Source organism: Nocardia sp. NPDC050710 (assembly GCF_040654375.1).
In the GTDB taxonomy this organism is placed as follows: Bacteria; Actinomycetota; Actinomycetes; order Mycobacteriales; family Mycobacteriaceae; genus Nocardia.
Genome location: NZ_JBFAHV010000022.1, coordinates 115,343 through 171,350 on the forward strand (window position 1 = coordinate 115,343; position 56,008 = coordinate 171,350).

Here is a 56,008-nt window from a genome sequence, read left to right on the forward strand (position 1 = left end):
CACCTCGGCGCGCATCAGCAGAGCGATCAGGCCGCCGATGAAGAAGAAGGTCATCGCGGTCGTCAAATACATGACCCCGAGCACCTTCGGATCGGTGGTGGTGATCATCTTCCAGAGGTATGAGCCCTTGGGGCCGAGCCGTCGCGGATATGGCCGGACGGCCTCGATTTCGGTAACAACCACGGCTGCCGCCACCTTCCGAAACGCCGACCAGGCTGTGACCCGGATTATGCGCCTTCTTGATCAGCGACACGCCCGCTTTGGCCATTCGGACCGGCGTGCGCCCACGGTAGGAGCCCTCGCTCAGCCCTGGGTTCAAGGTGCCGGGCACGGGTCCGGTAGCCGCTACGCAAGATCGCGACGGTATTGCTCGATCAGCCGAGCCGCCATTCGCTGCGCGCGCCGCGCGGCCAGCCGATCCCCTTCGGATGCGGCGACGATCGAACCCTTCATCAGAAGGTGCCAGGAGTGCGCGAAATCCTCCGGATCGCATAGACCGGCCTCCTGCGCGCGGGCACGCACCACGCCGCGAACGGTGTCGAGATGGCCGATGCTGGCGCGCCCCGTGGGATGGTCGGCCCCCATCTCCAACAGCACATTGATGAAGGTGCATGCCTCGAAACCGTTGGTGGCGAACCATTCGTCGAAGACATCGAAGATCGCGAGGAGTTGCTGCTCCGGTGTCGCACCGCGCCGCCGCGACTGCTCTTCGACGAATCCGAAGGTCCACAGCTGTTCCCGGCGTGCCAATACCGCGAGCACCAGGTCGTCCTTGGTACGGAAATGGCGATACAGCGTGGCTTTCGCGATCCCGGCCCTGGCGATGACCTCATCGATACCGACGTCACGGATGCTACGGCGGGTGAACAACTCATAGGCGGTGGCCAGAATTCGTTCGCGGGCACCCGGGACGGGATCGTCGCTCGCAGACATGGCCCCACCCTATCCCTGTACAGACCGGGCGGGCGGTGCTTCACTAGGGAGACAGGTCTGTCCCGCACCGTGGACGATCACAGGAGACGACGCATGTCCATCCCTCCCGGCGCTCGCCCTGACCATCGGCATGACGGTGCGCGATCCGAAGGATCCGAGGGACAAGCGATCCGGTATTCGGTCAGCCGACCGCGCGCAGACACCACGCTGATCGAGGTGATCGGTGAGATCGACCTGTGGACGGCGCCCACTTTGCGGGAAAATCTGGTGCGCGCCTTCGGATCTCGCGGTTCGACCGTCGTGGTCGATCTGTCGCCGGTGACCTTTCTCGCCGCCGCCGGGCTCACACTACTGATCGATCTACAGACCGAGGCCGAAAGATACGGGTGCCGAATACTTTTGATCACCACGGCGCGGCCGGTGAACCGGGTCATCGAGATCACCGGGCTGGCACCCCGGTTCCAGCGCATCGACTCGCTGGACGCGGCACTCACCGAGCCCGGGCCGGGATACCAAGCGACAGCGTAGTGGAGAAAACCGGTCACCGTTGGCCGGAGAATGGGACTCATGTTCGAACTGAATATCCCAAGCGAGCACCTGGCTGTCGACTCCCGCCGTCCTCAGCTCTATGTCTCCGGCAGAGTCTGGATCACCATCGACGGCTACGACTTTCCCGAGCATGGCTGGACCGACGACCCCCTGCCTGTCCTGGGGTCGCTGCGCACCGCGATCGGGTATGCCCGCAGCGGCGAGGAAGCCGACTTCTACTTCTGGGAAGGAAACTACTTCGTCAAGCTTGTTCCCATACCGGCCGAACCTGATGCGCGACATGTCGAGATATTTGCCGTGCACGACAGCGCCGACCCCGACGAAGGCGGCAGCGTAGAGGCAAGTTGCGTCAGCACGCTGTCCGAATTGGCAGCCCTGCTGCAGGACACAATCGAGGAAATGTCCCGGTGGGCACACGACCATCACGAGGCAGAACTGCTGGAAATCTTGTCCCGGATGTCACCTGCCCCCGAACCCAGCTGACACATCATCGGTGTCCACCCAGCCGGAAACCCCACGCGGCCGGTTTCGGCGAAGCTATGGCCGCGGGTTCAGAGTGCGCGGTCCTTGGCGGTCTCGGCTAGGGAGACGCCGTGTTCGTGTGCGGTGGATGGGATTTCGGAGGCGCGGTCGCGGCGAGGTGGGCGTTGCGTTCGTGTGCCACCGCGATTTCGGGTGCGCGTTCCTGGTGGCTTCGGCGGTGTGAGTGTTGTGTTCGTGTGCGGCTAACGCGATTTCAGGTGCGCGCCCTGGGTAGCTTCGGCCAGGTGAGCGCCGCGTTCGCGGGTTGCCTCGGAGAGGTCTGCTCCGTGGTGTTGGTTGCTTGGGCGAGATTCACCCCGTGATGTTGGCTGCCGTTGCGAGGGAGACGTCGCGTTCGCGTGCGGTGGATGCGATGTCGGGTGCGCGGGCCTTGGCTGCCCGGCAGGTAGGCGTTGTTTACCGTTGCCGTGATTTCGGGTGCGCTCCCCGGCGGCTTCGGCGGCTTCGGCGGTTGGGCGTCGCGTTCGTGCGGCGGCTACCGCGATTTCAGGTGTACGTGCCGGGCAGCCTCGGCTAGGTCTGCTCCGCGGTGTCTGGCCACGTCGGCGAAGTCTGCTCCGCGGTGTCTGGCCACGTCGGCGAAGTCTGCTCCGCGGTGTCTGGCCACGTCGGCGAAGTCCGCTCCGCGGTGTTTGGCTGCCTCGGCGAACTCAGCCCCGCGGTGCCTGGCCACTTCGGCCAGTTCCGCGCCGTGTTCGCGGGCTGCCTCGGCCCAATGCGATCCGCGTACCCGGGCGGCGACTTCCGGTGCGCGTTCCTTCGCGGAGTCGACCCAGTGCGCACTGTGGCCCTGCGCGGCCCCGGCCAGTTCCGCGCCCTTGACCGCGGCGACTCCGCCGAGCTCGCGGGTGCGTACCGCGGCGTCGTGCGCGTGCTCGCGCAGCGCCGCTCCGGACTTCGTGTCCGAGGCGCCGTGCGGTAGCGCTGCGGAGACCGCGGCCGCCGCGTTGTGTGCCGTGCGCCTGCCGCGCCAGCCGAGAGACGGTTTGCCCGCGGTATCCGCGGCGGCGATCATCAGACCGCCGAGCAGGCTGACGTCCTTCAGGAAGGCGGTGCGCTTGGCGACCTTGCGATCGGGGTCCGTCTCGGCCCAGAAGTCCTGTTCGGTGACGGTCGCGGGCACCACGGTGGCGGCGAGCGCCAGCGAAGCCAGCCGCGGCGCCCGGCCCAGCGCGAGCAGGACCCCGGCGGAGACCTGGGTGATCGCGTTGACCTGCACCAGGACACCGGGATCGGCGGGCAGTTTGGCGGCGATATTGTCCGGCAGCGAGCGCTCGCCCTGCTGAACCAATGCGGCGGCGGCCTTGGCGCGCGGCTGGGGGTGGAGCAGCGTATCGACACCATCGACGATGAACGTGGTCGCGAGTAATGGTCGGGCAAGTCGGCGTAGCAACATGGAGGCAACCTTTCCTCGGTGGCTTGTGGATCGGGTTCCCGGGAACTTTGCCGCCAAACACCAAGATCAGCAGGCCACCTCCGTGGTGACGCGGACTGGTGGGGATCGGGTCACGAGGTATGCGGTAGCTGATCGGGCACGATCGGTCGGGGTCGGAAGGGGCGGACCTGGGGAGCCGCGAGAAAAGCGGTGATCGCGGCATTGACCGCGGCGGGATCCTCCACCATCGGCAGGTGACCGCAGTCGTTCAGCACGACCCGGGTGTGCGGGTGCAGCGTTTCGTCCAGCCGGGCGCCCGCCGCGGCCGAGAGGATGTGGTTCTGCTTGCCCCAGAGGGTGCAGATCGGCGGGAACTCCGGCCCGGCTGTGAATGCGTCGAGCGTGGCATAGGTCGGGAAGTCCTGCACCAGGCGATCCAGTGAGAGCAGCCGTCCCCGATCGCCCCAGTGCGCCCGCAGCCGCGGGGAGTTCTGCAATTTCATCCGGCGTCCACGCTGACCGAGCTGGTTGGCGATGATCAGCGACACCATCGCTCCCGGCAACGCCAATCTGCGGGCAAGCGGCGCCAGCGGCAGCTTGGCGTCTGCCCAGGCCAGCCGCGCCGACTCGCCGCCGCGGACGGTATTCCAGGTGAGCGGATTGATCAGCACGAGCGCCCGCACCCGGTCGGGGTGCGTGATCGTATAACTCAGCGAGGTGGCGCTGCCCAGGCAGTTTCCGATCAGGACCACGTCGTCGAGCCGGTGCTCCTCGATGAACGCCGCCAGCATGCGCTCGTAATCGGCGAGGCGATAGCCAGCCGCGGGTCGTTCGGATTCACCGTAGCCGGGCAGGTCGAGGGCGAAGACCTCGTGCTCACGCCGCAGAGCGGCGACCTGATCGTCCCAGATATGCCGCTGGGTTCCGGCGTTGTGCAGCAGGATGATCGGTGGGCCGCTGCCGAATCGGTCGTAGACAACGGTCCGGCCCTGGTGCGCGAATGTCGCCACGTCGCCTCCTTGCGAGTGGATCGACGAACATCAGTGTTCGTCAGTGACGACCATAGCGCGAATTCGGTGGTGAAGCGACTAGCCGAGTGACCGGTCTGTTCCTCGGGGCCGTCCGGCGGTCGCGCCCGCCCGCAGGAACCTCCCGGTGCGCACGGTGCCGAGGACCGGCGCCGCGGCGCCGTTGCCGAAGACGTACTCCCCGCCCACGAACACCGCGGCGACCGTGTCGTCATTGCGATTCACCATCCGGGACAGATTGTCGAACCGCGCGACCGGCTCCTCGTGATAGCTCTCCACCGACTCGTCCAGGTGCACCGGGTCGATGACGACCAGATCGGCACGATCACCCGGGCGCAGGTGGCCCGTGTCGAGGCCGTACCAGTCGGCCAGCTCGCCGGTGATGCGGTGCACGGCGTGCTCCAGCGACAGGAACGGCGTCCCCGCCCGCTCGGCCCGGTGCACCCGGCGCAGAAACCGCAGCCCGAAGTTGTAGAAGGCCATATTCCGCAGGTGCGCCCCGGCGTCGGAGAACCCCAGTTGCACCCCGGGATCGGCGGCGAACGCGTCCAGCACCTTCGGGCGGTGATTGGAGATCGTGGTGCGCCAGCGGACCTTGCCGCCGTGTTCCACCACCAGATCCAGGAACGCGTCGACCGGGTGCAGGCCGCCGCGGTCCAGCCCGACCTGGCCGAAGGTCTTGCCGACGACCGCGGGATCCGGGCATTCCATGATCTCGGCGTCGAAGAAATCGCGGTGCCAGACCCTCGGGCCGTACTTCTTGTCGTAGTCCTTGCGGAATCTTCGTCGATATTCCGTGTCGCGCAACAACTCTCGCCGCTGCTCCAGCTGATCGGCCAGATGCAGCGCGGCCGCGCCGGAACCGAACTCCTCGAAGACCGGCAGGTCGATGCCGTCGGAGTACACCTCGAACGGCACCGGCAGATGCTGCCAGCGGAAGTCGCCGCCGAGCCGGTTGAGTAGCCGGGCGAGGAATGGAAAGACGTGCGCCACAGCCGGAATGGCCTTGATGTCGGCGGCCGAGAGCAGGCTGACCTTCAGCGGCTTGCGGACGATGCCGAGGCTGCTCGCCGCCATCGCGATCAGGCTCTGTGGCCGGGCCACATCGGGCCCGCCCTGGAGGGCTCGCCCACGCCGCCGCAGGATGGCGTTGAGCCTGCGGCGCTCCCGCGTGGTCGCGTAGGTCGACGGCAGGGTGCGCGAGCGGCACACCACACCGTCGAGCTTGTCGAAAAGCAGTTGCTGCGAGGACATGCCGACAAAGCCCGCGTCCAAGGCCTCCTCGAGTTTCGCGGCCATCGAGGCGAGTTCGGCCTCGGTCGGCCGGATCTCCTTGCGGGTGGCGCGATCCAGTCCCATCTCGGCGGCCCGGATATCGGAGTGTCCGATAAAGGCGGCGATATTCGGCCCCAGCGGCAGTGCCTCCAGCGCGGCCACGTACTCCCGCGCCGACGACCAGGTTTTGGTTTCGGCGATCGCCTCGAGCACGTGTTTACGCGGTATGGCCTCCACCCGCCCGAAGAGATCGCCGGCATCGTCGGCGTCGACGTGCACCGTGGACAGCGAACAAGAACCGAGCAGGACCGTGGTGACGCCGTGCCGGACCGACTCGGCGAGCGACGGCCCGAGCAGCACTTCGACGTCGTAATGGGTGTGGATATCGATCATGCCGGGGATCACCCAGTGCCCGGTCGCGTCGATGACGCGCGGGCACCCCGCCTCCGGCAACGGTTCGGCCGAGACGACCTCGACGCGACCCGCGCGGAGACCGAGATGGCGAATCGCGGACGGTGAGCCTGCGCCGTCGAACCAGCGCCCGCCCTTGATGATGGTGTCGTACATGGGTTCTCACATCTCAGGAAGCAGGCCGCGTCGCGGCCAGTGACTCGGCGATGCCCGTACGTACCACCTTGCCGGTGGCATTGCGGGTCAATTCGGTGGTGGTGAGCCGCCAGCGGGCGGGCACCTTGTAGTAGGCGAGGCGTTGCGCGGCGAACTCCCGAAGTTCGGCCTCGGTGGCGGCGTCCGGACTTTCCAGGACGACCAAGGCGGCGATCTGCTGCCCGAGATCGTCGTCGGGAATCCCCACGACCGCGCATTCGCGCACCGCCGGATGCTCGTCCAGGCACTGTTCGACCTCGGTGGGGTAGACGTTCTCGCCGCCACGCAGGATGAGATCCGAACGCCTGCCGGACAATCGGAGCCTGCCCTGCTCCAGCACGCCGATATCACCGGTACGCAACCAGCGGTCTCCGGTGATGGCGGCGGCCGTCGCGGCCTCGTCCTGCCAGTAGCCCAGCATCACATAGGGGCTGCGCACCCAGATCTCGCCCTCGACGCCCTCGCCGACCGGTTCACCCATGGCATCGTGGATCCGCAGGCTGACCCCGATCACGGGGCGGCCGACGGTATCCGGGAAAGCCGCCAGCTCCGCCGGGGCGGCGATGGTGGCCGCCGTACTGCATTCGGTCATGCCGTAACTGGTCACAAGGGCGTGCTGGGCGACCGGAAGCTGTTGGCGCAGTTGCTGTTGCAGTGCCGCGGAGGAGGGGGCGGAGTTGAGCGAGAAGGCGGCGAGCGAGGACAGGTCGTAGCGGTTCAGATCGGCCTCCAGCAGTCGCGAGGCCATGGTGGGCATAGCACCCCAATTGGTGATGCGCTCGCGCTCGATGAGCGCCAGGATGCGTTCGGCCTCGAACGCGCCCTGGTAGATCACGGTGGTATCGCCGGTCGCCATCCGCGGCAGCACCAGGTTGTGCAGGCTGGCGATGTGGAAAAGCGGTGAGGTGAGCAGGAATCGGCGCCCCTTCGGGCCGCCGTCGTCGGCTCCGCCCTGGAAAGCAGCGGCCAGTGCGTCGTTGAACCGGTGATAGTCGATGACCGCCAACAGGTTTCGATGCGAATGCACCGCGCCCTTGGGTCGCCCGCTGGTGCCGCTGGTGTAGAGGATGACCGCCGGGTCGTCCTCGTCCACGGGTGTGCGTGGCAGCTCGCCGCCGTCGAATTCCTCGATCAATGCGGGCAGATCCCGTTCCATGGTCAGGACCGGTACGTGAATGTCGAGCTCCGACAGTCGCTCCGCGCGCTTGGCATCCACGATCAGCACCGTGGGCCGGGTGTGCTGGACTCCGTAGTCGATCTCGCGCGGCGCCCACCAGGCGTTGTATCCGACGGCGATGGCGCCGAGGCATTGGGCCGCCCAGAATGCCATCACCCACTCCGGCGTATTCGCGGCCAGAATGCCGACCCGGTCGCCCTTGCCGACCCCGTAGCGTTCGCGCAGCGCCCGGGCCAGCGCGCCGACCGACGCGGCATGCTCGGCGTAGGAGATCCGGCGGTCCTCGGTGACGAGGTAGTCGCGTTCGCCCAGCGCCACCGATGCGGCGAGCACCTCGCTCAGCGACTTGCCACGGTTCGTGATGACCGGGATGGGCGCACCGAGCACATCCTCCACGGCCATTTCGAACGGCCCGCCGGGGCCGGTCAACCGGGCCACGACAGATGCGGCAAGTGCTTGGGGGTCAACAGATTTAGTCATTGGCATTTCCTTGTGTCAGTACGGTCGGCAGGGATGCGTTCATCGGATCCGCTAGGGAACGAGCACGGCGCGACCCTGGACCAACCCGCGGTCGAGGCGGTCGAGCGCATCGCGGCCGGCAGCCAGGTCATAGCGTTCGACCTCCACCCGCAGCTTGCCGGACCTGGCCAGCGCCACGGAGTTGATCAGGTCGGATTTCGTGCCGCCGTATGACTTTCGTATCGACGCGCCCCACGGCCAGCCGGGCCCGCCCGCGGGCCCCGCGGTGATCTCCGGCGCACCGCCGCCGAGCCCGATCATCAGGTAGGCCCCATTGGGCGCCACGGATTCCACGGCCAGCGTGGCGGTTCCGTCGACGCCGACGAAGTCGAATACCGCGTCCGCACCGCGTCCGTCGGTGCGATCCAGAATCGCCGCGGCGGTTTTGTCGGCACCGAGCAGGCCCTCCGCGGCGCCGCATCGGGCCGCCAACTCCAGTTTGTCCTCGCTGACGTCCACCGCGATCACCCGGGTCGCGGTGGTCGCGGTCAGGATCTGCACCGCGACATGACCCAACCCGCCGATGCCGATGACGACGGCGGTCGATCCGGGCCGCAGGTGCGCCCGCGCGCCCTCGATGGCGTGGTAGCTGGACAGTGCCGCGTCGGCGAGCGGCGCGGCCTGGAGGAAGTCCAGATCGCCGATCGGCACGAACGAGCTCGCGGGAATCCGGATGTACTCGGCCATGCCACCGTCGGGTCCGAGCCCGGGACACGGCGGCATCGCGGTGCGACCGGCGGCCAGGCAGACATTCTCGTTGCCGCTCACACACTCCCGGCACATTCCGCAGGACCAGCACAGGTAGACGATGCCGCGCTCACCGACGGTGCGCCCGCCGACCTCGCCGCCGACCGCCTCGATGGTGCCCGCGATCTCGTGGCCGAGGGTCAGTGGTTCCTCGCGCAGTTGGAACGGAAGGTGCAGCACGTGCAGGTCGGAGTGGCAGATACCCGCCGCCCCGACCCGAAGCAGCAGATCGGTCGACCCGATGTCGGGGATGGGGACCTCGCGCAGTTCGAGGGTGCCGGGTCCGGTCAGTTGCAGCGCCCGCATCATGCGCCTCCTCGCACCGCGGCGAAGGTCGCCCGCAGATACGCGTCCGCGCGCGCCGAGCCGATGATGCCCGGCTCCATCTTGTTCATGGTGTAGGCGAAGGTGATTCGGTGGTCGAGGTCGTTGACGACGATCGCGCCGCCGTATCCGGCCCACCAGCAGACCCGCCCCTGCGGCACCTCCGGCGCGGTCTGCGATTGCGGCAGGCCGTAGCCGATGCCGAATCGCAGCGGTACCAGGATCGCCTGGTCGAGGCCGTCGGACTGCTGTTCGAAGATCAGGTCGACGGTCCGCTCGGAGAGCAGCCGCTTGCCATCGAGCACGCCGCCGCAGGACACCAGCGATTGCACCCGCGCCACCGAACGAGCGTTGCCGTGCCCGTTGACCGCGCCGATCTCCGCCTGTTGCCAATCCGGGGTCGCTGTTTCGGCGATATCCAGCAGCGGACTGGTGAGCGTCTTGACCAGGATGCTGTCCTGGTCGAGTGCCGACATATCGAATTCCAGTGCGGGCGGCGGAATCAGCGGTGCGATCCGGTGCCGGTGCGCGGACCCGGTACCGATATGGAAATCAGCGCCGAGCGGTCCGGCGAGCTCCGCGGCGAAGAACTGACCGAGGCTGCGGCCGGTGATGCGTCGCACGACCGCACCGACCAGATGCCCGTAGTTCAGCGCGTGATAGCCCGAGGCGGTACCCGGCTCCCACCACGGCGGTTGTGCGGCGAGGCGCGCGGCGGCCGCTTCTTCGTCGTAGATGTCGGCCATGCCGATCGGCGCCTGCCAGCCCGATACACCGGAGGTGTGGCCGAGTAGTTGCCGGATCTCGATGTCGCCTTTGCCGTTCGCGGCGAATTCCGGCCAGTAGTGCGCCACCTTCTGGTGCACGTCGAGCTCGCCGCGGTCGACCAGCAGCAGCGCGCAGAGCGCGGTCATGGTCTTGCTGATGGAGAAGACGTTGACGATGGTGTCCTCGGCCCACGGCCGTGTGCGCGCGAGATCGAGGTGCCCGCCCCAGAGGTCGACGACCGGTTCGCCGTCGACGGTGACGCAGAGCGAGGCGCCGAGCTCCGCGCCGGAGGCCAGCTGGGTTTCCAGCTCGCGGCGCAGATCGGCGAAGCGGTCGGCGCAGTAGCCGGAGGTAGTGGTGCCCGTGGTGGAGGTCATCGGTGCCTACCCCACCTGCTCGAGTGTCCGCGCGGGCACCGGAAGCGCGTTGCCCGCGGCCGCGGCACGCTTTGCGCCCCTGGCCATTTCCCGTTTCATATCGCGCACGTACGCCTCGAATTCGATCTGGATGGTATGCCGGGGCGAGTCGTAGTAGCGACCGGTCCTGGCCGCCTCGGCGGCCGCGATAACCTCGCGCATCCGTCCCTCGCTCGGCGGCAGGTACTTACCGGTGAGATAGGCCGCGACCAGTTTGCTCTGCTGTTCGGCGAAGTTGACCAGGGTCGGCAGCGGCTGCGCCAATCCCAGGTAGAAGAGATTATCGATACCCGGCTTCATCATCTGCTTGAACAGCGGTAGCCGGTTCTGTTCATCGGGTACCAGTGCCGGATCGGTGAAGAACGGGAAGCTGATGTGATATCCGGTGGCGCAGACGATCACGTCCACCGCTTCGGTGCTGCCGTCGGCGAAGCGCACCAGGGGCCCCTCCAGCGCGGTGATCGCCGGCTTGAATGTGATGTCACCGCAGCCCGCGCGGTGCAGGAATTCCTCGCTGGCCGATGGATGCGCCTCGAACGGTTTGTGATCCGGTGCGGGCAGCCCGTAGAACTCCATATCGCCGCGGAACTTCCGGACGAAGCGCTGCTTCAACTTGAGCGCCAGCTTGCGCGGAATCCACGGCGGCACACTCTGTTTGTCGCCGACCTTGCCGTGTACGTACTTCGGCAGCACCCACACGCCGCGGCGCGCCGAGACGATCAGCCGGTCGGCGATGAAGCGCTGTGACAGCTCCGAGGCGATATCCAGTCCGGAGTTGCCCATACCGACGACCACGACGGTCTTGCCGCGCATATCGATCGGATCGAACGGGTCGTTATAAGCGTGGCTGTGGATCAGTGTGCCGTCGAATTCCCCGGGATAGTTTGGGATTCGGGGATCCCAATGATGTCCGTTGCAGACGATGAGCGCGTCGTAACCGCGGGTGCGGCCGTCGTCGGCGGTCACCAACCAGCTTCCGTCGGACTGGCGCTCGGCGCCGGTCACCTTGGTATTGAAGATGATCTTGTCGCGCAGGCCGAAATGGTCGACGTAATTCTTGAAATATTCGAACAGCTGCGCGTGGTGCGGGAAGTCCGGCCACTCCTCGGGCGCGGGGTAGTCCTCGAAGGCGAGGCGGAACTTGCTGGTGTCGATATGCAGCGACTGATAGCAGGCCGACATCCCGTTCGGATTCTTGAAGTACCAGTTCCCGCCGACCTCGTCGGAAGCTTCGAAGACGTCGAACGGAATGTCGAAGTCCTGTAGTCGTTTCGCGGTGGTGATCCCGGAGGGGCCCGCACCGATGACGCATACCCGGGGAAGTGTCTGTGGAGTCAAGTCAGTAGTCCTCGCTTGAAGCTGCCGTCACCGGCTCGCCGGTCGCGTCGAATGTGAGCGCTGACACCGTCGAGAAACCCCGGTCTCGGAGTGACGTGGACAACAAAATAACACTCGCTAGACTTGGTGTCTAGTGAATGACATGATGTCTAGTGAGCGCTGCGGCGTCCGATCGGCCGCGACGCGGCGACGTAGACTTGCTCACCGGAAGTCGCACGTCGATACCGCTTTTCCAAGGACCGAGGTAGCCGCTCAGATGCCCACCAAGTCGAATCAGCCCGGACTCAGCCTGCGTGACGAACAGAAACTGCAGACCAGGGCCAAGCTGGTGGAGGGCGCCAAGGCGCTGTTCAGCAGTCAGGGGTACGCGGCGGTCCGGGTGGACGACATCGCCGCCGCTGTCGGCTGTAGCCGCGCCACCTTTTATCTGCATTTCACCAGCAAGCTCGAGGTGCTGCGCGCGGTCGCCGAGCAGAGCACCGCGCCCAGTGCGCTGTACTTCTACGAGGATCTGGATCGCGTACTCGATACCGGTTCCCGCGCGGAATTCGTCGGATGGGTGACCCGCGCCATCGAGTGGTTCCATGAATACAAGGACCTGCTACCCGCCTGGGACGAGGCCACCGCGCTGGAGCCGGAGTTCCGGGAGATCGCCCGACAGGGCATCCTCGCGCTGCCCAATGCCATGACCTCCTATCTGGCCCGCTGGCCGGCCGACCGTAGAGACGAGGCCAGGCTGCGCGTGGAACTGCTTGTCGCCCAATTGGAACGGTTCTTCACCCGGTGGGCCATGCAGGGCACCATCGACGTTACGGCGACGCAGGCCGCGGAGGTGCTCACCGAGATCTGGTACCCGGCGCTCCAAGCGCCGACCCGGTAGCTCGAGATTCGCTGGAAGTTCGGCTCCGCTCTCGAAAGACCGGAATTGCCGACGCCCTGTGAATCTGTCGGTGGCGTGCGGCATCATCTGTGCACGCAGCCATCCACGAAAACCGCTCGGAGTGCACCATGCCGTCGCCAAGAACCAAGCCCAAGCCATTGTCGGACACCGATATTCAACAGATAGCCACCGACATCGAGGGCGGCCGCCCGCCCATGGTGTGGTTCACCGCCGCCGCGGTGGGCGTGCCCGAGGGGCGGTCCGGCAAGGTGGTGGCGCTCGGTGATCCGGCCGACGGCGACTTCCTACAGGTCCGCCCGACCGGTTCCAAGGATGTACTGTCCTTTTCTCCGACCGAAGTGACGTTGACCAAGCCGCCCCGCGCGGTGACCCCCGCTCCGAAGACCACTGCCCAGCCGAAGTCGACAACCAGGAAGGAATCCACCGTGACCCAGCCGTCGATCGTGACGAACGCTGCGACACCGTCCACACCGTCGAGCGTTGTCACCCCGCCGGTTACCGTGAAACCCGTTGCCGAGACCTCCGATCCGGCCGCGAAGGCACCCGTTGCCAAGCCCGCGCCGACCGGGCCCGCCGCGACCAAACCCGCCGCGAAGGCGCCCGCCGCGCGCAAGACGAAGGCGCCGGAGGTCACCGTGACCCTCACCGGGACCGCCGACGGCGAGTGGGCGGTGGATGTCGTCAACGGCAAGAAGCGCACGATCCGCGGCCTGCCGGTGAGCAGCGCTGCCGTCGCGCAGGCGGCCAAGGTGCTGCACCCCGAGGTGGCCGAGGTGGTCGCGGGCATTCTGGAGGCTGCCCGGGGCGTGCAGCAGGCGAAGGTCGCGCAGTTACAGGCCGAGTTGGAAGAAGCGCGCAAGCTGCTCGAGGAGCTGTCCGAGTAGCCGCCGGGGGGCGGCAGGTGCCGACCGAAGAGCGGATGCTGTTGCACCGGAACAGTTTTGCCGAACGACACCGGTCGGCCCGGGAGGCCGTCCTTGCCTCGCCACGTGGCAGGCTGGTCGAGGCGATCGTGGTATCGGTCGACGTCAAAGGCTATGCCGCGACCACGCTCGCCGATATCGTCGGCCGGGCGCGAGTATCACGCAGCACGTTCTACGAACACTTCGCCAGCAAGGAAGAGTGCTTCCTGGAGGCGGTGCGAGTGGCCCAAGGCATTCTGGCCCGGCGGATCGTGGATGAACTGTCCCAGTTGGACGAGGCTGGGCCGGAGGCAAGAATCGCCTCGGTGGTCACGACGTTCTGTGAGGTGGCGGCCGCCGAGCCCGGGTTCACTCGCGCGGTGATCGTGGAATCATTGCGCGTGGACCGCGCGTCGGTGGTGATCCGGGACTACGCGGTGGATGTTTTCGTCGGTCTGTACCGCGAGTTCTATGAGCAGGCCCGGGCCACGGACCCCGCGCTGCCGGAGCGTTCCGATGCCCTGATCGCCCTCATCCCGGACGCGATCGTGGAACGCAGCCGACGAGTGATCATCGAGGAGGGCCCCGCGGCGCTGCCGGCGAAAGCGCCACTGTTCATCGAGTTCGTGCACGCCACCATGGGTTTGCCGCGTCCGGTGTGAGCCGGGCGGGCGCGGGTTCAGACGGCGGTTTCGCGCTGCCGAGTCCGGCGGGACGCGGGCGATTCGGTCGGAGCGCTCGCGGCGGCGCGACCATTGGTGAGCGGGCCCGTGGTGAGCGGACCGTGCCGCAGATCCTCGTGGAACGCGTAGCCCAGCGAGTACTCCTTGGCGTGGTACATCGCCGAATCTGCATCCCGGATCAGGTCGTAGATGGTGGCATCGGAGCTGCGCGAGCTGCGTTGACCCACCCCGCCGGCTTCGCCGGCTGCCGTCCCCTTGCGTTGACCCACCCCGCCGGCTTCGCCAGCTGCCGTCCCCTTGCGTTGACCCACCCCGCCGGCTTCGCCGACTGCCGTCCCCTTGCGCTGACCCGCTCCGCCGACGCCGTTAGCGGCCGTCTCCCTGTGTTGACCCGCCCCGCCCGATTCGTTGGCCGCCGTACCCCGGTCGCAGGCAATGCCGACGCTGGCGGTAATCGGCACCTCGCCCGAACTGAGTTCGAACGGCCGGACGAAGGCGCCGAGTAGTCGTTCGGCCAGCATCGCGGCCTCCTGCTTGCCCAGCGGGGCGAGTACCACGAATTCGTCTCCGCCATAGCGGGCGACCACATCGTCGCGGCGCACCACTCGCCGAATCCGGGAGGCCGCGTTGGCGATGAGTTCATCGCCGACCGCGTGACCGTAGCTGTCGTTGACCATCTTGAAGCCGTCGAGATCGATGAACAGCAGACTCAACGGCTGCTCGAACCAGTGCTCACTATTGCGGTTGAGTGCCCGCAGCAGCGCCGAGCGGTTCAGCAGACCGGTGAGCATATCGTGATCGGCCTGGTACTGGGCGCGACGCTCGCTGCGGGCGCTGCGCTGGATGGCGCGTTCGCTGCGCACCAGCACCCCGATCAGCAGCAGCGCGAACAACGAGGACACCACCACGCGGTCGACGGGGTCCAGGCTGGACCCGACCACCGGTACCAGCGAGGCCACGATGAGCGCCACCGCGATGAAGCTGGCGCGCTGCCGGGAATGATGCGGATGGATGCGGCGCGGTGTGCCGAGGGTCGCCATGGTCGGGTGCAGTGCGGCGATGCCGACGGTCGCATAGGCCACCAGCAGCGGGGTCAGCAGCAGTTCGTGCCCGATCGCGGCGGTGCCCGCGCTCACCAGGCTGTAGCCGAGATCGCCCACCAGCACGGCGATCAGGCCGAGGTGCAGCAGCCGCAGCGAGGTCTCCGACCGTGTCGAGGTGGCGACCGAATGCGCGATCAGGGTCAGCAGCAGGGCGTCCAGCACCGGGTAGATCGCGGCCAGCACCGTATTCGTGGTGGTGGCGCGGGTCTGCAGGATCGGGGAGATGAGGAAGGTCCAGGAGGCGAGCAGGGCGCCGAGACCGATGAGGGCGGAGTCGAGCAGCAGGTCGTAATTGCGGCGGACCTGGCGCGGCCGCAGCCACAGGGTAGCGGCCACGCCGATGCCGAAATAGCCCGCGAGCGTGCACAGATCGTCCAGGGGCCCGGTATCGAGGGCGGTGAAATCGCGCAGCGTGGTGCCCGCGGCGAACAGCACCGCCGAACAGGACAGCAGATACCAGGGCAGCGGTTGCGCGGGCCGATGCCAGCGCAGACCGCGATCGATCATGAACAGCGCGCCCGCGACGACGATGAGCATGATGACCAGGGACAACTTCTGTGATTCGATGAGCAGCGGTAAGGCGATGAGCGCGGACCAACCGCTGAGATGCAGTGCGCACCATAGGTTTCCGGTGCACATGTGCCGGTTCGTGGACTGCTCTTCGCTGACTGTCATCAGCCCCCCTTGGTCGCTCCGTCCCCGGTGAACTGTGCGGCGTAGTAAGTCTGTGAATCCTCCACCGCGACTTCGACGTTCGCCTGCTCATCGAGCACCGCCCGAATGCTGTCGGCGAACGAGAGCTGAGTGTTGTTATACGAGCAGATGTCCCAACCGACCGCGGCGCGCTCGGCCACCAAAACCTGGACAACAGATTTGATCATGGCATGGAAAGCCGCCCCTTGTCGTGCACTTGGGGCAACAAGGGTGAATCCCGCGTAGTAGATGGCATTGCGGGCGGCGTGCTCGGGATATCGTGCGGCGAAGTAGTCCGGACTGATCCACGGCACCGTCTCCAGATGCTTGGTCAGCGTGGTCACGCCGATCGGCTCGCCCGCCGCCGTGCGCGCCACATATTTGTGCACCCGCGGATCGACCATCTCCTCGCGGAATTCCGCGCGATGCAGAACCTGCCGGGCGATCGCCTTGGTACGCAGCGGGCCGAAGGCCTCCTCGTAGAGGCGATGAAACATCTCGATCCGGTCGTCCGGAATCGTCGACTCGACGGTGACGTGCAGGTCTTGCCCACCCGTCGCCCGATCGCCGACGGCCTTCGAATCATCACGCGATGTCATCGTCGTCAACTCCACGGGGTGGTGTGGTAGGCGGCGAGCACCAAGGCGCAGGCCGGATCGCCCGTGCAGCGGGTCTCGGTGATGGTCAGCTGCACCGGGCCGAAGCTCTCCGGCCGGTTGCCGGTCATATCGGTCAGGCTGGATCGGATCAGTCGCTCGACCTCGGCGCTGGTCTCCGCCTCGTGCTCGACGAACAGCCCGGCGCCGGAATCGTCGTCACGCAGTACCCAGCCGATACCCGCCGCCGCGGTGTGGCCGACCTCGGTCGCGTGCTGCGCCGCGTAGACGCAGTAGAGCCGATCGCCCCAGGGGATCGGCTTACGTACTCGTCCGCCGCGCTCCAGAACGGCGCGCGGCGGAATCACAGAAGAAAGGCGAATCAAGTTGGCCTCACCCACTCCCAGCTCGCGCAGCGCCGCATCGAAGGCCGACATGGCGGTCGGACCCACCCCGGTCGCGGCGCCGATCTCGATCGTCAGTGGTGCCCCGGAATCGTGCTCCGCGGGTGCGAAACGCGTTCTACCCAGGGGCGGGCGAAGTCGATCGATCCACTGCAGCCCGAGTAGGCAGCTGCGTGGGGTGGTGTGAATCATAATGCCCTCCCGAAACCACCGACCTAATTTGCAGGTCGTTTTTGCGTCAAATTCGACTGTGCGTCAGGATCTCCGATCGCGCACGACTACCGGCCGAAAGCGGTGCTCGGGCGGCGTGTCCCGGACGGTGTCGGCCGACGGGACAGGAGGCTGGACGAACGAGTCGACGACGGGAGAGACCATTGGGCGAGTGGGTGGCGCCGGGGCGGGTCAATATCATCGGCGAACACACCGACTACAACGACGGTTTCGTGCTTCCGATCGCATTGCCGCTGGTGGTGAGGTGTGGAGTGCGGCTGCGCGAGGACGAGCAGATATCGGTGACCTCCCGCCAGCGGCCCGGACATACTGTCCGCGCCGCCGTGTCCGAACTTTCCGGCGCTCGCGACCGGATTCCGGCCTGGGCGCGGTATCCGCTCGGCGTGGTCGCCGAATTCGTCCGTCGCGGGCACCGCGTCGGCGGCGCGGATCTGACGCTCGACGGTGCGGTGCCGATCGGGGCCGGGCTGTCCTCCTCCGCCGCGCTGTCCTGTTCGGTGGCCCTCGCGCTGCGGGACCTGTTCGCCCCCACCGTCACCGATCGCGAGCTGATCGACATCGCGCGCGCCGCCGAGAACGACTACGCCGGGGCGCCGACCGGCGTACTCGACCAGTCCGCGGCGGTATTGTGCACGGCCGGGCACGCGCTGTTCCTCGACGTTCGGCAGTTCACCCGGGGCGCGGACGCCGATGGCGGTGCCTACGAACAGATCCCGTTCGATCTGACGCGGTCCGGACTGGAACTGCTGGTCATCGATACCGGGCAGCCGCATCGACTGGTCGATGGCGGGTACGCGCGGCGGCGGGCCCAGTGTGCGGCGGCGGCCGCGGCGCTCGGACTGCCGTCGCTGCGCGATGTCGCCTCGGTCGCCGACCTGGACCGGATCGCCGATGGCGAGGTGCGGCGTCGTGCTCGGCACGTGGTGACCGAGAACGTGCGCGTGCTCGCGGTTGCCGAAAAGTTGCGAGAGGGTTCGGATCCGCGTGAGATCGGGTCGGTATTGAGCGCCGGGCACGTCTCGCTGCGTGACGATTTCGAGGTGTCGACCCCGGCCTTGGATACGGCTGTGGCGACCGCGATCGAATCCGGGGCGTACGGCGCGCGGATGGTCGGTGGCGGCTTCGGCGGCAGCGCCATCGCCCTGGTCGACCGCGCTGACACCGCGATCGTGGCCGATGCGGTGCGAGAACAGTTCGCCCGCTCCGGATTCCCGCGCCCGCGCACATTTGTCGTGGTGCCCGCCGCGGGCGCGCACCGGGTGGACTGAGCAACCTGGCCCGCCGGCGGGTCTCCGCCAGCATCGACTTCTTCCTGTCCGGCCGATCACTGCCCGCCTGGGTGACCGGCCTGGCCTTCAACTCCGCCAATCTCGGCGCGGTCGAGATCATGGGTATGTCCGCGAACGGCGCCGAATACGGATTCCCCAACATCAACGTCTGGGCCGGGGTGGGCATGGCTGCCGTCGCCCTGATGTTCCGGACCTGGGTCATCCTGCGTCCGGTTGCGGTTCCACCGAACTCGGATTCGACTGCGCCGGAAGCAGATTCCCGCACCGAGCAGTGAGCCGCCGACGCGCAGCCACAACGGCCCGGCTCGGGAAGAGCGATATCTGTACGGCGGCGGAGGACGGAACCCCACCCGATGAGCGTGATCGGGCGGGGCTCCGGATGCGGTATTCGGTTGTGGGGATGCGCCTGTCGACCTATTTGGCCGGGGCGTTGAACGGCTGGTTGGTGGTGACGAAGTACTGGATCGCGGCACCGACGGCCACCGGGGCGGTGATGAAGATCTGGCCGAGCAGGGTGCCCAGTGCGCCGACGGTCAGGATGCCCGCGACGCAGCCGACCGCGGCGGCGGGGATGAACGGACCGAACAGGCCGACGATGGTGGCCGAGGCGACGGTCGCGCCCGCGATGCCGCCGAGGACGCAGCCGATCGCGCCACCGCTGAGACCGCCGAGCAGGGTGCCGATGGAGGCGCCCATGCCGATGGTGCTGGTCATCCGGCTCCAGGCCGCCTGTTCGCGGTCGTATTCGGACTTCCAGGGCGCCTTGTCCTCGAAGGGCAGCGCGACCGGCTTGTAGATCGCCCTGTCCATGGACAGTTGCGGGGTCAGGGTCGCCTCGCGGCCGGAAACCGCTGCGGCGATGGGGAATTCGAACTCGTCGAGGCGGAAGGTCAAGGGGGTGCCTGCGACCACGGTGCCGTTGTCGGCCTTGATCTTCAATGCGTTGTCCTCGACTACGAGGGAACCGGCGTCGATGGAGATGATCGACTGGGTGTCGGTGGCCGCGGCGCGGAACCCGATCGATTCCTGCTGGGCGGGTAGCGGCTCGGCGGAGCCCGCGCCCGCAGTGATGCCGACGGCGGCGGTCATGAACGCGGCGGCCAGGGCGAACTTGGTGATCTTCATGGTGTGCGTCGAATCCTTGTCAGGTTGTGAACGTTCGAGGGGGATGGCCGCGCGAGCCGAATGCGGGCGCGGCCGACCGACGGCCGTGCCTATGACGTATGGCAGGCCGTATTCGTAACGCGCCGGGCGGATTCCCGGCACGAAGTGGAGTTATTCGCTACGCGACGGGGGCGTCCTGGACTGTCCGCTTCCGGCCGATCAGGCCCACGACCACGTCGACGACGAGGAAGGCGAGCAGGCTCAGCCCGACCAGCGGTACGAACCAGCCGACCGCCAGCGCGGCCGCCACCAGCGGCACCGTCAGCAGTGGCGAGGCGGTGCGCAGCGCACCGCGCCGCGGGGCCCGGCCCAGCGCGAACCGCGAAGCGCCACGAGTCGGTCGCCGCTGCCACCACATCCGGTAGCCGAGCACGATCACCACGATCAACCCGATCATGACGGCGAGCAGCAACAGCTGATTGAGCAGGCCGAACATCAGACCCATGTGGAACTGGATACCCCAGCCGGTCAGCTTTGCCATCAGCGGCCAGTCGCTATAGGCGAGCTGCGCCGTCACGGCGCCGGTTGCGCCGTCCACGGCGACCGCGTCCACCGTGTAGGTGCCGGGCATGCGACGTTCCTTCACCGCGAAGGCCTTATCGGATTTGGCCGGAACGGCGATCTCCGAAGCCTGTGTCACGCCCGCGGCGCGCGCCGCGTCGTACACCCGATCGAGTTGCGCGATCCGCAGGCGCGGATCGGCGGGCTGCGGCGCGGCCTGGTGACCACCGTGGTGGTCGCCGCCACCCGATGCGGGTGCGGATGCGGCGGCCCCCGGCAGGGTGGTGCTCACCGCCGGCGTGGTCCAGCTGAGCTGCTTGCGCAGGTCGGTGATGTTCTCGCCCGCGTAGGTGGACCAGGTCATGCCGGTCGCCGATAGCAGGAGAACCACCGGCAGCACCCAGAGCCCGATGGCGCCGTGCCAGTTCATCGTTCGGCCGCGGCCCGCCTTGGAACGGTCGGGGGCGAACAGCCAGCCCGCCGAATTACGGGTGCGGCGGTTCCGGACCCGCCGGATCCACAGCACCAGACCAGCGAGCGCGATAACCCACAGCCAGGAGGCGGCGAGCTCACTGTAGAGGCGGCCGGTGTCGCCGAGGTGCAGATCCCGGTGCAGCTTGTCGATCCAGGTGCGCAGCGGGAGCGCGCCGGAACTGCCGTAGACGACGGATTCGCCGACCGGCTGGGCGGTGTACGGGTTGACGAACACCGCGCGACGCTCGGATTCGCCGAGCGATGGATCGCTGAAGATGACCCGGGTGGTGTCCTGCGCCTCGGGCGCGGGTGCGACGGCCACCAGCGCCAGGTTCGGCTGGGTGGCGACGGCGGCGGTGACCTGCTCGGAGAGCGGGCGCTGCGGTCCGCTCGGCTCGACCTTCAGCAGGTCGTGGGAGACGATCTGTTCCAGGGTCGGGGAGATCGCGTACAGCGCGCCGGTGACGGCGGCGATCAGGATGAACGGGGCGACGAATACGCCCGCGTAGAAATGCAGCCGCATGGCCAGCGCTTGGAGACCGGCGCCGAGCCGGGATGTGCGCTGTGGAGCGGATTCGGAGGGCGGCGCCGAGGGTTCGGCGTCGGTGGTGACGGTTTCTGTTGTGCTCACGATCGTTTCGATTCCGAGGTTCGGGAACCCGGGTCGGCCGTCGGCCGTTGTCGTCGAGTGAGCGGAGCTGTGCGCACAGGGGAAGCGGTGGCACAGACCGATGCCGCACCCTTCGCCGGACCGTGCTCCGAAGAGCTCAGCGGTCGTGAAAGGCGAGGTCCCGCAGCGAAATCAGCGGATCGGCAGCGAGCGACGACGACACGCGAACCATGGGTTCGCGCACCGGGTGTGGAGATGAATTCAGAGGCGAACGGTGAGCGGTGGGCCCCGGGTGCGCAGCGATTCGGCCGCGAAGATGCGCAGGATGACGCGATCGCGGTGGGTGGTGCGCAGCGGCGCCGGATCCGGGATGGCGGGCGCGCGATGGCGCACCGGCAGCACCCGGGCCAGGACGGCGGTGCCGATTCGATAGGCGGCCTCCGCGCCGCGGATGACCAGGGCGGCGACGCAGGCGGCGACGATGTGGGCGGTGATCATCTGCGGGGTCAGCTGGGCATCGCCGTGATGCATATGCCCCGAGCTGAATCCCATGGTGAGGTGGCCGAGCAACTGGCCACCGACGAGCGCGGCGACCAGGCCGGAGGAGGTGTCGCGCAGCGGCGCGAGCCCGGCCACCAGCGCGCCGATCACGACGGAGGCGGCGGCCAGCAGCGCGAGTGTGGTGCTCCCCGGTGCCACGCCCCCGGACGCCCAGCTGTGCGCGGCAATGGAAATGGCCCCCGAGATCGCGCCGGCCGAGCCGCCGCGCAACCGCGCGACGGCGCCGCGGGACCCCGCGGCAGATCGGCCGAACTCGATACTCACGCGCTGATAGTAGCTGACTGATTACTGGTCGCCGCTCAAGCTTCGATCTCCATCTCGATCAGCGGCTTGCGCAGCAGTTTGCCGGTGGCGTTGCGCGGGAGCTCGTCGAGGAAGATCACCTCACGCGGCACCTTGTACCGGGCCAGATTCGCCTTCACGTACTCCTTGATCTCCTGCGGGTCACGCTTGGAGTCCGGGCCGGGGACCACGAACGCGCGCAGCCGCTTTCCGAACTCCCGGTCGTCGACGCCGACGACCGCGGCCTCGAAGATGTCGTCGCGGCCCGCGATGAGGTTCTCCACCTCGAGCGGGAAGACGTTCTCGCCGCCGGAGACGATCATGTCGTCGTCGCGGCCATCGATGTAGAGCAGCCCGTCGGCGTCGAAGTGTCCGACATCGCCGCTGGACATCATGCCGTCCACGATCTCCTTGGTGCGGCCGTCGGTGTAGCCGGTGAAGGCGAAACCGTTGTCCACGAAGATGGTGCCGGTGACATTCGGCTGGGTGATCGGTTTGCGGTTCTCGTCCAGCAGCACGATCCGGATGCCGACCGGCGCCTTGCCCGCGGTGGTCGGCGCCTTGCGCAGATCCTCGGGGGTCGCCACGGTCATGACCGCGCACTCGGTGGAGCCGTACAGGTTGTAGAGGCTGTCGTTGAAGTAGTCGAGGGTCCGGGTGACCACGTCCGGTGCGATGGCCGAACCCGCCGCGAAGATCACCTTGATGCTGCTCGGGTCGTACTTGGCCAGTACCTCGTCACCGAGGTCGAGGATGCGCTGCAGCATCGTCGGCACCACGACCAGCGAATCCGCCCGGTACCGGGCGATATTCGCCAGCGTCAGCTCCGGGTCGAAGCGGCGCTGCTGGAAGACCACCCGATTGCCCAGCGCAAGGCCGAGGGTGAACTGCGACAGGCCGGTGCCGTGGAAGATCGGCGCCGCCATGATCATGGTGCCGTTGTTCGGCAGCGGCACCCGATCCACGAACTGCGCGGAGGCGAACGGGCTCACTCGGTCACGCGGTGCGCCCTTCGGGGTGCCGGTGGTACCGCTGGTCAAGATGACCAGGCCGCCCGGCTTGGCGGGGGCGGACAGCGGCGCGGTGGACCGACCCGCCGCCAGCGATTCCAGGGTCGGGATCGACGGATCGACGCCGTCCTTCTCGTCCACCCAGGTGAGGATCCGGGGGATGTCGGCCGGGATGGCGCTCATCAGGTCGACGAACTCGCTGTCGTGCAGCACCGCCTTGACCTTTTCGCGGGTGGCGACGTCGGCGAACTGCGGCTTGGCGAAACCGGTGTTCATCAGCACCGCTCGCACGCCGAGCTTGCCCGCGGCGAGCAGGCTCAGCACCATGCCGCGGTGGTCGCGGGCAAGCAGCGCGATCACGTCACCGGGCTTGATGCCCTGGGCTTCGAGGCCGCGGGCCACGGCGTTCGACCGGTCGTTCAGCTCACCGAAGGTGAGCTCACCACGTTCGTCCACAATGGCCGCGGCCTTCGGCCTGGTCTGGGCGGCATGCATGACCACACCGGCGAACGGACCGAACTTCAGCACGTTGAACGCCGACCTGGCGGCATGATCGGGCCTGAGCGGATTGAACAACCGCCGCTTGACCATGACATTCACGCCCAACGCGGCATCGGCCGCCTTGCGCGCGGTGCCACTCAGGGCAGGGAAGGAACGAGACGACATCGACAACAACCTTCCGCGATCCACCCACTGAGACTGAAGGTGGTGTGGACCGCAACTTCGAGATCCAGTGCTGCCGCTAACAATAGCAAGCAACTCTGGATATTTGTGGTCGTCGTCTCAGCGTCGTCTCGGCGTCGTCCTCCCGCCTACGCGTCGACCTCGTAGTCCACCAGTACCCGGCGCAGCAGCTTGCCGGTGGGGTTACGGGGCAGATCGTCGAGGAAGACGACCTCGCGGGGCACCTTGTAGCGGGCCAAGTTGTCCCTGACGTAGGCCTTGATCCCCTCGGCGTCGGGGGAGTGGCCCGGTTCGGGGACGACGAAGGCGCGCAGGCGTTTGCCGAACTCGACGTCGTCGACGCCGATGACCGCGGCGTCGAACACGTCCGCGCGTTCCAGCAGCAGATTCTCCACCTCCTGCGGGAAGACGTTCTCGCCGCCGGAGATGATCATGTCGTCGTCGCGGCCGTCCACCATGAGCAGGCCGTGTTCGTCGAGATGGCCGACGTCGCCGCTGGACATGAAGCCGTCGATGATCTGCTTGTGGCGGCCGTCGGTGTAGCCCTCGAACGGGGCGCCGCTGCGGACGAAGATGCGTGCGGTGGTGTTGATCGCGGTAACCCGCTGGTCATTGTCGTCGTAGAGCCGGATTTCGCAGGTCACGGGCGCGCGGCCGACGGTGCCGGGCGCAAGCGCGAGATCCTCCGGATTGGCGACGGTGGCCACGGCGCATTCGGTCGACCCGTAGAGGTTGTAGAGGACCGGACCGAAGACCTGGGTGGCCTTGATACACAGCTCGGGGGACAGCGCCGAACCCGCCAGCAGGATGCACTTCAGTGAGGAGGTGTCATATTTTGCGCGGACCTCGGCGGGCAGTTCGGTCATTCGATGCAGCATGGTCGGCACCGCGACCAGCATCTCCGCTCGGTGCTCGGCGACCATCCGCAGCGTCGCCTCGGCGTCGAAGCGGCGGCGCACCACCACCTTGTTGCCGATGGCCGCGCCGACCAGCCAGGCACCGAGGCCGGTGCTGTGGAAGATCGGCGACACGATGACCTGGGTCCCCCTGACCGGGAACGCGATGCGGTCGATCAGCTGCGCGGTGGCCAGCGGGGTCACCTTGCTGCGCGGCGCCCCCTTCGGCAGGCCGGTGGTGCCGCTGGTGAGGATGATGAATCCGCCGGGTTTGGACGGCGCGGGCAACTCTTCGGTGGAGTTGGCGGCGATCAGATCGTCCAGCGTCTGCGCACCCGCGGGCAGTTCGGTGCCTTCGTCGACCCAGGTCAGGTAGCGCGGCAGCTCCGGGGGCAGCGCGTCGAGCAGGCCGAGGAATTCGCTGTCGTGCAGGACCGCCTTGACCTTCTCCCGTTCGCATACCTCGGCGAACTGCGGCTTGGCGAACCCGGTGTTCATCAGCGCGACTCGTACTCCGAGCTTGCCCGCCGCGACCATGGACAGGATCAGGCCGCGGTGGTCGCGGCAGAGCACGCCGATCACCGTGCCCTCCGTGATTCCGGCTGCACGCAAACCGCGAGCGATTGCGGTGGACTGCTCGTCCAGCTGCCGGTACGTCAGCTCGCCGCGCTCGTCGACCAGCGCCGGGGCTTCGGGCGCGACGCGGGCCGAATGGCGCACCAGCGTCGCCTGCGCCCCGTAGACCTGGGACTCCTTCATGGTCCGTAGCGTCTCCAGCGGCTTGCGCGGGTCGGAGACCCCGCGGCTCCGCAGCAGCCCGAGCGCCTTCACGACCTCGACCGCGTGCGCAACCTTCATGTCGAAACACCTCCACAGCAACCTCGCGAGGTACTCGACCAAGCGACTCGAAACGGCATGTGTGCACACCGTAGCAGTGAGTGTTCCAGGTCACAGGTAAAGCCGACAAAGCGGACAGGCTGAGATTGTGAGTTCTCACGAAATCGGGCGGTCGCGGTCGTCGGGGGCTTGCCGCGGCGAAGGCTGGAGTCGGGTGCCGCCTACTCTGTGGTCGCGCCCGGCGCCCCGCGGTCTCGGGGCCGCTCCGCGTCAACCCGCCCCGAGGCCGTGCCTGGACATCCGAGCCGGGTGCGGGGAACATGCCTCAGCGTCGGGCACTGGCCAAGGCCACCATCAGGGGGACTACGCGTCCGGAGGGGACCTCGAAGCGTCCGCGCCCCACGGTATGCAGCCAGCCGACGGCGGCCAGCTGACGGAGGTGGTGATACACCTGCCCGGAGGTTCCGACCCCGTCGACCCCGGCCAGTTCGGCCGCCGTCCGGCGGCCGGCGAGGATCTCCTGCAGCAGTCGTAGGCGCACCGGGTTCCCCAGCGCGGCAAGGCATTCGGCCGCTTCGTAGCCTTCGTCGGCGAGGAGGTCGTCGGTGGTGAACCCCATCTGCCAGCCGTACTGTTCGCCGGTGGGCAGTCGTAGCGACCCGGCGAAGAGGACCCCGCCGTTGGGCTCGTTGGCCGCCGCGAATACCTCCTGCAATTGGTTCGATGCCCAGAGTTCGTCCCCGGGCGTTACCGCCGTCCGCTCCGGCCCCTGCTGCGCAGCCTCCACCACCGCCAGCCGCCGCTCCAGTTCCGCCACGCGCGCTGCCAGGTCCATGCCCTCAAATTACGAAAGTACGTAATTCCTGACAAGAGTTACGGTTTCGGCAACGCTAGGGTGCTGCCATGCGTATTGCGGCCTTGGTAGCACTCGTCCTCCTCGCGGCGGCCTGCTCGGCGACGGACCACAGTTCCCACCAGACCCCGAGTTCATCGGGCGCGGCGACCACCGCGCCGTCCACCGCGGCCGCGGCGAGGTCGGCCCCTGCCAGCGGCGCCCCGATCAAAGAGGTTGTGGCATGGGTGGATGCGGGTACCCGGGTCGACCCGTCGAAATACGGGACGGCCAGCACGCAGGACGGCGCCTCGACCACCCTGGAAGGCGGCGACCTGGCCTTCACCAGTCCCTCGGGCAAGATCAAATGTATGACCGACCACCACAGCGGGCGCACGGTTCTGGTCTGCCTGGTCGATCTGAAGAATCCGCCCGCGGAACCCGAAGGGCAGCAGGGCAACTGGATCGGTGGCTGGGTCGAGTACGCGCGGCAGACGCTGACGGTCGGCGGATTGCACGGCGACCCAGGGCCTTTCGTCCGCGGCTTCGGCGCCGAACTTCCCTACGGATCCCGGATCAGTTGGCAGGGCAACCGGTGTCGCATGGATTCGACCGGTCTCCTCTGCGTGGACGCCGACGCGGGTTCCGGTTTCCGGATCAGCGATTCCGGGGTGGTGCCCTTCGGATGTCTGCGGGAACGGGACGTGCCGTCGGGAGTGAACGTGGGCGAGTATTTCGATTGCTGAGGTGGCGCGTTCGTAATACCGAGCGCTCCGGCACCCATCGTGCGGGTGCCGGAGCGCGGTGTCGTCATGCGGGGTAGCGGGCGTCAGTTGTAGATGGCGCCCAGCGACGGGAACGAGATGGTGCCCAGCTTGTACTGGTACCCATCCGGGTTGGCATCGCTCACCGGAACAGACCACCGGTGCCACAGGGTGCCGTAGACCGCCGTCACGATCAGGCCGCGGCCGGTGTCCACCGGCCGCGACCGGATGGTGGTGTCGACAAGCACGTCATTGTGCTCGGTCAGCACCTCGGTTCCGCTGCGCCCGTTGGACAGGTTGAGCCAGATCACCTCGAGCTTGGCTCCATTCTGATTCGGGGAGATGTTGCCGGGCCCGCCGAAGAATCCGAACCGGAATCCGTCCGTGGCGAGTGCGATACCCGAGCCGTAGACGCCGGGTCCTTCGCCCCGCCCGATATCCGAATGCGCGGGAACCTGGTACGGCTGTGCGGGCAGGGCTACCTCCCTGGCTTCCGCGATCCGCTCCCGATCCGCCAGCAGCCGGTCTACCGCCTGTTCAGCGGCCGGATTGCCTGCCGCGGCCACCCGCAACTGCTGGGTGGCCGCGGTCCAGTCGATCGCGACCGGTTCGGCCGTGGCATGACCGCCGAAGGCGATCGCGACCACGGCCGTGGCGGCCAGAGCAGCCGAGAAGTGACGCACAAAACTCAGTCGACGCATAACCAGTCTCCTCGAAGAGTCACAGGTACAGCTTGCTGAAATTCGCGCCCCACTGTAGGGGAGGGCTTCCAGGTAATCCGACGCGGCCGGGCATTAACGACACAACCCGGTCGATAGTTAGTAGGGTCGCAGTGTGGAACTAGTCAAGCCGTTCACGGCACAGCAATTCGAACAGGGCCTTGCATCGTGGGCGTGGATCGGCCTCGACGGTAAAACGCCCCTGTGCGCCTCCCTTTTCGGTGATGTTTTCTTCGAAGCGGAAGACGGCCTGTGGTGGCTGGATTCGCTCAATGGCGAGCTCACCCGCCCGTGGGACGACCCGGACGCGCTCGAAGCCGAACTGAACACCCACGATGGCATGGAACAGTATCTGCTGGCCAGCCTGGCGCTGGATGCGGCGGAGAACGGGCTGGTTCCGGGTGAGGGCGCCGTCTACGACTTCGCGCACCCGCCGATCCTCGGCGGTGAACTATCGGTCGAGAATCTGCAGATCCTCGATTTCGCGGTCAGTCTCAATGTTTCCGGCCAAATGCATCAGCAGGTCGGCGCACTTCCACCCGGCGCTGAAGTGCGCGTCAATATCGAGTGACGACTTCGGGTCGGCCAATAGCCGACAGCTCCGGTTAATTCGACAACCTTCCGGGTCACATCTTGCCGAACCGCGTCGGCTGCTCACCGGTGACGAAAAACCGGTGCGAGCCGGGTGGTCGACTCGCACCGGTTTTCCGTTGCGGAACTGGCTATTTCGGCGTTACTTCAGCTCGGCGCTGGTCTTGCCGAGCACCCGGCGGGCCACGATCAGCTGCTGGATCTGCTGGGTGCCTTCGAAGATGTCGAGAATCTTGCGTCGGGTTTCAGGACATCTGCCGGTTCGACGCTGAAACCTGCTGCGAACTGCGGTGATCAATCTCGGTTCTTCTCGACGGATCTGACGCCTTCCCGGCATCCCACGGCCTGTAGACGGCCTGGGGTTTCGGCCGATCTCCCCGCCGGGCCGTCTATTCCGGAGGCAGACTCGGGTGGGGATTCGGGGTATCCGAGTGGATGCTGCGGTCGTGAGACTTGGCGTTTCGGTACCCGACTGTCCGGCTGTGTCCGGGGTTCTTGTGTCGCCTACGTGTCATCGGGATGGTCGTCATGAAGCCTGCGCCGAGGATTCCCAGGCGCAGCCTACTGGCCAGGTTGCCGCCCGGATCCGACACTGGACTTATCTGTACAGGATCCTGTACAGTAGGGACATGAAGCCGATGAACTACACCGAGGCGCGGGCTAACCTCGCGTCAGTTCTCGATAGCGCCACCGAAGACCTGGAAGAGGTGGTGGTTACCCGCGCAGGGCACGAACCTGCCGTGGTTGTCGCCCTTAGTGAGTACGAGGCGCTGAAGGAGACTGCGTACTTGTTGGGTAATCCAGCTAATGCGCGACATCTCGAACGCTCTATCGCAGAACATCGCGGCGGTGAGGCGATGCCTCGGGAGCTGGTGGATATTGATGAGGATGAAGATGGAGAGGAAGCGACGCCTCGTCGGAAGAAGGTGCGTATCTACCGTCCCGCCAGCCCGGATGCAGCGTTCTCCATGGGTGATCTCCGTGATCTCCTCTACATCGCCGGTCTTAAAGGCACCGATTTTGCGGACGCTGATCGAGTAGAGGACTTCGTTGAACGCCTCCGTGAAGCGGCGAGTGTGGCGAAGCCCAAGGGCAAGACGACCGGTCCTAAGGCCGCCAAGTGAAGCTGACGTTCACCGATGCCGCCTGGGATGACTACCAGTGGTGGCTGGCAAACGACAAGCGCACCTTGCGCCGGATTAATACGCTGATCGAGGACATCAAACGTAATGGCTATCAAGGTATCGGGAAGCCGGAAGCATTGAAACACGGCCTGGCTGGCTACTGGTCAAGGCGGATTACCAGTGAACACCGGATTGTGTACGCGATCGAGGATGACGCGGTTGTGGTCATCGCGTGCCGCTACCACTACGAGTGATGCAGCGTCGTGGCGGATAGATCGCCTATCCGCCACCTACTCCCCCGCTTCCTCATACTGGCCGTCCTGTGCTGAGGGAGGGTTAGTCAAGGGTGCCGTAGGCATCGCGGAGCGACGCGAAGCGCCCTTTACTCACCCGGTGCGAAGTCAGAGAATCGGGCCATGAGGAGGCGGGGACTTACGCAACCACGCGGGTAGTTCGTTCGTGAACTGAGCAGGGGTGTGAGGGGGCCGTAGCCCCCGGGTGGGTGTGGCGGTCAGCAGGGGGAGCTACAGCCGTGGCAGAGGTGGTGGTCGCAGGAGCGGCAGACGCCGATGCGGTCCTGGTAGTCGCAGCCGGGGCCGTGGCAGACGGGGCATTCGTCGGGGGTCCAGGGCCAGTCGGCGCGGGTATCGACGGGAGGGAGGTCGGGCAGCGGCAGCGGGGCGGGTGTGGGCTTCGTCACCTGTACGCGTCGAAGCTGCTTTCGCGCGGTGTCTCGGTCAAGGAGCTGGCCGACTATCTCGGGCATGAAGATCCGGGCTTCACTCTGAGGGTCTACACGCACCTGCTTCCGTCGAGTCACGAGCGAGCGCGCCAGGCTGTCGATGAAGCGGCCGGAATCTGGGAGCTACAACCCGATGACGGCCTACAGGCGGCCTGAGTGAGCCAACGGTCCGGTTACCCTGTCTCCGAACACAAAGAAACCGGTGTGAGTCCAGAACAGGTCTCGCACCGGTTTCCGTTGTCCTACAGGCTATTTCAGCTCGGCGCTGGTTTTGCCGAGGACTCGGCGGGCCACGATCAACTGCTGGATCTGCTGGGTGCCTTCGAAGATGTCGAGAATCTTCGAGTCACGGCCCCACTTCTCCAGCAGGGTCCGCTGCGAATAGCCGATGCTTCCCGCGAGTTCGACGGCCTTGAGGGTGACGTCGGTGCCGGTCCGGCCCGCCTTGGCCTTGGACATCGAAGCCTCGAGCGAGTTGGGTTTCTTGTTGTCGGCCATCCAGGCGGCGCGCAGCGAGAGCAGGTAGGCCGATTCGTAATCGGCTTCCATGCGCAGGAATTCGGCGGCCGCGGCGGGCTGGTTGTTCGGCGGAATGTCGTAGGACGGCTCGATGCCCGCGTCCTTCAGGATCGCGCGCAGTTCCTCGAGCGCCGCCCGAGCGACGCCGACCGCCATCGCGGCGACGAGGGGACGGGTGTTGTCGAAGGTCTGCATGACCCCGGCAAAGCCCTTCTCCACATTGACTTCCGGGCTGCCGAGGATGTTGTCGGCGGGGATCCGGCAGTCCTGCAGGAGCAGTACGGCGGTGTCGGAGGCCTTGATGCCCAGTTTGTGCTCGAGGCGGGCCACGGACAGGCCGGGAGCGTCCCGCGGTACGACGAACGACTTGATCGCCGCGCGGCCCAGGTTCTTGTCGACGGTCGCCCACACCACGATGTGGGTGGCGCGCTGTCCGGCGGTGACGAAGATCTTCTCGCCGTTGAGCACCCATTCGTCGCCGTCGCGTACGGCGGTGGTGGTGACGGCGGCCGAGTCCGAACCGAAGGACGGCTCGGTGATGGCCATGGCGGCCCACACCTTGCCGAACCGCTTCAGCTGCTCGTCGGTGGCGACGGCCGCAATGGCCGCGTTGCCCAGGCCCTGGTAGGGGATGGAGAGCATCAGGCCGACGTCGCCCCAGGAAGTCTCCAGGGCATTCAACAGCGCGGACATGTTGCCGCCGTTGGTGTTTCCGAGCAGCTCGGTGGCGTGCACATCGGATTCGCTGCTCTCGGAGCGGCCGCCCGCGGCGCCACCGATCTTCTGGGTGCCGGAGTCGGCGAGGCCTTCGACCATGGCGGCCATGGTGTCCAGCTCGACCGGGTAGTCGTGTTCGCCGAGGTCGTATTTGCGCGAGATCGGACGGAAGATCTCCTGGGCGACCTGGTGGGCCTGGTTCGCGCTGGCCCGCAGCTTCTTGGGGAGTTCGAGATTGATCATTGTTGAGGTCTCCTGAAGTAAGGAACGGGCCGGTTAGATGAGCACGACACCTTCGGCGATGCCGATGGCCCGCAGGTCGCGGTACCAGCGCTCGACCGGGTGTTCCTTGGTGAAGCCGTGGCCGCCGAGCAGCTGCACGCCGTCCAGACCGATCTGCATACCCTTATCGGTGGCCAGCTTGCGGGCCAGGCTCGCCTCGCGGGCGAACGACAGTCCCTGCTCCGCGCGCGACGCGCCACGCAGCGTCACCAGACGCATGCCGTCCAGCTCGATCGCGATATTGGCGACCATGAACGCGACCGCCTGGCGGTGCGAGATGGGCTCGCCGAACGCCTCGCGCTCGTTCACGTACGGAATCACATAGTCCAGCACAGCCTGGCCGGTACCCGCGGCGAGTGAGGCCCAGCCGAGGCGGGCGAGGCGGACCGCGTCCGCGTACTCCTCGGCGCGGGTCTTGGCGTCACCGTCACCCAGGATCGCGTCGGTGCCGACCGCGACATCATTGAGTAGCAGGCGGCCGAGGCCGGCGGCGCGCAGACCCATGCTGGGATCGGCCTCCACGACCAGGCCGGGGGCGTCGGATTCGACGATGAAGATCGCCGGGCGGCCGTCGAGTTCGGCGGCGACCAGGAATAGCTCGGCATCCGCGGCCGCCGGGACCAGGCTCTTCACGCCGTTGAGGCGGTAGCCGCTCGGGGAGCGGGTGGCCTTGGTCTGCAGCGCGAACGGGTCGAACAGCGCGCGCGGTTCACTGATCACGACCGAGGACTGCGGCACGTTCTCGCCGGTGAAGGCGGGCAGGTAGGTCTTCTGCTGCGCGTCGGTACCCCACTGGGACAGCGCCACCGCGACACCGCTGGGCGCCAGGATCGGCAGGGCCAGGCCCATATCACCGTGGGCGAGGGCCTCGGCGACCATCGAATTGGTGACCGCACCCCGCTCCGAGGCCGCACCCTCGAGCTCCTCGGGCACGTTGATCAGCGTGATGCCCAGCTCGGCGGCGCGCTCGAGCAGATCGCGCGGGGCCTTGGCCGAGTTGTCGGCCGCGTAGGCGGCCGGGCGCAGGATCTCGGCGGCGAATTCCCGCACCGTCTCGACGATCATCTGCTGCTCGTCCGACGGGGTGATGTCGAAGAGGTCCTTTTTCTTCGACTCGTTGACCGCCAGCCGCTTCGGCTCGCCGCCACCTGCGACCTTGGCGAAGGCGCGGGTCGCGGCACCCAGGGTGCGGAAGCCGGTCTTGGTGCCTTCGTAGGTGACTCGCTCGATCGGCTTGCGCAGGTTGTACTTCTCGGCGAGCTCCGACCCGGTCAGGGTCGTCATGACCCGCATGGCGGTGCCCATCCAGTCCCGCTTGGGCTGGTTGAGGCCGACCGCGGACGTGTCTGGACGTCGCTTCGTTGCGCTGTCTCGAGTGCTCATCATCACCTGGTTTCTCGGGTGGGTCGGGTGAGGTCCGGTCCCAGCTATCTTACTCCTGAGTAAGGCAATCTTACTCCAGAGTAAGAACTGCGTCGACCCAATGCTGAAGGATTGTCCGCCGGTTGTCCATGTGATGTCTGGTGTGCATGTGGACGGGGTTGCATCTCCGCGCTGCGCTGCGTATATCCACATCGCCACGCGGGTTGCCAGATAGTGAAACAAATCTGCTTCAGACGGAGGCGTTTTCCGCTACCGTGGCGGCACGTTGTTGCCCCCGAGACGGAAGTCTTGTTCATGAAGCGATTTGTTGTTATAGCCGCGGCTACCGCGGCGCTCGGACTCGCCGCGGCGCCCGCCACCGCCGCACCCGGTCTGCCGCTCCAGCCGGTGGATGTCGACCCGGGCGGTCCGGTGATCGACTTCGGCTCCAGTGCGCCGCTGTTCAACCTGGGTTCGGGAGAGGCGGGGACCGGGATCGACCTCGGGTCCGGCGTCTTCGATTTCAATACCGGCTCCGCGTCGGGCTCGGGTACCGGATCGGCCCGGCCGCCGGGGATCTCCAGCGGGCGGTAGTCGCCCGCACCGCCGGCCGTCGCGAGATGAAGGCGCGACGGCCGCGCGGCGCGGAATATGGGCCGTCAGTGGTAGCGGCGCCATGCGGGGTGTGACAGGGTGGCCGGATGTACTGGGTGGCGGGGATTTTCGCCGCCGTACTGGCCACGTTCGCGCACCGGTACGGCTACCACCGAGACGAGCTGTATTTCCTGGCCGCGGGTAGACATGTGGACTGGGGGTACGCCGATCAGCCGCCGCTGACACCACTGGTGGCGCGCGCGATGTCGGCCATCGACCCCGAATCCTTAGTACTGCTCCGGGCTCCGGCGCTCCTGGCGGCGACACTGGTCGTGCTCTGCGCCGGATGGATGGCGCGTGAGTTCGGGGGTGGGCGTGGGGCGCAGGCGCTGGCCGCGGCGGCGGTCGGCGGCGCCGCACTGGTCATGGGGGCCGGACATACGCTGAATACGGCGGTATTCGATATTGCCGCGTGGTCGCTGATCGGCGTGTTGGTGTTGCGATTGCTGGGTGGTCCAGCGGATCGGTTGCGCCCCCGTCCCGCCGAAATCCTGGGCAATCCACGGTGGTGGCTCGCGATCGGCGCGGTGGCCGGGGCGGGGCTGCAGAACAAACTGCTGCTGATCTTTCCGGCGGGTGCGCTCGCCGTATCACTGGCGCTGGTCGGGCCGCGAAAGATCTTCGGCACCAGATACTTTCCGATGGCGGTCGGTATCGCGGCGCTGATCTGGCTGCCGTACCCGGTGTGGCAGGCCCGCAATGGCTGGCCGCAGTGGGAATTGAGCCGGGCCATCGCGGGCGGGTCGTCCGGCACCTCGGATTCGCCGATCATGTTCGTGCTGACGCAGTTCGGGCTGATGGGTCCACTGCTGGCGCCACTATGGGCCTTCGGGTGGTGGCTGCTGTGGCGTTCGGATCGGTACCGCGCGTTCGCGGTGAGCTATGTGCTGCTCTTCGTGGTGTTCGCGGTGACCGGCGGTAAGGCCTACTACCTGGGCGGCATGTATCCGATCCTGATCGCCGCGGCGGCGGTGCCGACGGCGGCATGGCTGGGAACTCATCGGATGCGCCGGGCCGCGGTGGCTTCCGCGCTCACCGTCAATGCGCTGGCCTCGGCGGTGCTCTTCCTTCCGGTGCTTCCGGTGGGTGTGCTGAACGACTCCCCGGTGCTCGCGGTCAACTATGACGCGGGCGAAACCGTCGGCTGGCCGGAATTCGTGCGCGACGTCGGCGCGGTCCGCGCCCGCCTCGGCGCCGACGTCGCGATCCTCACCGCCAACTACGGCGAGGCAGGCGCCATCGAACGCTTCGGCGCGCGCTACGACCTGCCGAAACCCCACTCCGGCCACAACTCTTACTGGTGGTGGGGACCGCCGGACGACGCGACGACCGAGCTGCTCGCCATCGGCATCGAGGGTGTGGATCTCGGGCGCTTCTTCGCGTCGGTCGAACCGGCGGAACGCATCGACAACGGCCTCGATATCGATAATGACGAACAGGGCGAGCCGATCTTCGTCTGCCGTGGCCCACGGGCGCCGTGGGCCGAACTCTGGCCTCGGATGAAACACCTGGGCTGACACGCGCCCGGGGCGTCAGAACGGGCCGCGCCCGCGCCAAGGCCATGTGACGCGTTGGTGCGCAGCCGATTCCGCTACAGCCGGTGCCGGATCAGGAAATCGTCCACGGTCGCCCACCACTGCTCGGGCTGCTCCAGCATGAGCACATGCCCGGCCTCGATCTCGGCGTACTCCGCGCCACGTATTCCGGCGGCCAGTTCACGGGAGTTCGCCGGGTCGATCAGCAGATCGCGGGTGGCGTTCACGATCAGCGTCGGCACCTCGACGTGTACCAGATCCGCGGTGATGTCGGCATTTTCGACCAGGCTGGCCTGTTGGAGGGCACCGCCGGGAATGTTCGCGGCGATCTGGCCGCGGCTCTCGTCGATGGTGCCCGCCGGGAGGTTGTTCACGAATTCGGCGCCGAAGCCGGCCAGCAGACTGATGCGGGCGAAGGTGTCGTAGTCGTGCCGGTCCAGCGAGTCCTGCCAAATCTGCGCGATCAGCCGAGCCCGGTTGTCGGCCTCGGCGAAACCGGCGGCCAGCACCAGTGCGCGGACCCGGTCCGGATGCCGCACCGCGGCCCGCACCGCGACCGCGGCGCCGAGGGAGAAGCCGAGGATGGTGAAGGTCGGGACATCGGCGGCGACCGCCGCGGCGACCAGCGCGTCGGCCAAACCATCGAGGGTGAGCTGGGTGTCGTCGTCCGGGTAGTCGGACGCGACCACGGTGTGGGCGAGGGCGAGCGCGGGAATGATCGCGCCGAAGTTGTGCTCGATGCTGCCGGTGGCGCCGTGCGCGAGCACGATGCCGGGGCCGGAGCCGGTCACTGAGGTCTGCAGGGGAATCGCTGTCATACCGGAGAAGTTAGGTATTCACATGAGTGTGAAGGTCAAGGAGCGGTGAGCGGGGTCACATGCTGATCGGTGAATTGGCCGCCCGGACCGGTGTGAGTTCGCGGCTGCTCAGGTATTACGAGGAGCAGGGTCTGCTGCATCCGCAGCGCGACGCCAACGGCTACCGCTGCTACTCCGACGATGCGCCCGACCGCGTCGCGCATATTCGGGATCTGCTCGCGGCGGGCCTGCCCACCGAGGACATTCGCCTGCTGATGCCGTGTTACCGCGGGCCGAACCGGTGGGTGCTGTCCTGCGAGGAATCCATCACCATCGTCGATAAACGCGCCGCCGAACTGGAGCAGAAGATCGCGGAACTGAATCGGCAGCGCGAACTGCTCAGGATACGGCGCGAACTCATGCGCAACTGGCCCGACGGCGAGTACACCACGCCCGCACCATCGCCGCGCTGATCGCCGAACGACGCACCCGATTCCGGCGTCCGGTGCGGCATTTCATGGGCCGACCCTTCGGCGGTAGTCCTGTTATCTTGTCCCGCATGGTCATAGGGATGGGGAGTGGACGGGTACGGGCCGCGGTGTTCGCCGGTGTGCTGGCAGCGGGTGTACTCGCCACGACTCCGGCGGCAGCGCAGCCGATAGCGGCCTCGTGCGACACGGGGTGGACGGCCGAGACGGTGGTCAGCGGCGTCGGCAATCTGGAGAATCTGGACAGCGACGGTAAGGGCGGGTTCTACGTCACCGGGCTTCTGGACGGGTTCCTGGCCCATGTGGACAGCGCCGGCGGCTTCGAGAAGGTGGTGACCGGGCTGGATCACCCGGCCGGGGTGCGAGTGGTCGGGTCGTCGGTCTACTTCCTCACCGGTGACGGACTGGACGCACCGCCGGGTACCTTGGCGCGCTACGACATCGAAACCGGTGCGGTGACCACGCTGCTGACCGGGCTCAACGGTCCGAACGGCCTGCTGGTGCTGCCCGATGGCGATCTACTGTTCACCACGATCGGCATATCCGGTCCACCCACCGGCATCTCGCGATATCGACCGTCGACGGGCGAATACACGAAGACGTGGTCGTCGCTGCCATTGACCAACGGTCTTGCCCTCGCGCCCGATGGCACGTCGATCTTCACCGACAGCCTGGCCCTGCAGATCTTCCGGATTCCGCTGGCCACACCGAATAGTCCGACCGTGGTCACCGGCGTGCCCAAGCTGTTCGCGGTGCCCGACGATATGGAGGCGACGCGGTCGGGTCAGCTGTTCGTTGCCGACCATGTCCTCGGCGCGGTCTACCAGGTCGACACCGCCACCGGCGCGGCCTGCACCATCATTACGGGTCTGATCAAATCCGGCCCGGTCCGCAATCCACCCGACGGCGCCACCTCGGTGCGCATCGTCCGCGACGGTGACTCCTGGGCCCTCTATGTGACCAGCATGGACGGCACCCTGCGACGGCTGCGCCCACCGGCGGACTTCGACCTCACCCCCGCCGATCCTCGGCGCTGATGGCGGTCGGCCGGATCGCACCCGCCGTACGCCTTGTGGCGCAGCAGGTTCGGTATTGTCGACCGCCAGGGGAGAGGAGCCGCCGTGCCCGAAGCAGCGCCCATGAGTCCGGCCACGGCCGAAGATGCCGAGGAGATCGCCCGACTGCGGAACCGGCTCGCCCGGTGGATGGTGGACAACGGCATCGCGCAGTGGTTGCCCGGTGAGTATCCCGTCGCGCTGGTGGGTGCGGAGGCAGCACGCGGTGAGTGGTTCGTGTGGCGCGATGGGGGCGTGCTGATCGCCGCGGTGCGCCTGGTCTGGCGGGATCCGGACTTCTGGGGCGCGGACGACGCCGAGGCCGGGTACATCCACGGGCTGATGGTCGCGCCGGAGCATCGGGGCCGCGACCTCGGGGCCCGGATCATCCGGTTCTGCGCGGACCGCACTCGGGCACGCGGCCTCACCAGACAGCGGCTGGACGCTGCCGCCGAGAATCACATACTCCGGAAGTACTACGCCGCACAGGGTTTCACCGAGATCCGGGAGGCTACGCTGCCACCGCGGTTCCACGGCACCGATCGGGTGGTGCTGTTCGAGAAGGAGTTGCCTCGGGCCTGACCGGACGCCAGAATCGGGTCCGCCCGACCGGTGCCGCCGCGTCCCGTGGCTGCCGTGCGGGTTGCCATCGAACTGCCGCTACGGCCGCAGGCGGGTCAGCACCTCGTCGTGCAGCAATCCGTTGGTCGCCACGGCGTCGCCGCCGTGCGGACCCGGCCGACCGTCGAGCGCGGTGAAGGCGCCGCCCGCCTCGCGGACCAGGATGTCCAGGGCGGCCAGATCCCACAGCGACACTTCGGGTTCGGTGGCGATGTCGACCGCGCCCTCGGCGAGCAGGCAGTAGTTGAAGAAGTCGCCGTAGCCGCGGACCCGCCAGACGTCGTCGGTGAGATCGAGGAATGCGTCCCGCAGGCCGCGTTCGCGCCAGCCGGAGAGGCTGGCGAAGGCCAGGCTGGCCGAGCCGAGGTCGGCCACCGCGGAGACCGAGATCGGTTGCGGCGCACCGGGGTGGCATACGGCCCAGGCGCCGGAACCGGCGGCGGCCCACCAGCGGCGGGCCAGTGCGGGCGCGCTCACCACACCCACCACCGGGACGCCGTCCTCCAACAGGGCGATCAGCGTGGCCCAGATCGGCACGCGGCGGACGAAGTTCTTGGTGCCGTCGATCGGGTCGACCACCCACTGACGCCCGCTGAACTCGGCGTCGCCGCCGAACTCCTCACCGAGTACCGAATCGTCCGGTCGCGCATGTCCCAGCAACCGCCGGATCGCCCGCTCCACCGCGAGATCCGCATCCGATACCGGAGTCAGATCCGGCTTCGAATCCACCTTCAGATCGAGCGCACCGTACCGCGCCTTGGTGATGGCATCGGCCTCATCGGCCAGCCGCAGGGCGAGTTCCAGATCAGAGGAGTGAGCAGCCACGACCCGAACCCTATCGGGCATTGCCGCCCCCGCCCCGCGCGGCACGCGACAACCCGCAGTCGCGCCTGCGGCAGTTCGCCACGGCGCTGATCCAGGGACGGCTCCCGGGATGGGTCACGCAGGCTTCATGTGGTCTGCTCAGCGCTGCTCTTCGGTGCGCGGAGCGGTAGCTCAGACGGCCGCGGGGATCGCGCGGGCGGCGGTGAGGGCGCTTGCCCACCAATGCAACTGGTCGAGCATGGCCTCGGCGGCAGCCGCGGGCTCGGCGGGTTCGCGCAGGTTTCCTTCCTCGTCGAAAAGCAGGTAGTAGCGGGGGAACGAGACATAGTTGCGGACGGTGTGTGCGTTGAGTTCGCCGAACACCTGCCGCAGATGTTCGATGGCGAGCAGGCCGCCACTGGCGCCGCTATAGCCGACGAAGCCGATGGCCTTGGTGTCCCACTGGGTGAAGTGCCAGTCGATGGCGGCCTTCAACGCGGCGGAATAACTGCGGTTGTATTCGGGGGTGACGATGACGAATGCGTCGGCCGCCGCCAGCCGCGCGGTGAGGTCGAGCATGCCGTCCGGGCGTGGCGGGTTCGGCTCCATCATGGGCGAGACCGCGGGCAGTGGCAGGGGGATATCGGCATCGGCGAGGTCGATGACGTCCACCTCGAACGCGCCGTGTCGTTCGGCTCGGTCGACGAACCAGGACGCGACCACCGGGCCGAAACGTCCCTCCCGGACGCTGCCGATGATGACCGCGAGCTTCAGTGGTGTGCTGGACATGCTGTTCTCCTTCGGGTGGTCAGCGACCGGATCGGCCGTCGTCGACCAACTCTGCGGTCGCGAGCGATCACCAGGAAGGCCGCCGGGAGAGTGGTAGTGGCAGGGACACCCTCGCGCGGGCGCCGCTTGTTAGGTTCGAAAGGTGAGCGACAACGAGTTGGGTCTGTTCCTGCGGACCCGCCGCGAATCGGTGGCCCCGGCGCAGGTCGGATTGCCCACCGGACCGCGCCGCCGCACACCCGGACTGAGGCGCGCCGAACTCGCCACCTTGGCCGGGGTGAGTGTGGAGTACATCACCCGGCTGGAACAGGGTCGCGATCGTCACCCCTCGCCGTCGGTGCTGTCCGCGCTCGCCGATGCCATGCGCCTCACGCCGAGTGAGCGAATTCACCTGTACCGGTTGACGAAGGCCGCCGACCCCGGCTTCAGCTGTATGGGAGCCGCGCCGCCGAACCGCGAGGTGCGGCCCACCGTCCGCGCGGTGCTGGACCGGCTCGAACCCGCGGCCGCCGTGGTCGTCAACCGGCTCAGCGAGGTCCTCGCCTACACCGAGGGATACCGGCGGTTGATGGCGCCGACCGGGCTGCTGGACGACGCACAGTCGGCGAACCTGGCGCTATTCGCCTTCACCGATCCGCGCGCCCGCACCGCCTACCCGGACTGGGACCACCTCGCCGATGAACTGGTCGCCGGGCTCAAGCACGGCCCCTTTCGCGCCGACCCGAATATCGCCGCCCTGGTCGACGAGCTGACCGTGGTCGCGGGTGAGGAGTTCACCCGCCGAGTGGACACCGTCCCCAGCCTGCCCGCCGCCACCGGCGTGACCCGCTTCGTCCACCCGGAGGCCGGTCCACTGCGGTTGGCCTTCGAAACTCTCGAACTCTCCGCCGATGACGATCAGCAGTTGATCGTGCACCTGCCCGCCGATGACGCCGCCGCCGCCGCGCTCGACACCCTCAGCGGACGCAGGCCCGGCGCGCTGCGCGCGGTCAACGATTGACGCGCCGCCGCTGTGGCGCACAGCAACCCGCTCGCTCACCGCATCCGCATGCCGTGGCCGAAATGATCTCGCCGGGTGCGCGCGCCGTCGGTACGCTCGAGTTATGGGTACTTCGAAGCAAATTCAGAACGTCAGCCAGTCGGCTCCCACTCATCCGGCCTGAAGAGCCGCGGGCGCGGGGGGCCAGCTAGGCTTGAACATCGTGCATCCTGACGTTTCCGCCGACCTCGCCGAACTCGATTCGACCCTCAAGACGGTCGAATCGGTCCTCGATATCGAGGAACTACGCCGCCGCATCGATGAACTCGAGCACCAGGCCGCGGATCCGGACCTGTGGAACGACCAGGACCACGCTCAGCAGGTCACCAGCGAACTTTCCCACGCCCAGGGCGAACTGCGCCGCGTGGAAGAGCTGCGGCAGCGGCTCGAGGATCTGCCGGTGCTGTACGAGCTGGCCGAGGACGAGGAGGGCGAGGCCAGGACGGCCGCGCTCGCCGAGGCCGACGCCGAGCGGGCCGCCCTGCACGGTGATGTGGAGGCGATGGAGGTCCGGACGCTGCTCTCGGGCGAGTACGACAAGCGCGAGGCGCTGGTCAACATCCGCTCCGGCGCGGGTGGCGTGGACGCCGCCGACTGGGCCGAGAAATTGATGCGCATGTATATCCGCTGGGCGGATCGGCACAACTACAGCGTCGAGGTCTACGACACCTCCTACGCCGAAGAGGCGGGCATCAAGAGCGCGACCTTCGCGGTGAAGACGCCCTACGCCTACGGCACGCTCTCGGTCGAGATGGGCACCCACCGCCTGGTGCGGATCAGCCCGTTCGACAATCAGGGCCGCCGCCAGACCTCCTTCGCCGAGGTCGAGGTGCTGCCCGTCGTCGAGACCACCGATCACATCGAGATTCCGGAGGGCGAGGTCCGGGTGGATGTGTACCGGTCCTCCGGTCCGGGTGGCCAGAGCGTCAACACCACCGACTCGGCGGTGCGCCTGACCCACATTCCGACCGGCATCGTGGTCACCTGCCAGAACGAGAAATCCCAGCTGCAGAACAAGATTTCGGCCATGCGCGTGCTCCAGGCCAAGCTGCTGGAGCGCAAGCGGCAGGAGGAGCGCGCCGAAATGGACGCGCTGAAGACCAACGAGGGCGCGTCCTGGGGCAACCAGATGCGGTCCTACGTGCTGCACCCATATCAGATGGTCAAGGATCTGCGCACCAATCACGAGGTGAACAATCCGACCGCGGTGCTGGACGGCGATATCGATGGCTTCATCGAGTCCGGCATCCGGTGGCGCATGCGGGAGCAAGCGAATTAATTTGCGGCGGGCCGCAATTCGGCCTCGCCACGGATTCGCGGCGGGGCCGGATCGGTCCGACGCGCCGTACGTCGGCGCGAGCCGTTGTAGCCTATCTGGCGTGTGTGTTGCGGAAGGTGTGACATTGCGGGAGCCCGCCCGGTGATCGCGCTCGGAACCTCGTCGGACGCCACGGACTGGCTGCGCTCCAGCGGGCTCGAAATAGTCCTGCTGCTGCTGGGAGCGGTGCTGTTCAGCCGCTTCGCGACGTTCATCCGGGACCGGATCACCCAGAAGATCGACTCCGGTTTCCGCAGCAGCGATGCGCTGGTGCGCTCCGAGGCGGCCAAGCATCGGCATGCGCTGGCGCAGGTACTCACCTGGGTGGTGCTGACCATCGTCTACGTGCTGGTCGGCATGGAAGTGTTGCAGCGTCTCGGTTTTCAGGTCACCGGGTTGGTCGCGCCCGCCGCGGTGCTCGGTGCGGCACTGGGTTTCGGCGCGCAGCGCATCGTGCAGGACATTCTGGCCGGATTCTTCCTGATCACCGAGCGGCAGTACGGCTTCGGTGATGTGGTTCGGATCGCGGTGACCGGCTCCGCGGAGATGGCCGAGGGTACGGTCGAGGATGTCACGCTGCGGATCACCACGCTGCGCAACTCCGACGGCGAAGTGATTACCGTGCCGAACGGTCAGATCGTGAAAGTGACCAATCTGTCGAAGGATTGGGCGCGCGCCGCGATCGACGTGCCGGTGGCGGCCACCGTCGACATCACCCGGGTGAACGAGATATTGCACGAGGTCGGTACACAGGCGTACCAGGACCGACGATTGAAACCGCTACTGCTCGACGAGCCCACCGTGATGGGCATCGACGACCTCGCCGTGGACCAGATCAATATCCGAATGGTCGCCCGCACATTGCCGGGTAAGCAGTTCGAGGTCGGCCGCGAGTTGCGCGTGCGAGTCGCCGCGGCACTGCGCCGGGAGGGAATCAGTGAGACCACTTAGATCGACCGTGATCCTGCGGGAATCGGTGAAGCCGCGCAAATCGACCGCGATCCTGATGGCCACTTGGGTTGCTACGTTTGTGCTATACTTCTTTGTCAAACCTGAGCAGACGATTCCATTCGGCACGAGTGTGCTGGTAAATACAGCTCCGGCAGTGGCGACTACGGAGCCTGCCGATCGGTAGCTGTATCGCAGCAGTTGGTTCGTGAGCCCTTCTGGCTACACTGGCTCCCCGTGATCACCATGCGGAACGTCACCAAGACGTACAAGACGTCGACGCGACCCGCGCTGGACAACATCACCGTCGATGTGGACAAGGGCGAGTTCGTCTTCATCATCGGACCGTCCGGTTCCGGCAAGTCGACCTTCATGAACCTGCTGCTCAAAGAGGAGACCCCCACCACGGGAGAGATACGCGTCGCCGATTTCCGGGTCGACAGGTTACCCGGGCGGAAGGTGCCCAAGCTGCGCCAGCGCATCGGCTGTGTCTTCCAGGACTTCCGGCTGCTCCAGCAGAAGACGGTCCACCAGAATGTCGCCTTCGCGCTGGAGGTGATCGGTAAGCGACGTCAGTTCATCGACCGCACCGTCCCGGAGGTCCTGGATATGGTCGGACTCGGCGGCAAGGGAGATCGGCTGCCGAGCGAACTGTCCGGCGGTGAGCAGCAGCGGGTGGCGATCGCTCGGGCGTTCGTCAACCGGCCTTTGGTGCTGCTGGCCGACGAGCCGACCGGCAACCTCGACCCGGACACCAGCGCCGACATCATGATGCTGCTGGAGCGGATCAACCGCATCGGCACCACGGTGCTGATGGCGACCCACGACAATCACATCGTCGATGCGATGCGCAGGCGGGTGGTCGAGCTCGATCGCGGCAGACTGGTGCGCGACGAGGCGACCGGCGTATACGGGGTGGATCGGTAATGCGCGCGAGTTTCCTGTTCGGCGAGGTCCTCACCGGCCTGCGCCGCAATGTGACGATGACCGTGGCGATGATCCTGACCACCGCGGTGTCGCTGGCGATGCTCGGCGGCGGCCTGCTCTCGGTCCGGATGGCCGATAAGACCGAGCAGTACTTCACCGGTCGGCTGGAGGTGCGGTTCTACCTCGACGACGAAATCTCCAACAGCGATCCGGACTGCGCGGCCGAGCCGTGTAAATCCCTGCTGGTCGATATGAAGAAGACGCCGGGCGTGGTCAGCGTCCAGTTCCTCAATCGCGCCGCCGCGCTGGAGGAGGCGAAGAAACTCTTCGAGGACCAGCCCGAGATGGTGCAGTACATCTCCGAGACGCCGCTGCCCGCCTCCATGCGGGTGAAGATGACCGACGGTGACCAGTACGGGCACATCTACAAGGCCTTCAGTAATCGGGAGGGCGTGCGGACCGTCGCCAACGATCGGGAGTTCGTGGACCGGCTGTTGCGGCTGTTCGACGGGCTGCGCAATGCCGCGTTCGGTCTCGCCGTCGTCATGGCACTGGCCGCACTGCTGTTGATCGCGAACATGATGCAGATCGCGGCCTTCACCCGCCGCGCCGAGGTGAGCATCATGCGGCTGGTCGGCGCCACCCGCTGGTACACGCAGCTGCCATTCCTGATGGAGGCGGTGGCCGCGGCGCTGGCGGGATCGTTGCTGGCGATTCTCGGGCTGCTCATCGCTCGGCCGTTGGTGATCGACCGGGCCCTGGGGCCGCTGTTCGACAGCAATGTCTTCCCGCGGATCACCGGGGACGATATCGCGATCGTCGCACTGACCATCGCGCCGGTCGGCGTGGTGGTGGCCGCGGTGACGGCATACGCGACACTGCGCTACTACGTGCGCGAATAGTCTCGGTTCGGCCGAGTATCGACCATCGCCCCGGTGCCTGCCGGGGCAATGGCCGACGCATATCCGGGTGCGAGGGGCCGGTGTGGTGTCAAGGCCCCCGGGCACGAATTGTTGTCCACCTGTGGAGTATCCGGTTCATCGGCCGTGGTCGGGCCCGAGCTACCGGCGCGGGGGTTGCGGCGCGCTCGTAGGATGGGCCGGGTGACTCCCCCCGACGCTTTCCCGGCTCCGGTGACCGACGGCGAACCCCGCGCGGGCGCCGAAGACGGTGCGGCGCAACAGGTTCTACGCCGGGTCTTCGGGTACGACAGCTTCCGCGGCGACCAGCGCGACATCGTCGAACATGTGGTCGCGGGCGGGGACGCGCTGGTGTTGATGCCGACCGGCGGCGGCAAGTCGCTGTGCTACCAGGTGCCCGCGCTGGTCCGGCCCGGCGTCGGGGTGGTGGTGTCGCCGCTGATCGCGCTGATGCAGGACCAGGTCGATGCGCTGAGCGCACTCGGCGTCCGGGCCGGTTTCCTGAACTCCACCCAGTTCCCGGATGAGCGCCGGATGGTGGAGGCCCAGTTCGTGGCCGGTGACTTGGATCTGCTGTACCTGGCTCCGGAGCGGCTGCGGCTGGAGTCGACGGTGCAGCTGCTCGGTCGCGGCAAGGTGGCGCTGTTCGCCATCGATGAGGCGCACTGCGTATCGCAATGGGGTCACGACTTCCGGCCCGACTATCTGGGGCTGTCGATGCTGCACGAGCGCTGGCCGGATGTGCCACGCATCGCACTGACCGCCACCGCGACCGAGAAGACCCGCGACGAGATCATCCAGCGGCTGGATCTCGGCGGCGCCCGCCGCTTCGTGGCCAGCTTCGACCGGCCCAATATCCAGTACCGGATCGAACCGAAGAACCGGCCCGAGCGGCAGCTGCTGGAGTTCATCCGCGCCGAGCACGCGGGTGATGCGGGCATCGTCTACTGCCTTTCGCGCAATTCGGTGGAGAAGACCGCGGCCTTCCTCACCGAGAACGGTGTCAGCGCCGTGCCCTATCACGCCGGTCTGGACAATCGGACCCGCGCCGAGAACCAAGCGCGGTTCCTGCGCGAGGACGGCTTGGTCGTCGTCGCCACCATCGCCTTCGGCATGGGTATCGACAAACCCGACGTGCGCTTCGTCGCCCACCTCGACCTGCCCAAGTCGGTGGAGGGCTATTACCAGGAGACCGGTCGCGCGGGTCGCGACGGACTGCCCTCCACCGCGTGGATGGTCTACGGGCTCAACGATGTGGTGCAGCAGCGCAAGATGATCGACAGTTCCGACGGTGATGCCAGTCACCGCAGGCAGCTGCAACTGCATCTGGACGCGATGTTGGCGCTGTGCGAGACGGTGTCGTGCCGCCGCGGGCAGTTGCTCGCCTACTTCGGCCAGCCCGGTGGGACGCCATGCGGCAACTGCGACACCTGCCTCACCCCGCCGGAGTCCTGGGACGGCACCGTGGCCGCGCAGAAGCTGCTCTCGGCGGTGCTGCGGCTGAAACGCGAACGCGGACAGAGCTTCGGGGCGGGCCACATCGTCGACATCCTGCTCGGCAAATCGAATCCCAAGGTGTTGCAGCACGATCACCACGAGCTCAAGGTCTTCGGGGTCGGCACCGATCTGCGCGATGTCGAATGGCGTGGTGTGGTGCGGCAATTGCTGGCTCAGGGCCTGCTCGCGGTGTACGGAGACTACGGCGTGCTCACCCTCACCGAGGCGAGTAACGAGGTGCTGTTCGAGGGCCGCCCGGTGCGTCTGCGCCGCGAGCCGGAGCGGGCCACCAAACCCGCCCGCGCTGCCAAGGCGGGCAAGGCGGCGGCCGCGAATATGGCCCCCGCCGATGTGCCGGTCTTCGAGAAGTTGCGGGAATGGCGTGCTGCCACCGCCAAGGAGCAGGGCGTACCCGCCTACGTGGTGTTCCACGACGCCACCCTGCGCGAGATCGCGGCGCTCAAGCCGACCGGTCTGGCGGAGCTCGGAACCGTCAACGGCGTCGGTGAGAACAAGCTGGCCAAGTACGGCGAGGGTGTGCTCGAGGTGCTCGCGGGGGCGTGATCAGCGCCGAATGCGAATTTTTGCTCAGGTTTACGGATCGTGAACTATTGTTCCCGCACGTGGACCAATGCTGGTCAATCGACCAGTATCTTCGGTGGGGTATCACCGGGCGAACCAGTTGGAGGTATGGGATGAGTGACGCGCACGGGATCGGCCGCAGGGAACTGCTGACGGGTGCCGCGGCGGTCGTGGCGGGTGCGACACTGGTCGGCCTCTCGCCCGCCCACGCCGTGCCGGTCGCGCCGGGCGTCACCAAATTCCCCTTCCAGGCCGGTCGCAGCGTGCGCGTATTGGTCACCGGTGACGCGGGAACAGGCACCCGCAACCAGTGGGCGGTCGCCGACGCCGCGCGCGAATTCCATCGCCGCGAACCGTTCTCGCTGGCGATCGGACTGGGCGACAACATCTACGAGAGCGGCCCGACCTCCGCGACCGATATCCAATTCGCGGAGAAGTTCGAAAATCCCAACACCGGCCTGGACTTCCCCTGGGCGATGGTCCTCGGCAATCACGACACCAGTTCGGTGCTGCCCGGTGACGGCGGCTGGTTGCTGCGCGGCAACCACGAGGTGGAGTACCACGCGAACTCGGCGCGCTGGTGGATGCCGAGCCGGTATTACTCGGTGCGGGTGCCGGAGGAGAACCCGGTGGTCGAGTTCTTCGTACTGGATCTCAACCCGCTCGCCGCCTACATCCCGCCGTTCCTCGCCCCGTACTGGGCGGTCGACGGCCAATACATGAACGAGCAGCGCGCCTGGTTGGACCGGGCCATCGCCGAATCGCCCGCGAAATGGAAGATCGCCTGCACCCACCACCCGTACCTCAACAACGGTCCGCACGGCGACGCCGGCCGCTACGAGGGCCTGTCGATCGAACCGATCAACGGCGTGCACGCCAAGCGGTTCTTCGACGAGCACGTGGTCGGGCGGTGCCACTTCATCCTGTCCGGGCACGACCATTCCCTCCAGGTGCTCGAGCCGACCCAGGAGTCGAAGGGCACCCGTCAGATCGTCTCCGGCGCCGCCGCCAAAACCGTCGGCGGTGAGCCGAAGATCACTCCCGGCGGAACCGATCACTCCGCGTTGTACGAGAACTACCACCAGCTCGGGTTCATGGTCCTCGATCTCACGCCGGGCAATGTCGACCTGCGCGTCGTGACCGTCGATCTCGCCACCGGTGCGGCCACCGAGACATTCGATCGCCGCCTCGCCTAGCCGGACGCGGTCGGTCCGCCCGGTGGCTCATCCGCGGCGGGGCCGAGCCGGGCGCGGCCGTTGTCCGTAGCGGTGCGCAACATTGCTGAATCGCAACACCATTGGTAACGCGGGCACCAAACCAGGCGCATGAGCGGTCGCGGCGACTACGGTGCATCCATGGCATCCGGTGATGGCTCCGACGACGGGTCGAACGTATCCGGCGGCTCCCCGACATCCGAACCAGGGGATGTGCCGCCGCCGGGCAGACATATCTACGACCCCGGGGCGGAATCGGTCTGGCTCGGCCGACGCCACCCCCAGCACCTCGGCCGCCCGCGCATTTCCACCATTCTGCTCATCATCGCTTTTGTCGCCTTGTTCGCCCTGTACATCGTTCTGGGCTGAGCAGCGCCGACCTGGGAATAATCCGGTTGCCGCGTCACTTAGAGTTGATCGTTATGAAGGAGAAGGGGCGCAAGGTCATCGCGACCAACCGCCGAGCGCGGCACAACTACACGATCCTGGATGTCTACGAGGCCGGGATCGCACTGGTTGGTACCGAGGTGAAGAGCCTGCGTGAGGGCAAGGCATCGCTGGTGGACGCGTTCGCGACGGTGGACAACGGCGAGGTGTGGCTGCGTGGGCTGCACATCCCCGAATTCAGCCACGGCACCTGGACCAACCACTCGCCGCGCCGCGTGCGCAAGTTGCTGCTGCACAAGCGTGAGATCGAACGCCTGGTCGGCAAGTCCCGCGAGGGCAATCAGACGCTGGTGCCACTGTCGATGTACTTTTCCGACGGCAAGGTGAAGGTCGAGCTGGCGCTGGCCAAGGGTAAGCAGGACTACGACAAGCGGCAGGATCTGGCCCGACGCACGGCCGAGCGAGAGGTCACTCGCGAGATCGGACGGCGCGTCAAAGGTATGCGCTGATCTCGCTCGGTCCGTGTCGTCGGCCGCGGTCGGCTGAGCGTCAGAGGCGTGCGCAGGGCCCGTGCATGACGAGCCGTTGCAGGGTCGGGCCGCGGTAGTCCGGGGTCAGGGTGCGCGAGCCGAGCGGTGCGGTCGGATCCGGCACGCTGATCACCGCTCGCTGCGCGGCCAGGTCGGGTTCCTGCGCGCCGTAGGAATGGATCGATGTCATGCCCTCGGTGTCCACTGTCAGATTGTTCATCTCACGTCGCAGCGCCTTCCGGTTGAGTTCGCCGTTCGCCGCGGCCGCGGTCAGCAGCGCCTTCATCGGGTACGAGCCCGCCCAGCCGAGGTTATAGCCCCAATTCGTCGGTTCGTGCGCGGCGGCGGCGCGCGCGTGCTGGGCGCCCAGGCTGCGGCCGTCCCAGCCGTCGACCGGCGAGGTGTAGTGGTAGAGCGTGGTCAGCGCGGGCGCCGCGGCGGTCTTGAGTAGCGCCCCGTTCCAGGTCGGCGCCGAGCCGAGAAAGCGCCCGGTATAGCCGGCCGCGACGAGAGTGCCCACGATTTCGGCGGTTTCGGCCGGACCGGTCGCGAGCATAACGAGATCCGGTGGGTTGGCGAGGATTTCGATAACGGGCCGGTTCTGGTTGCCGACCTCGCTGTTCGGGCCGGTGTCGATGCGGGCGGTGATCCGCGCGCCGTTCTCGCTGGCCCACTTCAGCGCCCCACCCGCGTAATCGCCACCGTAGTTGCCGCGGTAGGCGACGACGGCGATGTTTTGCGGCTGATACTGATTTCTGGCGAACCAGTCCAGCCCCATGATCGCCTCGGTGCAGTACGAATAGCCGCCGTCCAGGACCAGATTCCGATCGGTATCGCGGTACTGCCAGCCCGACCACAGCGTGCCCGCGGCGGTGATCATGTCGGCCTCGTCCATCTTGGGCAGCACCGCGAGGGTCTGGGTGGTGCCGAAGCTCATCGCCAAGGCGAGGACATGCGGCTCGATGTGGTGATACTGCTCGACGTGACGCTGCGGGTCGTAGCCGGTGTCCCTCGCGTAGCTGGAGATGTCGATCTCGTAGCCGCCGATGCCGCCGGATTTGTTGACCTCGTTCCAGAACGCCAGCTGGCCGTCATGCACGGTCATGCCCAGTGCGGCGAACGGTCCGCTCGCCAGATCGGAGAGCACACCGAGATAGATGCAGCCCTTGTTCTTATCGATGGCTTGTGGACAGGGCGCGCTGGTGACGCCGGGGCCCACGGTCGGGGTCGCGCCCTTCGAACAGGCGGCGGCCAGGATCAGGCCGATGATTAACGGAACAGCCGCGCCGCGGAACAAGCGGCGTCGGCGGTTGGTGATTGCCATGGTGTAGCTCCCTCGACTACTTCCGCCCAAGAACGGTCCCTCTCGGTGCGGCCGACGAAACATAACCCGGTATGCGAGATCGAATGAGCGGTTCGTGACACGGCTTCGTATCGATCGCAGGGGAGCCGGGGCGAACCCGATACGGCAGTCCGCCCCGACCCCCGCGGCTTACGGTTTGACACAGGGCTCGGTGAGGGAAATCTTGTCCTGGGTAGGTCCGTGGTAGTCGGTGACGATCGTCTTGAGACCCAGCGGCGAACCCGCGTCGGGGACCGCGACGACGGCCCGCTGCTTGGTCAGATCGGGCTTGGCCGCGCCGTAACTGTTGGCCGGGATCGCACCCTGGTAGTCGACTTGCAGACCATTGAGGGAGTCGCGCAGGCCCTTCCGGTTCAGCTTGCCGTCGGCCTGGGCCTTGGTCAGCAGCGCCTTCATCGAGTACGAGAACATCCAGCCCGAACTGTATCCCCAGGTGGCAGGCTCCTTGGCGGCGGAGGCACGGGCCGCTTTCGCGCCCGCACTGGTGCCGTCCCAGCCGTCCACCGGTGAGGTCGCATTGTAGAGCGCCGTGATGGCCGGTGCGGCAGCGCTTTTCAGCAGACCGCCGTTCCAGGTCGGACCGGAGCCGAGGAAGCGTCCCTGATATCCGCCCAGCGCCGCCTTCCCGATGATCTCGCCCGCTTCCGCGGGTCCGGTTGCCAGCAGCACCACATCCGGTGCGGCGGAGACGATTTGGCCCACCGGGCCGTCCTGGTTGCCGACCTGGGCATTGGGGCCGGTCTGGACCTGCGCGACCACCTCGACGCCGTTCGCCTCGGCCCATTTCTTCGCACCGGTGGCATAGTCACCGCCGTAATCGCCCTTGTAGCTGACGGTTACGATCTTCTTCGGCTTGGTCTTGTTCTGCGCGATCCAATCCAGACCCATGATCGCCTCGGAGCAGTAGGAGTAGCCGGACTCCAGCAACAGGCCCTTGTCGGTATCGTTGAATTGCCAACCGGACCACAGTGTTCCGGCCACCGCGACGAGGTTCGCGGCATCCATCCGATCGAGGACCGCCTGCGTGTGGATGGTCCCTAGGCTCATGGCCAGCGCCAGGACGTTCGGCTCCACCTGCTGGTAGCCCTCGGCGTGTTTCTGCGGGTCGTAGGCGGTGTTCTTGGTGTTCGTCGCGATATCGACCTCGTATTTGCCGCCGATGCCGCCGGATTCGTTGACCTTCTTCCAGAACGCCAGCTGACCGTCGTTGATGTCCTTGCCGAGGGCGGCGAACGGACCGCCCTCCAGGTCGGAGAGCACACCGAGATAGATACAGCCCCTGCTCTTGTCGACCGCGTTGGGACACGGCTCGCTGGTGACGCCCGGTCCCGTCGCGCCCGAGGATTCGTCCTCGGCGCTGGAACATCCGGCCAGGACCAGCCCGGCGATGGCGGGCACCGCGGCGAACCGTAGCAATCTGCGGCGAATTGTGCTGACTCCCATAATATTTCCTATCTGAACTAATGCTGATCAGTGAGAGAAAGGCCAGGTCCGGAAGTAGTTGCGGATACGCAACCCCAGCCCGGATATGCCCCTCGGTTCGAGTACGATCACGCCGGCGATCAGCAGGCCGAACAGGATCGTCTTCAACTCGTCGAGCGTGAAACCGAGGATCCGACCGCCCTCGGAGGTGATCGCCGGAAAAGCGTGCGTGAACTCCTCGAGCACGCGCGGCAGCAGCACCACGAAGCAGGCGCCGATGAGCGATCCGGTGATCGTCGCGGCCCCGCCGATCAGCACGATCGCCAGAAAGTCCACCGAGAGCAGCAGATTCCAGCGCTCGGGGCTGATCCGCCCGATCACCACCGATAGCAGGCCACCCGCCACCCCGGCGTAGGCCGAGGAGATCACGAAGGCCTGGGTTTTGGTGCGCTGCAACCGAACCCCCATCACCTCGGCGGCAATATCGCGGTCGCGGACGGCGGCGAAGGCGCGGCCGATCTTGGAGCACATGAGATTTCGTGCCAGTACCGCCATGATGACGAGCAACACCAGGCTGATCAGGTACAGCGCACGCTGTTCGTTGATCAGTACGCCCGCCACCCGGACCGGTTTGCGCAGGTCGGTGCCGAAGAGTACCGGCGGAGCGGGCGCCCGGCCGAGTCCGCCGCCGCCGGTGACCGAGGTCCATTCCTTGAAGATATGCTCGCCGATCATCACCAGGCCCAGCGTCAGCGTCGCGAGGTAGAGGCCGCGCACCCGGGCGGCGAGCGGCGCCACCAGCAGGCCGAGGGCGGCGGGGATCACCGCGGTCAGCGGGAGCCACAGTGCCATATCCCAGCCGAGGCCGTAGACGGCCCTGGTGCCGGTGCCACCGAATACCGCGGCGGTGTACGCGCCGACACCCACGAAGAAGGCATGACCGAGCGAGACCTGACCGGCATAGCCGGTCAACAGGTTCAGGCCGATGCCGCCGATCGCGTAGATCGCGGCCAGCGTGAGCAGATTCGTGACGTCCTTCGCCACGAAGAACGGCGCGAGCAGTGCCAGCACCAGCACGCCGCGGGCCCACCATGCCTTGGTGGGGGTGTTCCACGCGCTCTCGGCACGGGCGTAGGAGGTGTAGACCCCGGGGCGACCGCTGCGCACCGCGCGTGGCACCTTCGGGGCGTTGCGAGGCGGGGTCGGCAGCGTGGCGGTCATACGCGTTGTACCTCTCTGGCGCCGAAAAGCCCGTAGGGCCGGATCAGCAGGACCGCGAACATCAGCACATACGGCATCACCACATCGAAATTGGCGCCGAGCCAGGGTGCGATATCGGGCTGGTAGGTCTTGGTCAGCGCCTCGGTCAGGCCGACGATCATGGCGCCCGCGAGTGCGCCCGTCAGTGAGTCGAGACCGCCGATAATGATGGCGGGCAACGCCTTCAGCGCGATCATGGTGGCCGCGGCCTCGACACCGCCGGGTGCGGTCCCCAGCAGAATTCCGCCGACGGCCGCCAGCGCCCCCGCCAGGGCCCAGGAGAGTGCGAAGATGCGGCCGACATCGATGCCCTGCGCCATCGCGGTCTCCTGATCCATCGCGGCGGCCCGCATGGCCAGGCCATAGCGGGAGCGCTCCAGCCAGAGCACCAGCAGCGCGATCACCGCGAACGCGGTGAGCACCTTGAAGATGTCGGTGTAATTCACCGTCACCCCGTCGACACAGGCCGCGACCACGCTGTCGGCGGGCCGGTGGCCGCCGAGGCAGAAGTTGGACAGGCCCCACGGATCGCCCGAGCTGATCACCTTCGCGCCGAAAAGCTTGTTTACCAGCACGATTCCGGCCGCGAACAGACCGATCGTGACGAGGGTGGCGGCGAACGGCGGTCGTCCCACCATGGGGCGCAGGGCGATTCGCTCGGTGAGGACGGCGATGACCGCGACTGCCGCGATGGCGAGCGGGGCGGCGACCGCGAAGGGCAGGCCCGCCGAATCGACCAGATAGTAGGAGAACAACGTGCCGAAGGCCATGAAGACCGGCTGGGCGAAGTTGAGCACCCCGGTCGCGCGGAAGATGATCACGAAGCCGACCGCGATGGTCGCGTACATGCCGCCCGATCCGATGCCGCGGATCAGGGATTGGAGCAATTCGTTCATGGAGCCGGATCCGGGTCGGTGCGGGAGATGTTCTCGGTGCGGGTGATGGGTATGCCGAGACCGCGGAAGAAGGAGGCGGTGTCGGGGTCGGGTGGTATGTCGTGCGGGAGGGCGGAACCCTGGACGGTGATGCTCCAGAACGCGGCGCGGGTCTTGCGCAGCCCGAGCTTGTCGCGCAGGGCGCGGCCGCTCAGCACATAGCCCACGGCGAAGAGCAGACGGGATATCGGGGTGTACGCGCCCTGGCGCGTCGCGACGCGATCGATCGCACCGAGGGCGAGGCGGTAGCACGCGCGTTTGAGGCGGGACGCGGATCCCGTCCGTTCCTCGATATCGCTGACCATCCGCTGCCAGGTCGCCGCCGGAGCGAGACGCAGTGTCGGCTGGACCTCCCTGAGGTCACCCGTGATCGTGTCGTAGGACTCCGGGAAATGGATGACCACACCGAAAGCCGCACCGGCCCAGACGGTCAGCGCGCGTTCGGCAGGCTCGCACAGCGACAGGCACGGCAACACCACATCGCGGCCATCGGGCGACCGTCCCGGAATCGCCGTACGCAGACCGCCGAGCGCGCTCGCGATATCGCTGCCCCGGAGTTCCGTCGCCGCGGTGTCGTCACGGGCGGATTCGAACGGAAAGACCAGTGCGGCGAGGTCATCGGTGGTTTGTTGCGCTTCGGTGAGGTCGAGCAGGTCGGGATGGGCGACCCGGTGGGTGCGGCCGCGTTCGCGCAGTTCCTCGTAGGGGATCAGGCGCGGGTCCGTATAGTCCCGCAGCCCACGGTGTTCCAGATGGACGATCCAGCGCAGGCGCGGGCAGCCCGTCTCCACGGCCTTGTCGACCTGCTCCTGATCCTGCGCGATCAAGACCCGGACGGCGGCATCATTGAGGATCTGCTCCACCGCGGTGCAGGTGGTCGCCGGGTGCATGCCGACGAAAACGGCTCGCAGCGCGGATGTTCCGAGCTCGGCGTACAACCACTCCGGCCGGTTGTCCGCCAGCAGCGCGACCCGGTCACCGACGCCGATGCCCAGATCGGCGAGCCCGTGCGCGATCACGCGCAGTTCCTCGTCCAGTTGTGACCAGGTGGTCTGCTGCCAGATGCCGAGTTCCTTCGCGCGCAGGGCGACGGTATGGGGTGCGCGGCGGGCGCGGTCGGCGACGAGCCGGGGCAGTGCGCTGTCGTTGCCGGAGTCGGTGGTCGTGGGGGCTGGCGCGGTACTCATCGATCCGCCTTCCGGCTCGGTGGACGGCTCGTCATGGGTTTGCCTCCAGCACGGCCGCGCCGCTGTCGCTCGGCGAGTCGCCGGTGCCGAGGTAGGCGGCGATCACCCGGGGATCGGTGCGCACCTGGCTCGGGGTGCCCAGGGCGATGCGTTCGCCGAAGTCCAGCACCATGATCCGGTCGGCCAGGTCCATGACCAGGCGCATATCGTGCTCCACCATGATCATGGCGAGCTCCAGGTCGGTGCGGACGTCGAGGATGAATCGCGCCATATCCGTGGTCTCTTCGACATTCATGCCCGCCACCGGTTCGTCCAGCAACAGCAGGCGCGGTTCCATGGCCAGCGCCCTGGCCAATTCCACGCGTTTCTTCACGCCGTAGGGCAGTAGGCCGACCGGGTGATCGCGGACCTGCTGTAGTTCCAGGAACTCGATGAGTCCCTCGGCGTACAGCCGGGCCGCGAGTTCCTCGCGACGAGCCTTCGGCAGACGCAGGGCGGCGGCGACCGGTCCGTAGCGCAGATGCAGGTGACGGCCGAGCTTGATGTTGTCCAGCACCGTCAGGTTGTCGAAAAGTTCGATGTTCTGGAACATTCGGGCAATGCCGAGCCGTGCGATCGCATCCGGGGCGCGGCCGGTCATGGTCTCGCCAGCGAGGGTGATACTG

The 56,008-nt window shown here is 67.1% G+C and carries 56 protein-coding genes and 1 pseudogene (2 of these 57 cut by a window edge); 26 read left to right on the forward strand and 31 right to left on the reverse strand.

Annotated features, from left to right (window positions below):
- Both ctaD and AB0H61_RS29995 read right to left on the reverse strand, forming a co-directional pair.
- Positions 1-108 carry the 5' end (the start) of a cytochrome c oxidase subunit I gene (gene ctaD / locus AB0H61_RS29990; protein WP_357311085.1) on the reverse strand. It extends 1,617 nt beyond the left edge of the window, so the window shows 108 of its 1,725 coding nt (coding positions 1-108); it begins with the start codon at positions 106-108; its stop codon lies beyond the left edge, outside the window.
- A 237-nt stretch (positions 109-345) separates the two neighbouring features.
- Positions 346-933 (reverse strand): helix-turn-helix domain-containing protein, encoded by a 588-nt coding sequence (locus AB0H61_RS29995; protein ID WP_357310976.1) that lies wholly within the window; start codon positions 931-933, stop codon positions 346-348.
- A gap of 93 nt (positions 934-1,026) precedes the next feature.
- Here AB0H61_RS29995 and AB0H61_RS30000 point away from each other — a divergent pair, with 93 nt between their 5' ends.
- Together AB0H61_RS30000 and AB0H61_RS30005 are read left to right on the forward strand one after the other, a co-directional pair.
- The gene (locus AB0H61_RS30000) at positions 1,027-1,461 is read left to right on the forward strand and encodes an STAS domain-containing protein (protein WP_357310978.1); all 435 of its coding nucleotides are present in this window, start codon (positions 1,027-1,029) and stop codon (positions 1,459-1,461) included.
- A 39-nt stretch (positions 1,462-1,500) separates the two neighbouring features.
- Complete coding sequence (locus tag AB0H61_RS30005) at positions 1,501-1,965, forward strand: hypothetical protein (protein ID WP_357310980.1); 465 nt, start codon at positions 1,501-1,503, stop codon at positions 1,963-1,965.
- Positions 1,966-2,500: 535 nt separating this feature from the next.
- Here AB0H61_RS30005 and AB0H61_RS30010 read toward each other — a convergent pair.
- From AB0H61_RS30010 to AB0H61_RS30040, 7 genes are all read right to left on the reverse strand, one after another.
- Complete coding sequence (locus AB0H61_RS30010) at positions 2,501-3,421, reverse strand: DoxX family protein (protein WP_357310982.1); 921 nt, start codon at positions 3,419-3,421, stop codon at positions 2,501-2,503.
- Positions 3,422-3,531: 110 nt separating this feature from the next.
- Positions 3,532-4,410, reverse strand: coding sequence for an alpha/beta hydrolase (locus tag AB0H61_RS30015; protein WP_357310983.1), 879 nt, complete (start codon positions 4,408-4,410; stop codon positions 3,532-3,534).
- A 78-nt stretch (positions 4,411-4,488) separates the two neighbouring features.
- Positions 4,489-6,270, reverse strand: a complete 1,782-nt coding sequence (locus tag AB0H61_RS30020; protein ID WP_357310985.1) for an amidohydrolase family protein — start codon at positions 6,268-6,270, stop codon at positions 4,489-4,491.
- Between the two features lie 13 nt (positions 6,271-6,283).
- Positions 6,284-7,966 (reverse strand): class I adenylate-forming enzyme family protein, encoded by a 1,683-nt coding sequence (locus tag AB0H61_RS30025; protein ID WP_357310987.1) that lies wholly within the window; start codon positions 7,964-7,966, stop codon positions 6,284-6,286.
- Between the two features lie 51 nt (positions 7,967-8,017).
- Positions 8,018-9,058, reverse strand: coding sequence for an NAD(P)-dependent alcohol dehydrogenase (locus AB0H61_RS30030; protein WP_357311087.1), 1,041 nt, complete (start codon positions 9,056-9,058; stop codon positions 8,018-8,020).
- Entirely contained in the window at positions 9,058-10,221 is a 1,164-nt protein-coding gene (locus tag AB0H61_RS30035; RefSeq protein ID WP_357310989.1) for a serine hydrolase domain-containing protein, read from the reverse strand. The genes AB0H61_RS30030 and AB0H61_RS30035 overlap by 1 nt, the downstream gene beginning before the upstream one ends.
- A 6-nt stretch (positions 10,222-10,227) precedes the next feature.
- Positions 10,228-11,598 carry an NAD(P)-binding domain-containing protein gene (locus AB0H61_RS30040; RefSeq protein WP_357310991.1) on the reverse strand — a complete coding sequence of 457 codons (1,371 nt, stop codon included), beginning with the start codon at positions 11,596-11,598 and terminating at the stop codon, positions 10,228-10,230.
- Between the two features lie 256 nt (positions 11,599-11,854).
- Between AB0H61_RS30040 and AB0H61_RS30045 the strand changes: the two genes are divergently transcribed.
- The 3 genes from AB0H61_RS30045 (at position 11,855) to AB0H61_RS30055 (ending at position 14,063) form a co-directional block, all read left to right on the forward strand.
- Positions 11,855-12,478: a TetR/AcrR family transcriptional regulator gene (locus tag AB0H61_RS30045; RefSeq protein ID WP_357310993.1), complete on the forward strand. Its 624-nt coding sequence runs from the start codon at positions 11,855-11,857 to the stop codon at positions 12,476-12,478.
- Between the two features lie 128 nt (positions 12,479-12,606).
- Positions 12,607-13,383 carry a DUF6319 family protein gene (locus AB0H61_RS30050; RefSeq protein WP_357310995.1) on the forward strand — a complete coding sequence of 259 codons (777 nt, stop codon included), beginning with the start codon at positions 12,607-12,609 and terminating at the stop codon, positions 13,381-13,383.
- Positions 13,384-13,400: 17 nt separating this feature from the next.
- Positions 13,401-14,063, forward strand: a complete 663-nt coding sequence (locus tag AB0H61_RS30055; RefSeq protein ID WP_357310997.1) for a TetR/AcrR family transcriptional regulator — start codon at positions 13,401-13,403, stop codon at positions 14,061-14,063.
- 17 nt (positions 14,064-14,080) lie between these two features.
- On the opposite strand, the gene AB0H61_RS30060 is transcribed toward AB0H61_RS30055, so the two are convergent.
- The 3 genes from AB0H61_RS30060 to AB0H61_RS30070 are packed head-to-tail and all read right to left on the reverse strand — an operon-like array spanning position 14,081 to position 17,072.
- On the reverse strand, positions 14,081-15,862 hold the full coding sequence (locus AB0H61_RS30060; protein ID WP_357310999.1) for a diguanylate cyclase: 1,782 nt from the start codon (positions 15,860-15,862) through the stop codon (positions 14,081-14,083).
- Positions 15,862-16,479 carry a hypothetical protein gene (locus tag AB0H61_RS30065; RefSeq protein ID WP_357311001.1) on the reverse strand — a complete coding sequence of 206 codons (618 nt, stop codon included), beginning with the start codon at positions 16,477-16,479 and terminating at the stop codon, positions 15,862-15,864. Before AB0H61_RS30065 ends, AB0H61_RS30060 begins: the two co-directional genes overlap by 1 nt.
- Before the next feature lie 5 nt (positions 16,480-16,484).
- Positions 16,485-17,072, reverse strand: a complete 588-nt coding sequence (locus AB0H61_RS30070) for a pyruvoyl-dependent arginine decarboxylase (protein WP_357311003.1) — start codon at positions 17,070-17,072, stop codon at positions 16,485-16,487.
- 182 nt (positions 17,073-17,254) lie between these two features.
- Between AB0H61_RS30070 and galK the strand changes: the two genes are divergently transcribed.
- Positions 17,255-18,379, forward strand: a complete 1,125-nt coding sequence (gene galK, locus AB0H61_RS30075) for a galactokinase (protein ID WP_357311005.1) — start codon at positions 17,255-17,257, stop codon at positions 18,377-18,379.
- Positions 18,373-18,675, forward strand: a pseudogene (locus AB0H61_RS30080) (hypothetical protein); the annotation flags it as partial. The gene galK and the pseudogene AB0H61_RS30080, both read left to right, overlap by 7 nt.
- Positions 18,676-18,814: 139 nt before the next feature.
- Here AB0H61_RS30080 and AB0H61_RS30085 read toward each other — a convergent pair.
- The 6 genes from AB0H61_RS30085 to AB0H61_RS30110 all read right to left on the reverse strand — a co-directional run bounded on the left by AB0H61_RS30085 (position 18,815) and on the right by AB0H61_RS30110 (position 26,254).
- Positions 18,815-19,525: a hypothetical protein gene (locus AB0H61_RS30085; protein WP_357311007.1), complete on the reverse strand. Its 711-nt coding sequence runs from the start codon at positions 19,523-19,525 to the stop codon at positions 18,815-18,817.
- Positions 19,526-19,682: 157 nt separating this feature from the next.
- Complete coding sequence (locus AB0H61_RS30090; protein ID WP_357311009.1) at positions 19,683-21,170, reverse strand: PepSY domain-containing protein; 1,488 nt, start codon at positions 21,168-21,170, stop codon at positions 19,683-19,685.
- Positions 21,171-21,410: 240 nt separating this feature from the next.
- Positions 21,411-21,974 (reverse strand): hypothetical protein, encoded by a 564-nt coding sequence (locus AB0H61_RS30095; protein ID WP_357311011.1) that lies wholly within the window; start codon positions 21,972-21,974, stop codon positions 21,411-21,413.
- Between the two features lie 35 nt (positions 21,975-22,009).
- Positions 22,010-23,668, reverse strand: a complete 1,659-nt coding sequence (locus tag AB0H61_RS30100; RefSeq protein WP_357311013.1) for an acyl-CoA synthetase — start codon at positions 23,666-23,668, stop codon at positions 22,010-22,012.
- A 146-nt stretch (positions 23,669-23,814) separates the two neighbouring features.
- Positions 23,815-25,440 carry an acyl-CoA synthetase gene (locus AB0H61_RS30105; RefSeq protein ID WP_357311015.1) on the reverse strand — a complete coding sequence of 542 codons (1,626 nt, stop codon included), beginning with the start codon at positions 25,438-25,440 and terminating at the stop codon, positions 23,815-23,817.
- Between the two features lie 304 nt (positions 25,441-25,744).
- On the reverse strand, positions 25,745-26,254 hold the full coding sequence (locus tag AB0H61_RS30110; protein ID WP_357311017.1) for a helix-turn-helix domain-containing protein: 510 nt from the start codon (positions 26,252-26,254) through the stop codon (positions 25,745-25,747).
- 68 nt (positions 26,255-26,322) lie between these two features.
- Between AB0H61_RS30110 and AB0H61_RS30115 the strand changes: the two genes are divergently transcribed.
- A complete protein-coding gene (locus AB0H61_RS30115) occupies positions 26,323-26,997 on the forward strand; it encodes a hypothetical protein (RefSeq protein WP_357311019.1) in 675 nt (224 codons plus the stop codon).
- An 83-nt stretch (positions 26,998-27,080) separates the two neighbouring features.
- On the opposite strand, the gene AB0H61_RS30120 is transcribed toward AB0H61_RS30115, so the two are convergent.
- Positions 27,081-27,716: a hypothetical protein gene (locus tag AB0H61_RS30120; protein WP_357311021.1), complete on the reverse strand. Its 636-nt coding sequence runs from the start codon at positions 27,714-27,716 to the stop codon at positions 27,081-27,083.
- Between the two features lie 133 nt (positions 27,717-27,849).
- Here AB0H61_RS30120 and AB0H61_RS30125 point away from each other — a divergent pair, with 133 nt between their 5' ends.
- Positions 27,850-28,305, forward strand: a complete 456-nt coding sequence (locus AB0H61_RS30125) for a T6SS immunity protein Tdi1 domain-containing protein (RefSeq protein ID WP_357311023.1) — start codon at positions 27,850-27,852, stop codon at positions 28,303-28,305.
- A gap of 162 nt (positions 28,306-28,467) precedes the next feature.
- On the opposite strand, the gene AB0H61_RS30130 is transcribed toward AB0H61_RS30125, so the two are convergent.
- Positions 28,468-28,623, reverse strand: a complete 156-nt coding sequence (locus AB0H61_RS30130) for a hypothetical protein (RefSeq protein ID WP_357311091.1) — start codon at positions 28,621-28,623, stop codon at positions 28,468-28,470.
- Between the two features lie 331 nt (positions 28,624-28,954).
- Here AB0H61_RS30130 and AB0H61_RS30135 point away from each other — a divergent pair, with 331 nt between their 5' ends.
- The 3 genes from AB0H61_RS30135 to AB0H61_RS30145 all read left to right on the forward strand — a co-directional run bounded on the left by AB0H61_RS30135 (position 28,955) and on the right by AB0H61_RS30145 (position 30,347).
- On the forward strand, positions 28,955-29,449 hold the full coding sequence (locus AB0H61_RS30135; protein ID WP_357311025.1) for a type II toxin-antitoxin system prevent-host-death family antitoxin: 495 nt from the start codon (positions 28,955-28,957) through the stop codon (positions 29,447-29,449).
- The gene (locus AB0H61_RS30140; protein ID WP_357311027.1) at positions 29,446-29,703 is read left to right on the forward strand and encodes a Txe/YoeB family addiction module toxin; all 258 of its coding nucleotides are present in this window, start codon (positions 29,446-29,448) and stop codon (positions 29,701-29,703) included. The genes AB0H61_RS30135 and AB0H61_RS30140 overlap by 4 nt, the downstream gene beginning before the upstream one ends.
- A 278-nt stretch (positions 29,704-29,981) precedes the next feature.
- A complete protein-coding gene (locus AB0H61_RS30145) occupies positions 29,982-30,347 on the forward strand; it encodes a tyrosine-type recombinase/integrase (protein ID WP_357311029.1) in 366 nt (121 codons plus the stop codon).
- Between the two features lie 93 nt (positions 30,348-30,440).
- Here the strand turns inward: AB0H61_RS30145 and AB0H61_RS30150 are convergent, their stop codons facing one another.
- Together AB0H61_RS30150 and AB0H61_RS30155 are read right to left on the reverse strand one after the other, a co-directional pair.
- Positions 30,441-31,670: an acyl-CoA dehydrogenase family protein gene (locus AB0H61_RS30150; RefSeq protein ID WP_357311031.1), complete on the reverse strand. Its 1,230-nt coding sequence runs from the start codon at positions 31,668-31,670 to the stop codon at positions 30,441-30,443.
- A gap of 33 nt (positions 31,671-31,703) precedes the next feature.
- Positions 31,704-33,095: an acyl-CoA dehydrogenase family protein gene (locus AB0H61_RS30155; protein ID WP_357311033.1), complete on the reverse strand. Its 1,392-nt coding sequence runs from the start codon at positions 33,093-33,095 to the stop codon at positions 31,704-31,706.
- Positions 33,096-33,386: 291 nt separating this feature from the next.
- Here AB0H61_RS30155 and AB0H61_RS30160 point away from each other — a divergent pair, with 291 nt between their 5' ends.
- The gene (locus tag AB0H61_RS30160) at positions 33,387-33,665 is read left to right on the forward strand and encodes a hypothetical protein (RefSeq protein ID WP_357311035.1); all 279 of its coding nucleotides are present in this window, start codon (positions 33,387-33,389) and stop codon (positions 33,663-33,665) included.
- Between the two features lie 107 nt (positions 33,666-33,772).
- Positions 33,773-35,242, forward strand: coding sequence for a glycosyltransferase family 39 protein (locus AB0H61_RS30165; RefSeq protein ID WP_357311037.1), 1,470 nt, complete (start codon positions 33,773-33,775; stop codon positions 35,240-35,242).
- A gap of 74 nt (positions 35,243-35,316) precedes the next feature.
- On the opposite strand, the gene AB0H61_RS30170 is transcribed toward AB0H61_RS30165, so the two are convergent.
- Positions 35,317-36,078 carry an alpha/beta hydrolase gene (locus AB0H61_RS30170; protein WP_357311039.1) on the reverse strand — a complete coding sequence of 254 codons (762 nt, stop codon included), beginning with the start codon at positions 36,076-36,078 and terminating at the stop codon, positions 35,317-35,319.
- Positions 36,079-36,137: 59 nt separating this feature from the next.
- Between AB0H61_RS30170 and AB0H61_RS30175 the strand changes: the two genes are divergently transcribed.
- From AB0H61_RS30175 to AB0H61_RS30185, 3 genes are all read left to right on the forward strand, one after another.
- Positions 36,138-36,530, forward strand: coding sequence for a MerR family transcriptional regulator (locus AB0H61_RS30175; protein ID WP_357311041.1), 393 nt, complete (start codon positions 36,138-36,140; stop codon positions 36,528-36,530).
- Between the two features lie 86 nt (positions 36,531-36,616).
- On the forward strand, positions 36,617-37,582 hold the full coding sequence (locus AB0H61_RS30180; RefSeq protein ID WP_357311043.1) for an SMP-30/gluconolactonase/LRE family protein: 966 nt from the start codon (positions 36,617-36,619) through the stop codon (positions 37,580-37,582).
- Positions 37,583-37,666: 84 nt separating this feature from the next.
- On the forward strand, positions 37,667-38,182 hold the full coding sequence (locus AB0H61_RS30185; RefSeq protein ID WP_357311045.1) for a GNAT family N-acetyltransferase: 516 nt from the start codon (positions 37,667-37,669) through the stop codon (positions 38,180-38,182).
- Between the two features lie 78 nt (positions 38,183-38,260).
- Here AB0H61_RS30185 and hisN read toward each other — a convergent pair whose 3' ends face one another.
- Both hisN and AB0H61_RS30195 read right to left on the reverse strand, forming a co-directional pair.
- On the reverse strand, positions 38,261-39,046 hold the full coding sequence (hisN, locus tag AB0H61_RS30190; RefSeq protein WP_357311047.1) for a histidinol-phosphatase: 786 nt from the start codon (positions 39,044-39,046) through the stop codon (positions 38,261-38,263).
- Positions 39,047-39,217: 171 nt separating this feature from the next.
- Positions 39,218-39,814, reverse strand: a complete 597-nt coding sequence (locus tag AB0H61_RS30195; protein WP_357311049.1) for an NAD(P)H-dependent oxidoreductase — start codon at positions 39,812-39,814, stop codon at positions 39,218-39,220.
- Between the two features lie 142 nt (positions 39,815-39,956).
- Here AB0H61_RS30195 and AB0H61_RS30200 point away from each other — a divergent pair, with 142 nt between their 5' ends.
- The 9 genes from AB0H61_RS30200 (at position 39,957) to smpB (ending at position 49,155) form a co-directional block, all read left to right on the forward strand.
- The gene (locus tag AB0H61_RS30200) at positions 39,957-40,814 is read left to right on the forward strand and encodes a helix-turn-helix transcriptional regulator (RefSeq protein ID WP_357311051.1); all 858 of its coding nucleotides are present in this window, start codon (positions 39,957-39,959) and stop codon (positions 40,812-40,814) included.
- A gap of 202 nt (positions 40,815-41,016) precedes the next feature.
- Positions 41,017-42,132: a peptide chain release factor 2 gene (gene prfB, locus AB0H61_RS30205; protein WP_357311053.1), complete on the forward strand. Its 1,116-nt coding sequence runs from the start codon at positions 41,017-41,019 to the stop codon at positions 42,130-42,132.
- A 141-nt stretch (positions 42,133-42,273) separates the two neighbouring features.
- On the forward strand, positions 42,274-43,122 hold the full coding sequence (locus AB0H61_RS30210) for a mechanosensitive ion channel family protein (RefSeq protein WP_357311055.1): 849 nt from the start codon (positions 42,274-42,276) through the stop codon (positions 43,120-43,122).
- A gap of 234 nt (positions 43,123-43,356) precedes the next feature.
- Positions 43,357-44,046 (forward strand): cell division ATP-binding protein FtsE, encoded by a 690-nt coding sequence (gene ftsE, locus AB0H61_RS30215; protein ID WP_357311057.1) that lies wholly within the window; start codon positions 43,357-43,359, stop codon positions 44,044-44,046.
- Positions 44,046-44,948 carry a permease-like cell division protein FtsX gene (gene ftsX, locus AB0H61_RS30220; RefSeq protein ID WP_357311059.1) on the forward strand — a complete coding sequence of 301 codons (903 nt, stop codon included), beginning with the start codon at positions 44,046-44,048 and terminating at the stop codon, positions 44,946-44,948. Before ftsE ends, ftsX begins: the two co-directional genes overlap by 1 nt.
- Positions 44,949-45,149: 201 nt before the next feature.
- On the forward strand, positions 45,150-47,027 hold the full coding sequence (gene recQ / locus AB0H61_RS30225; RefSeq protein ID WP_357311061.1) for a DNA helicase RecQ: 1,878 nt from the start codon (positions 45,150-45,152) through the stop codon (positions 47,025-47,027).
- A gap of 131 nt (positions 47,028-47,158) precedes the next feature.
- On the forward strand, positions 47,159-48,241 hold the full coding sequence (locus tag AB0H61_RS30230; protein WP_357311063.1) for a metallophosphoesterase: 1,083 nt from the start codon (positions 47,159-47,161) through the stop codon (positions 48,239-48,241).
- A gap of 159 nt (positions 48,242-48,400) precedes the next feature.
- On the forward strand, positions 48,401-48,628 hold the full coding sequence (locus AB0H61_RS30235; protein WP_357311065.1) for a hypothetical protein: 228 nt from the start codon (positions 48,401-48,403) through the stop codon (positions 48,626-48,628).
- A gap of 53 nt (positions 48,629-48,681) precedes the next feature.
- The gene (smpB, locus tag AB0H61_RS30240; protein WP_357311067.1) at positions 48,682-49,155 is read left to right on the forward strand and encodes an SsrA-binding protein SmpB; all 474 of its coding nucleotides are present in this window, start codon (positions 48,682-48,684) and stop codon (positions 49,153-49,155) included.
- A gap of 40 nt (positions 49,156-49,195) precedes the next feature.
- Here the strand turns inward: smpB and AB0H61_RS30245 are convergent, their stop codons facing one another.
- The 6 genes from AB0H61_RS30245 to AB0H61_RS30270 form a co-directional block, all read right to left on the reverse strand.
- Positions 49,196-50,500, reverse strand: coding sequence for an ABC transporter substrate-binding protein (locus AB0H61_RS30245; protein ID WP_357311069.1), 1,305 nt, complete (start codon positions 50,498-50,500; stop codon positions 49,196-49,198).
- A gap of 168 nt (positions 50,501-50,668) precedes the next feature.
- Complete coding sequence (locus tag AB0H61_RS30250; RefSeq protein ID WP_357311071.1) at positions 50,669-51,982, reverse strand: ABC transporter substrate-binding protein; 1,314 nt, start codon at positions 51,980-51,982, stop codon at positions 50,669-50,671.
- 27 nt (positions 51,983-52,009) lie between these two features.
- Positions 52,010-53,182 carry a branched-chain amino acid ABC transporter permease gene (locus AB0H61_RS30255; RefSeq protein ID WP_357311073.1) on the reverse strand — a complete coding sequence of 391 codons (1,173 nt, stop codon included), beginning with the start codon at positions 53,180-53,182 and terminating at the stop codon, positions 52,010-52,012.
- A complete protein-coding gene (locus AB0H61_RS30260) occupies positions 53,179-54,117 on the reverse strand; it encodes a branched-chain amino acid ABC transporter permease (protein WP_357311075.1) in 939 nt (312 codons plus the stop codon). Before AB0H61_RS30260 ends, AB0H61_RS30255 begins: the two co-directional genes overlap by 4 nt.
- On the reverse strand, positions 54,114-55,343 hold the full coding sequence (locus AB0H61_RS30265; protein WP_357311077.1) for an AMP-binding protein: 1,230 nt from the start codon (positions 55,341-55,343) through the stop codon (positions 54,114-54,116). Before AB0H61_RS30265 ends, AB0H61_RS30260 begins: the two co-directional genes overlap by 4 nt.
- Positions 55,344-55,374: 31 nt before the next feature.
- Positions 55,375-56,008, reverse strand: partial view of an ABC transporter ATP-binding protein gene (locus AB0H61_RS30270; RefSeq protein WP_357311079.1) — the 3' portion only. It continues 173 nt past the right edge of the window; only the last 634 of its 807 coding nucleotides appear in the window; its start codon lies off the right edge, out of view; the stop codon is at positions 55,375-55,377.

Excerpts from the sequence above, each read along its gene's own strand:
- AB0H61_RS29995 (WP_357310976.1), bottom strand. The coding sequence starts at position 933 with ATGTCTGCGAGCGACGATCCCGTCCCGGGTGCCCGCGAACGAATTCTG.
- AB0H61_RS30000 (WP_357310978.1), top strand. The coding sequence starts at position 1,027 with ATGTCCATCCCTCCCGGCGCTCGCCCTGACCATCGGCATGACGGTGCG.
- AB0H61_RS30005 (WP_357310980.1), top strand. The coding sequence starts at position 1,501 with ATGTTCGAACTGAATATCCCAAGCGAGCACCTGGCTGTCGACTCCCGC.
- AB0H61_RS30010 (WP_357310982.1), bottom strand. The coding sequence starts at position 3,421 with ATGTTGCTACGCCGACTTGCCCGACCATTACTCGCGACCACGTTCATC.
- AB0H61_RS30020 (WP_357310985.1), bottom strand. The coding sequence starts at position 6,270 with ATGTACGACACCATCATCAAGGGCGGGCGCTGGTTCGACGGCGCAGGC.
- AB0H61_RS30025 (WP_357310987.1), bottom strand. The coding sequence starts at position 7,966 with ATGACTAAATCTGTTGACCCCCAAGCACTTGCCGCATCTGTCGTGGCC.
- AB0H61_RS30030 (WP_357311087.1), bottom strand. The coding sequence starts at position 9,058 with ATGCGGGCGCTGCAACTGACCGGACCCGGCACCCTCGAACTGCGCGAG.
- AB0H61_RS30035 (WP_357310989.1), bottom strand. The coding sequence starts at position 10,221 with ATGACCTCCACCACGGGCACCACTACCTCCGGCTACTGCGCCGACCGC.
- AB0H61_RS30045 (WP_357310993.1), top strand. The coding sequence starts at position 11,855 with ATGCCCACCAAGTCGAATCAGCCCGGACTCAGCCTGCGTGACGAACAG.
- AB0H61_RS30050 (WP_357310995.1), top strand. The coding sequence starts at position 12,607 with ATGCCGTCGCCAAGAACCAAGCCCAAGCCATTGTCGGACACCGATATT.
- AB0H61_RS30060 (WP_357310999.1), bottom strand. The coding sequence starts at position 15,862 with ATGACAGTCAGCGAAGAGCAGTCCACGAACCGGCACATGTGCACCGGA.
- AB0H61_RS30065 (WP_357311001.1), bottom strand. The coding sequence starts at position 16,479 with ATGACATCGCGTGATGATTCGAAGGCCGTCGGCGATCGGGCGACGGGT.
- AB0H61_RS30070 (WP_357311003.1), bottom strand. The coding sequence starts at position 17,072 with ATGATTCACACCACCCCACGCAGCTGCCTACTCGGGCTGCAGTGGATC.
- AB0H61_RS30085 (WP_357311007.1), bottom strand. The coding sequence starts at position 19,525 with ATGAAGATCACCAAGTTCGCCCTGGCCGCCGCGTTCATGACCGCCGCC.
- AB0H61_RS30100 (WP_357311013.1), bottom strand. The coding sequence starts at position 23,668 with ATGTCGTCTCGTTCCTTCCCTGCCCTGAGTGGCACCGCGCGCAAGGCG.
- AB0H61_RS30105 (WP_357311015.1), bottom strand. The coding sequence starts at position 25,440 with ATGAAGGTTGCGCACGCGGTCGAGGTCGTGAAGGCGCTCGGGCTGCTG.
- AB0H61_RS30110 (WP_357311017.1), bottom strand. The coding sequence starts at position 26,254 with ATGGACCTGGCAGCGCGCGTGGCGGAACTGGAGCGGCGGCTGGCGGTG.
- AB0H61_RS30115 (WP_357311019.1), top strand. The coding sequence starts at position 26,323 with ATGCGTATTGCGGCCTTGGTAGCACTCGTCCTCCTCGCGGCGGCCTGC.
- AB0H61_RS30120 (WP_357311021.1), bottom strand. The coding sequence starts at position 27,716 with ATGCGTCGACTGAGTTTTGTGCGTCACTTCTCGGCTGCTCTGGCCGCC.
- AB0H61_RS30135 (WP_357311025.1), top strand. The coding sequence starts at position 28,955 with ATGAAGCCGATGAACTACACCGAGGCGCGGGCTAACCTCGCGTCAGTT.
- AB0H61_RS30150 (WP_357311031.1), bottom strand. The coding sequence starts at position 31,670 with ATGATCAATCTCGAACTCCCCAAGAAGCTGCGGGCCAGCGCGAACCAG.
- AB0H61_RS30155 (WP_357311033.1), bottom strand. The coding sequence starts at position 33,095 with ATGATGAGCACTCGAGACAGCGCAACGAAGCGACGTCCAGACACGTCC.
- AB0H61_RS30160 (WP_357311035.1), top strand. The coding sequence starts at position 33,387 with ATGAAGCGATTTGTTGTTATAGCCGCGGCTACCGCGGCGCTCGGACTC.
- AB0H61_RS30165 (WP_357311037.1), top strand. The coding sequence starts at position 33,773 with ATGTACTGGGTGGCGGGGATTTTCGCCGCCGTACTGGCCACGTTCGCG.
- AB0H61_RS30170 (WP_357311039.1), bottom strand. The coding sequence starts at position 36,078 with ATGACAGCGATTCCCCTGCAGACCTCAGTGACCGGCTCCGGCCCCGGC.
- AB0H61_RS30175 (WP_357311041.1), top strand. The coding sequence starts at position 36,138 with ATGCTGATCGGTGAATTGGCCGCCCGGACCGGTGTGAGTTCGCGGCTG.
- AB0H61_RS30180 (WP_357311043.1), top strand. The coding sequence starts at position 36,617 with ATGGTCATAGGGATGGGGAGTGGACGGGTACGGGCCGCGGTGTTCGCC.
- AB0H61_RS30195 (WP_357311049.1), bottom strand. The coding sequence starts at position 39,814 with ATGTCCAGCACACCACTGAAGCTCGCGGTCATCATCGGCAGCGTCCGG.
- ftsX (WP_357311059.1), top strand. The coding sequence starts at position 44,046 with ATGCGCGCGAGTTTCCTGTTCGGCGAGGTCCTCACCGGCCTGCGCCGC.
- AB0H61_RS30230 (WP_357311063.1), top strand. The coding sequence starts at position 47,159 with ATGAGTGACGCGCACGGGATCGGCCGCAGGGAACTGCTGACGGGTGCC.
- AB0H61_RS30235 (WP_357311065.1), top strand. The coding sequence starts at position 48,401 with ATGGCATCCGGTGATGGCTCCGACGACGGGTCGAACGTATCCGGCGGC.
- smpB (WP_357311067.1), top strand. The coding sequence starts at position 48,682 with ATGAAGGAGAAGGGGCGCAAGGTCATCGCGACCAACCGCCGAGCGCGG.
- AB0H61_RS30245 (WP_357311069.1), bottom strand. The coding sequence starts at position 50,500 with ATGGCAATCACCAACCGCCGACGCCGCTTGTTCCGCGGCGCGGCTGTT.
- AB0H61_RS30250 (WP_357311071.1), bottom strand. The coding sequence starts at position 51,982 with ATGGGAGTCAGCACAATTCGCCGCAGATTGCTACGGTTCGCCGCGGTG.
- AB0H61_RS30255 (WP_357311073.1), bottom strand. The coding sequence starts at position 53,182 with ATGACCGCCACGCTGCCGACCCCGCCTCGCAACGCCCCGAAGGTGCCA.
- AB0H61_RS30260 (WP_357311075.1), bottom strand. The coding sequence starts at position 54,117 with ATGAACGAATTGCTCCAATCCCTGATCCGCGGCATCGGATCGGGCGGC.
- AB0H61_RS30265 (WP_357311077.1), bottom strand. The coding sequence starts at position 55,343 with ATGAGTACCGCGCCAGCCCCCACGACCACCGACTCCGGCAACGACAGC.